This window comes from Variovorax sp. Soil_C_26 (assembly GCF_057657075.1).
The window spans coordinates 219,413-276,175 of record NZ_JBDGJC010000006.1; the positions used below are offsets into that span (position 1 = coordinate 219,413).

47 protein-coding genes (1 of these 47 running past the window's edge) are annotated in these 56,763 nt (G+C 68.7%); 27 read left to right on the forward strand and 20 right to left on the reverse strand.

The features are described from left to right. The 5 genes from AC3A6G_RS18835 to glnE form a co-directional block, all read right to left on the reverse strand. Positions 1 to 1,183 carry the 5' portion of a TRAP transporter large permease gene (locus AC3A6G_RS18835; protein ID WP_487874310.1) on the reverse strand. The gene continues 95 nt to the left of window position 1, outside the view, so the window shows 1,183 of its 1,278 coding nt (coding positions 1-1,183); it begins with the start codon at positions 1,181 to 1,183; its stop codon lies beyond the left edge, outside the window. Continuing rightward, positions 1,180 to 1,713 (reverse strand): TRAP transporter small permease, encoded by a 534-nt coding sequence (locus AC3A6G_RS18840; RefSeq protein ID WP_487874311.1) that lies wholly within the window; start codon positions 1,711 to 1,713, stop codon positions 1,180 to 1,182. The genes AC3A6G_RS18835 and AC3A6G_RS18840 overlap by 4 nt, the downstream gene beginning before the upstream one ends. 64 nt (positions 1,714 to 1,777) lie before the next feature. After that, the gene (locus tag AC3A6G_RS18845) at positions 1,778 to 2,791 is read right to left on the reverse strand and encodes a TRAP transporter substrate-binding protein (RefSeq protein ID WP_487874312.1); all 1,014 of its coding nucleotides are present in this window, start codon (positions 2,789 to 2,791) and stop codon (positions 1,778 to 1,780) included. A 393-nt stretch (positions 2,792 to 3,184) separates the two neighbouring features. Beyond that, on the reverse strand, positions 3,185 to 4,297 hold the full coding sequence (locus AC3A6G_RS18850) for a septal ring lytic transglycosylase RlpA family protein (protein ID WP_487874313.1): 1,113 nt from the start codon (positions 4,295 to 4,297) through the stop codon (positions 3,185 to 3,187). After that, positions 4,294 to 7,092, reverse strand: coding sequence for a bifunctional [glutamate--ammonia ligase]-adenylyl-L-tyrosine phosphorylase/[glutamate--ammonia-ligase] adenylyltransferase (gene glnE / locus AC3A6G_RS18855; RefSeq protein WP_487874314.1), 2,799 nt, complete (start codon positions 7,090 to 7,092; stop codon positions 4,294 to 4,296). The genes AC3A6G_RS18850 and glnE overlap by 4 nt, the downstream gene beginning before the upstream one ends. Positions 7,093 to 7,117: 25 nt before the next feature. On the opposite strand from glnE, the gene AC3A6G_RS18860 reads away from it, so the two are divergent. The 4 genes from AC3A6G_RS18860 to AC3A6G_RS18875 are packed head-to-tail and all read left to right on the forward strand — an operon-like array spanning position 7,118 to position 14,808. Beyond that, positions 7,118 to 11,272: a YhdP family protein gene (locus AC3A6G_RS18860; RefSeq protein ID WP_487874315.1), complete on the forward strand. Its 4,155-nt coding sequence runs from the start codon at positions 7,118 to 7,120 to the stop codon at positions 11,270 to 11,272. Between the two features lie 14 nt (positions 11,273 to 11,286). After that, the gene (locus AC3A6G_RS18865; protein ID WP_487864553.1) at positions 11,287 to 12,102 is read left to right on the forward strand and encodes a carbon-nitrogen hydrolase family protein; all 816 of its coding nucleotides are present in this window, start codon (positions 11,287 to 11,289) and stop codon (positions 12,100 to 12,102) included. Then, on the forward strand, positions 12,102 to 14,147 hold the full coding sequence (locus AC3A6G_RS18870; RefSeq protein WP_487864554.1) for a two-component system sensor histidine kinase NtrB: 2,046 nt from the start codon (positions 12,102 to 12,104) through the stop codon (positions 14,145 to 14,147). Before AC3A6G_RS18865 ends, AC3A6G_RS18870 begins: the two co-directional genes overlap by 1 nt. Before the next feature lie 34 nt (positions 14,148 to 14,181). Further along, positions 14,182 to 14,808 (forward strand): response regulator transcription factor, encoded by a 627-nt coding sequence (locus AC3A6G_RS18875; RefSeq protein WP_487860864.1) that lies wholly within the window; start codon positions 14,182 to 14,184, stop codon positions 14,806 to 14,808. 16 nt (positions 14,809 to 14,824) lie between these two features. Here the strand turns inward: AC3A6G_RS18875 and AC3A6G_RS18880 are convergent, their stop codons facing one another. From AC3A6G_RS18880 to AC3A6G_RS18890, 3 genes are all read right to left on the reverse strand, one after another. Continuing rightward, a complete protein-coding gene (locus AC3A6G_RS18880; protein ID WP_487860865.1) occupies positions 14,825 to 15,400 on the reverse strand; it encodes an OmpA family protein in 576 nt (191 codons plus the stop codon). Positions 15,401 to 15,499: 99 nt separating this feature from the next. After that, complete coding sequence (locus AC3A6G_RS18885) at positions 15,500 to 16,156, reverse strand: YiaD family glycine zipper/OmpA-like lipoprotein (protein ID WP_487860866.1); 657 nt, start codon at positions 16,154 to 16,156, stop codon at positions 15,500 to 15,502. 197 nt (positions 16,157 to 16,353) lie between these two features. Beyond that, positions 16,354 to 16,626: a hypothetical protein gene (locus AC3A6G_RS18890; RefSeq protein ID WP_487874399.1), complete on the reverse strand. Its 273-nt coding sequence runs from the start codon at positions 16,624 to 16,626 to the stop codon at positions 16,354 to 16,356. On the opposite strand from AC3A6G_RS18890, the gene mltA reads away from it, so the two are divergent. From mltA to AC3A6G_RS18905, 3 genes are all read left to right on the forward strand, one after another. Then, positions 16,514 to 17,668, forward strand: coding sequence for a murein transglycosylase A (mltA, locus tag AC3A6G_RS18895; protein WP_487874316.1), 1,155 nt, complete (start codon positions 16,514 to 16,516; stop codon positions 17,666 to 17,668). The genes AC3A6G_RS18890 and mltA overlap by 113 nt on opposite strands. A 406-nt stretch (positions 17,669 to 18,074) precedes the next feature. After that, a complete protein-coding gene (locus AC3A6G_RS18900; RefSeq protein ID WP_487874317.1) occupies positions 18,075 to 19,250 on the forward strand; it encodes a zeta toxin family protein in 1,176 nt (391 codons plus the stop codon). A 406-nt stretch (positions 19,251 to 19,656) separates the two neighbouring features. Continuing rightward, positions 19,657 to 21,891 (forward strand): PhoX family protein, encoded by a 2,235-nt coding sequence (locus AC3A6G_RS18905; RefSeq protein ID WP_487874318.1) that lies wholly within the window; start codon positions 19,657 to 19,659, stop codon positions 21,889 to 21,891. Between the two features lie 40 nt (positions 21,892 to 21,931). Here the strand turns inward: AC3A6G_RS18905 and AC3A6G_RS18910 are convergent, their stop codons facing one another. Next, a complete protein-coding gene (locus AC3A6G_RS18910; protein WP_487860872.1) occupies positions 21,932 to 22,408 on the reverse strand; it encodes an Lrp/AsnC family transcriptional regulator in 477 nt (158 codons plus the stop codon). Positions 22,409 to 22,513: 105 nt separating this feature from the next. Here AC3A6G_RS18910 and mdeB point away from each other — a divergent pair, with 105 nt between their 5' ends. Continuing rightward, positions 22,514 to 25,177, forward strand: coding sequence for an alpha-ketoglutarate dehydrogenase (gene mdeB, locus AC3A6G_RS18915; protein WP_487874319.1), 2,664 nt, complete (start codon positions 22,514 to 22,516; stop codon positions 25,175 to 25,177). 13 nt (positions 25,178 to 25,190) lie between these two features. On the opposite strand, the gene AC3A6G_RS18920 is transcribed toward mdeB, so the two are convergent. After that, a complete protein-coding gene (locus AC3A6G_RS18920; protein ID WP_487874320.1) occupies positions 25,191 to 26,123 on the reverse strand; it encodes an alpha/beta hydrolase in 933 nt (310 codons plus the stop codon). A gap of 36 nt (positions 26,124 to 26,159) precedes the next feature. On the opposite strand from AC3A6G_RS18920, the gene AC3A6G_RS18925 reads away from it, so the two are divergent. The 18 genes from AC3A6G_RS18925 (at position 26,160) to AC3A6G_RS19010 (ending at position 43,037) form a co-directional block, all read left to right on the forward strand. Next, a complete protein-coding gene (locus AC3A6G_RS18925; RefSeq protein ID WP_487860875.1) occupies positions 26,160 to 26,942 on the forward strand; it encodes a FadR/GntR family transcriptional regulator in 783 nt (260 codons plus the stop codon). A 91-nt stretch (positions 26,943 to 27,033) separates the two neighbouring features. Next, positions 27,034 to 27,468, forward strand: coding sequence for a VOC family protein (locus tag AC3A6G_RS18930; RefSeq protein WP_487860876.1), 435 nt, complete (start codon positions 27,034 to 27,036; stop codon positions 27,466 to 27,468). A gap of 2 nt (positions 27,469 to 27,470) precedes the next feature. Further along, entirely contained in the window at positions 27,471 to 28,580 is a 1,110-nt protein-coding gene (locus AC3A6G_RS18935; RefSeq protein ID WP_487874321.1) for an ABC transporter ATP-binding protein, read from the forward strand. Between the two features lie 35 nt (positions 28,581 to 28,615). Further along, positions 28,616 to 29,950, forward strand: coding sequence for an ABC transporter substrate-binding protein (locus AC3A6G_RS18940; protein ID WP_487874322.1), 1,335 nt, complete (start codon positions 28,616 to 28,618; stop codon positions 29,948 to 29,950). 1 nt (position 29,951) lies between these two features. Further along, positions 29,952 to 30,842: a carbohydrate ABC transporter permease gene (locus AC3A6G_RS18945; RefSeq protein WP_487874323.1), complete on the forward strand. Its 891-nt coding sequence runs from the start codon at positions 29,952 to 29,954 to the stop codon at positions 30,840 to 30,842. Continuing rightward, positions 30,839 to 31,678 carry a carbohydrate ABC transporter permease gene (locus AC3A6G_RS18950; protein WP_487874324.1) on the forward strand — a complete coding sequence of 280 codons (840 nt, stop codon included), beginning with the start codon at positions 30,839 to 30,841 and terminating at the stop codon, positions 31,676 to 31,678. The genes AC3A6G_RS18945 and AC3A6G_RS18950 overlap by 4 nt, the downstream gene beginning before the upstream one ends. A gap of 31 nt (positions 31,679 to 31,709) precedes the next feature. Next, positions 31,710 to 32,297, forward strand: coding sequence for a cupin domain-containing protein (locus AC3A6G_RS18955; protein WP_487860881.1), 588 nt, complete (start codon positions 31,710 to 31,712; stop codon positions 32,295 to 32,297). Positions 32,298 to 32,304: 7 nt separating this feature from the next. Continuing rightward, a complete protein-coding gene (locus AC3A6G_RS18960) occupies positions 32,305 to 33,048 on the forward strand; it encodes an alpha/beta fold hydrolase (RefSeq protein WP_487874325.1) in 744 nt (247 codons plus the stop codon). Then, positions 33,045 to 34,016 carry a Bug family tripartite tricarboxylate transporter substrate binding protein gene (locus AC3A6G_RS18965; RefSeq protein ID WP_487874326.1) on the forward strand — a complete coding sequence of 324 codons (972 nt, stop codon included), beginning with the start codon at positions 33,045 to 33,047 and terminating at the stop codon, positions 34,014 to 34,016. The genes AC3A6G_RS18960 and AC3A6G_RS18965 overlap by 4 nt, the downstream gene beginning before the upstream one ends. A gap of 34 nt (positions 34,017 to 34,050) precedes the next feature. Continuing rightward, positions 34,051 to 35,043: a Bug family tripartite tricarboxylate transporter substrate binding protein gene (locus tag AC3A6G_RS18970; RefSeq protein ID WP_487874327.1), complete on the forward strand. Its 993-nt coding sequence runs from the start codon at positions 34,051 to 34,053 to the stop codon at positions 35,041 to 35,043. A 13-nt stretch (positions 35,044 to 35,056) separates the two neighbouring features. Further along, positions 35,057 to 36,523, forward strand: coding sequence for a sulfatase family protein (locus tag AC3A6G_RS18975; RefSeq protein WP_487874328.1), 1,467 nt, complete (start codon positions 35,057 to 35,059; stop codon positions 36,521 to 36,523). Positions 36,524 to 36,588: 65 nt separating this feature from the next. Beyond that, positions 36,589 to 37,506, forward strand: coding sequence for an L-threonate dehydrogenase (gene ltnD, locus AC3A6G_RS18980; protein ID WP_487874329.1), 918 nt, complete (start codon positions 36,589 to 36,591; stop codon positions 37,504 to 37,506). 43 nt (positions 37,507 to 37,549) lie between these two features. Beyond that, positions 37,550 to 38,563: a D-erythronate dehydrogenase gene (gene denD, locus AC3A6G_RS18985; protein WP_487874330.1), complete on the forward strand. Its 1,014-nt coding sequence runs from the start codon at positions 37,550 to 37,552 to the stop codon at positions 38,561 to 38,563. Between the two features lie 3 nt (positions 38,564 to 38,566). Next, positions 38,567 to 39,841 carry a 3-oxo-tetronate kinase gene (gene otnK / locus AC3A6G_RS18990; protein WP_487874331.1) on the forward strand — a complete coding sequence of 425 codons (1,275 nt, stop codon included), beginning with the start codon at positions 38,567 to 38,569 and terminating at the stop codon, positions 39,839 to 39,841. Then, entirely contained in the window at positions 39,838 to 40,524 is a 687-nt protein-coding gene (locus tag AC3A6G_RS18995) for a class II aldolase/adducin family protein (protein WP_487874332.1), read from the forward strand. Before otnK ends, AC3A6G_RS18995 begins: the two co-directional genes overlap by 4 nt. Positions 40,525 to 40,546: 22 nt before the next feature. Next, positions 40,547 to 41,365, forward strand: a complete 819-nt coding sequence (otnI, locus tag AC3A6G_RS19000; RefSeq protein ID WP_487860890.1) for a 2-oxo-tetronate isomerase — start codon at positions 40,547 to 40,549, stop codon at positions 41,363 to 41,365. Continuing rightward, positions 41,362 to 42,567, forward strand: a complete 1,206-nt coding sequence (locus AC3A6G_RS19005) for an amidohydrolase family protein (protein ID WP_487874333.1) — start codon at positions 41,362 to 41,364, stop codon at positions 42,565 to 42,567. Before otnI ends, AC3A6G_RS19005 begins: the two co-directional genes overlap by 4 nt. Continuing rightward, the gene (locus tag AC3A6G_RS19010) at positions 42,564 to 43,037 is read left to right on the forward strand and encodes a RidA family protein (RefSeq protein WP_487860892.1); all 474 of its coding nucleotides are present in this window, start codon (positions 42,564 to 42,566) and stop codon (positions 43,035 to 43,037) included. Before AC3A6G_RS19005 ends, AC3A6G_RS19010 begins: the two co-directional genes overlap by 4 nt. On the opposite strand, the gene AC3A6G_RS19015 is transcribed toward AC3A6G_RS19010, so the two are convergent. The 10 genes from AC3A6G_RS19015 to AC3A6G_RS19060 all read right to left on the reverse strand — a co-directional run bounded on the left by AC3A6G_RS19015 (position 43,030) and on the right by AC3A6G_RS19060 (position 52,824). Next, positions 43,030 to 43,677 (reverse strand): TetR family transcriptional regulator C-terminal domain-containing protein, encoded by a 648-nt coding sequence (locus AC3A6G_RS19015; RefSeq protein ID WP_487874334.1) that lies wholly within the window; start codon positions 43,675 to 43,677, stop codon positions 43,030 to 43,032. The two genes, AC3A6G_RS19010 and AC3A6G_RS19015, sit on opposite strands and share 8 nt — an antisense overlap. Further along, positions 43,674 to 44,636 (reverse strand): PDR/VanB family oxidoreductase, encoded by a 963-nt coding sequence (locus tag AC3A6G_RS19020; RefSeq protein ID WP_487874335.1) that lies wholly within the window; start codon positions 44,634 to 44,636, stop codon positions 43,674 to 43,676. Before AC3A6G_RS19020 ends, AC3A6G_RS19015 begins: the two co-directional genes overlap by 4 nt. Before the next feature lie 13 nt (positions 44,637 to 44,649). Then, the gene (locus AC3A6G_RS19025) at positions 44,650 to 45,240 is read right to left on the reverse strand and encodes an NAD(P)H-dependent oxidoreductase (RefSeq protein ID WP_487874336.1); all 591 of its coding nucleotides are present in this window, start codon (positions 45,238 to 45,240) and stop codon (positions 44,650 to 44,652) included. A gap of 149 nt (positions 45,241 to 45,389) precedes the next feature. Then, the gene (locus AC3A6G_RS19030) at positions 45,390 to 46,418 is read right to left on the reverse strand and encodes an ABC transporter substrate-binding protein (protein WP_487874337.1); all 1,029 of its coding nucleotides are present in this window, start codon (positions 46,416 to 46,418) and stop codon (positions 45,390 to 45,392) included. Between the two features lie 131 nt (positions 46,419 to 46,549). Continuing rightward, positions 46,550 to 47,914, reverse strand: a complete 1,365-nt coding sequence (locus AC3A6G_RS19035; RefSeq protein ID WP_487874338.1) for an FAD-binding oxidoreductase — start codon at positions 47,912 to 47,914, stop codon at positions 46,550 to 46,552. 126 nt (positions 47,915 to 48,040) lie between these two features. Continuing rightward, positions 48,041 to 48,928 (reverse strand): ABC transporter permease, encoded by an 888-nt coding sequence (locus AC3A6G_RS19040; RefSeq protein ID WP_487874339.1) that lies wholly within the window; start codon positions 48,926 to 48,928, stop codon positions 48,041 to 48,043. Then, on the reverse strand, positions 48,912 to 49,739 hold the full coding sequence (locus AC3A6G_RS19045; RefSeq protein ID WP_487860899.1) for an ABC transporter ATP-binding protein: 828 nt from the start codon (positions 49,737 to 49,739) through the stop codon (positions 48,912 to 48,914). The genes AC3A6G_RS19040 and AC3A6G_RS19045 overlap by 17 nt, the downstream gene beginning before the upstream one ends. After that, positions 49,730 to 50,551: a creatininase family protein gene (locus tag AC3A6G_RS19050; RefSeq protein ID WP_487874340.1), complete on the reverse strand. Its 822-nt coding sequence runs from the start codon at positions 50,549 to 50,551 to the stop codon at positions 49,730 to 49,732. Before AC3A6G_RS19050 ends, AC3A6G_RS19045 begins: the two co-directional genes overlap by 10 nt. A gap of 130 nt (positions 50,552 to 50,681) precedes the next feature. Then, positions 50,682 to 52,310, reverse strand: a complete 1,629-nt coding sequence (locus AC3A6G_RS19055; protein ID WP_487874341.1) for an MFS transporter — start codon at positions 52,308 to 52,310, stop codon at positions 50,682 to 50,684. Positions 52,311 to 52,347: 37 nt separating this feature from the next. Next, on the reverse strand, positions 52,348 to 52,824 hold the full coding sequence (locus AC3A6G_RS19060; RefSeq protein ID WP_487860902.1) for an Lrp/AsnC family transcriptional regulator: 477 nt from the start codon (positions 52,822 to 52,824) through the stop codon (positions 52,348 to 52,350). Positions 52,825 to 53,000: 176 nt separating this feature from the next. On the opposite strand from AC3A6G_RS19060, the gene AC3A6G_RS19065 reads away from it, so the two are divergent. Then, positions 53,001 to 56,618 (forward strand): indolepyruvate ferredoxin oxidoreductase family protein, encoded by a 3,618-nt coding sequence (locus tag AC3A6G_RS19065; RefSeq protein WP_487874342.1) that lies wholly within the window; start codon positions 53,001 to 53,003, stop codon positions 56,616 to 56,618. Positions 56,619 to 56,763: the final 145 nt, after the last annotated feature.

Sequence of the window (56,763 nt, forward strand, 5' to 3'; positions counted from 1 at the left end):
CACGGGCCACCTCTGTGATCGACATCTGAGTGATGCCGGCGGTGACGAACAGGTTCAGTCCGACCGGTGGCGTCACCATGCCGATCTCGAGGTTCACGACCATGACAACGCCCAGATGCACTGGATCGATGCCAAGCTGGGTGGCGATCGGGAAGAGGATCGGCGCCATGATCAGGATGACCCCCGTGGGCTCCATGAACATGCCTGCAACGAGCAGCAGGATGTTGACCACGATCAGGAACTGCCAACCATCCAACCCCAGGCCGATGATCGATTCGGCGATCTGCTGCGGAATCCGCTCTGTGGTGAGCACGTGGGCGAACAGCAGCGCGTTGGCCACGATGAACATCAGCATCACCGTGACCTTGCCGGATTCGAGCAGAACCTTCGGCACTTCGCGCAAGCGTACGTCGCGGTAGACGAACACCGCAATGATGAATGCGTAGACCGCGGCCACGGCGGCGGCTTCGGTCGGCGTGAAGATGCCGCCGTAGATGCCGCCCAGGATGATCACGATCAGCAGCAGACCCCACAGCGAATCCCGGCCAGCGCGCAACACCTCGCCGATCGATGCCCGGGGCTGGCGGGGCAGGTCGAGCGACCGCGCGCGCAGGTAAATGGCCACCATCAGCAGCAAGCCCAGCAGGAGCCCTGGAATGACACCCGCCATGAACAGCTTGCCGACCGAGGTTTCGGTGGTGGCGCCATAGACCACCATGACGATCGACGGCGGAATCAGGATGCCGAGCGTGCCGGCATTGCAGATGACGCCGGCGGCAAAGCCCTGCGTGTAGCCCGCCTTGACCATGCCCGCGATCACGATCGAACCGACCGCGACCACGGTGGCCGGCGAGGAACCCGACACCGCTGCGAACAGCATGCAGGCCATCACCGAGGCCATGGCCAGGCCACCTCGCAAGTGGCCGATGCACGCGTTGGCGAAGCGGATCATGCGCCGCGCGACGCCCCCCGTGGTGAGGAAAGTGCCTCCCAGGATGAAGAAGGGGATCGCGAGCAGCGTGTAGTGTTCGGACGTCTCCATCACCTTGAGTGCGAGAGAGGCCAGCGAATCGTCGGCAAACGCAAGGATCGTCAACACCGACGACAGCCCGAGCGCCACGCCCACCGGCATTCCCAATGCCATGAAGATCAACAGCAGGATGAACAAAGCCGCGGTCGTCATGCGCCCCTCCCATGTTCGCCCGGTTGATGCTGTTGCAAGGCATCCCTTGCCTCGTCGCCGAGCAGGCTGGCACTTTGGCCATTCACCAGGCGCCACAGCACCTGCAGGAAGCGCAGTCCGAGGATGGTGAAGCCGATGGGCAGGATGACGCGCGGGATCCATTGCGGCATCGGCAGGTCCTGCATCAGGATGCCGATATCGTGAATCTTGCTGACGTACTGGTAACCGCCGACCGCCACGATGACGGCATAGGCAAGACACAGCAGCGACGCCGCAATGCCCATGGCCCGGGCCGTGCGTGGGCCGACCGCCTTGACCAGGCTGTCGACGCCGATGTGGGCCCCGGCGCGCAGCCCATAGGACATGCCGATGAAGATCAGCCAAGCGAACAATACGCCGGTCAATTCGACTGCCCAGACGAAGCTGTAGTTGAAAACGTAGCGAGCGACGACCTGCATGAAGGTCACCAGCGTCATGGCGGCGAGCAACAACGCGATCAACGTTTCCTCGATTTTTTCTAGCCAGCGCATTCAATCTCCATCAAAGAAAAGAAAAGCCCGTCGAGCGGGCTTGTCAATGGTGCGGCAAGGAATTTCAGGAATTGGATTTCAATGCGGCGTCGATCAAGTTGCGGCCGATGCCACCTTCGAATTTCTTCCAGACCGGCTCCATCGCTTTGCGCCAGGCTGCCGTGTCTTCCTTGCTGAGCTTCTGGATCTTGGCCTTGCCGGCCTCGGACACGAGCTTGCGGTTGTCGTCATTGATCTTGTTGGCCAAGCCGTTGCCATACAGCGTGGCTTCGGCCATGGCTTCGGACAAGCCCTTTTTGACGTCGGCGGGCAGTTTGTCCCACCATTTGGCATTGGTCACGACCATGTAGTCGAGCACGCCGTGATTTGTTTCGGCAATGGTGGTCTGGACTTCATGGAATTTTTGCGAATAAATATTGGACCAAGTGTTTTCCTGGCCATCCACCACGCCGGTCTGCAGCGCTTGGTAAACCTCCGAGAAGGCCATCTTCTGCGGGTTCGCATTGAGGGCACGGAATTGCGCTTCCAGCACGTCCGAGGCCTGGATACGGAATTTCAGCCCGGAGACGTCTTCGGGCCGGGTCAGCTTGTCCTTGTTGGTGGAGAGCTGCTTCATGCCGTTGTGCCAGTAGGCCAAGCCGAGCAGACCGCGTTGGGTCATCGATTTCAAGAGATCCTGGCCGTGCTTGCCGGATTGAAAACGATCCACTGCCTGGATATCGTCAAAAAGGAACGGCAGGTCGTACAAGGCCAGTTTTTTGGTGTAGCGGTCGAATTTCGACAGCGACGGGGCGATGAGCTGCACATCGCCCAGCAACACAGCCTCCAACTCCTTGCCGTCGCCGAACAATTGGGAACTCGGGAATACCTGAACCTCGACCTTGCCCGGAAGCTTCTGTTCGGCCAGTTCCTTGAACTTCAATGCTGCTTGCCCCTTGGGCGTGTTCTCGGCCACGACGTGGCTGAACTTGATGACGATGGGCGCAGCAGCGGCGGCTCCCGTCATGGTCAGTGCGGCGACGGCCATTGCGGCAGCCGACAGCCATTTGCGCTTGGATGAATTGAAAAGAATATTCATATGGCTTCTCCCTGTTAATAGATCAACGACTTCGCAGCCTTGCGTCAATTCGCCGGGCCGCGTTTCAACATCATTGCAGCCTAACCAAGAAGCCCAGTGCCAGGCAGAGGTTGAGTCGAATGGCGGCGCGAGTTGTGCACAATTGCACAATCTTTAGTGCCGACGCCTGCCTCATGTTTTCAGGTGCGACCCGGGCGAAGAGAGGATGCTGGATTCAGCCGTTCGGAGCCGCAAAATCGGCGTGGCGCAGGAAGGCGAGCCTGCGCGTTTTCGGGGGCCTTCCAGGCCATGCTCGGTGGCGATCGCGCAGATCAACGCCTGGAACCCCATGGGCGTCGGCATGCGTCCGCCTGAGGCCGCCAAGCAGAGGCCCTGAGGCAAGGCCGCCCCGGGTCAGCGGCGCTCGACCACCATCGGCGCGATGCGCAGGTTCTCGCGCAGCTGCGAGACGACCTCGCCGGCCGCCTCGCGCGACGCAAAAGGCCCGGCCTGCAGCCGGTGCGTGCCGGCCTCGCTGAACACCCGCAGTTGCGGCGCCAGCGCAGGCAGGCCACGCGCCGCCTCGCCCAGCAGGCGCTGTGCACCGTCGTGCTCGCGGAACGCGCCGAGCTGCACCCAGAAGCCGGCGGACGCAGCGGGCGAGGGCGTTGCGGCGGATGTCGGGCTGGGCGCTGCAGGTGCGGCAAGCGGTTCGAGCGGCGCGAGGTCGGTCACCACGATCGGCGCCCGCGGCGGCGGCGTGTCGCGCCCGGGGTCGGCCACGGGCGGCACTGACTGGGCAGCGGGCGCGACCGGCGTCGGCGGCGTCACGGGCATGGTCACCGCTTCGGGCGCATTCGCCGCCACCGGCGCGGCCCAGGCCGCGGGCACCGCCACCGACGCGCCTGTGGCGCGGGGCGCCGGGGCAGCACGGCCGGCCGCGGCATAGGTGCTGCCCGCGTCGCGCCGCCAGGCGCCGGTGCGGATGTCTTCGTTCGTGATGCGCTCGATCTCGACCGGCGCCACGCCGCGCAAAAGGTCGAGCTTGAGCGCCGCGGTGTAGCTCAGGTCGATGATGCGGCCGTCGACGAAAGGCCCCCGGTCGTTCACGCGCACGATCACCTCGCGGCCGTTGGCCGGGTTGCGCACGCGCACGTAGCTTGGCAGCGGCAGCGTCTTGTGCGCGGCCGTCATGGCGTACATGTCGTAGGGCTCGCCGCTCGCGGTCGATGCGCTGTGGAACTTTCGCCCGTACCACGAGGCGATGCCCGATTCGCGGAAAGGCCGGTCGTCGGTGATCGGCTGGTAGGCGCGGCCCAGCACCGTGTAGGGCTTGCTCGTGCCGCCGCTCGCGCGGATGGGCTCGATGCGGGGCTCGGCGTCGGGCACACGGTCGAGGCCGGCGGGAATGCTCGCCGCCGGTCCGTCGCGGCCGCCGCGCGGACCGCTGGCGCAGCCCGCGAGAAGCACCGCGAGCGCCAGCGCGCATGCGGCCCAGGGTGCATGAAGACGGGCGGCGGCCCTCATCCGCCGAACACCGCTTTCCAGAGCGCGAGCATCGCGTCGCGTTGGGCCGCCAGCGCCGTCGGCGCGACCTGGGTCGGTTCCTCGTTGAGGCGCGCGCGGTGCTGCACGCGCCGCAGCTCGCGGTAAGCGGTGGCGGCCGCGCGGCCGACCCCTTCGGGCAGCAGCCCCGCCGCTTCGGCGCGCAGCAACAGTGCGATGTTGCCAAGATTGGGGATGAGCTCCGGGTGTTCCGCCGACGACGACAGCACGAGGAACTGCAGCACGAACTCGGCGTCGACCATGCCGCCGGGGCTGTGCTTGACGTCGAATCGGTCGGCCTTGACCGGCCGGGCGCTGCGCACCTTGTTGCGCATCGCGATGATCTCGGCCTTCAGCGCCTCGCGGTCGCGCGGCGCCACGATCACGGCCTCGCGCACCTGGTCGAAACGCTCGCCGAGCGCTGCGCTGCCGAGCACGTAGCGCGCGCGCGTCATCGCCTGGTGTTCCCAGGTCCACGCGGTGTTGCTGCCGCGGCCGAGCTGGTAGCGCTCGTAGGCTTCGAAGCTGGTCGTCAGGAGGCCCGAGTTGCCGTTGGGTCGCAGGGCCGTGTCGATCTCGAACAGGTCGCCTTCGCGCGTCTTCACGGTGAGCCAGTTGATCAGCTTGCGCACGTAGGCGGCGTAGACCTCGCCGGCGCGCTCGTCGTCGTCGTCGTAGACGAACACGATGTCGAGGTCGCTGCCGTAGCCCAGTTCCTTTCCGCCGAGCTTGCCGTAGCCGATGATCGCGAACTGCGGCACCTCGCGGTGCCGGTTGCGCACATGCGGCCAGCACCAGCGTGCCGTCACGCGCAGCGTGGCGTCGGCCAGCGCGCTCAGGTCGTCGGCCACCTGCTCGACCGTGAGCCGGCCGTCCACGTCGCGCGCGAGCGTGCGGAACACCTCGGCATGGTGGGCGTGGCGCAGCAGGTTCAAGAGCCGCTCCTCGTCGGCCTCGCCGGTGCGGGTCAGCGACGCATGGCGCGCCTCGAGCTCGCTCTCGAATTCGGCCGCGACGAAGCGGCCCGAGAGCATCTCGTCGCTCGCAAGTTCGTCGATCACGCCCGGGTGCTGCATCAGGTAGCGCGCGGGCCACTTGGCGGCGCCCAGCAGGCGCAGCAGGCGCTCCTGTACGGCGGGCCGCTCGACCAGCAGCGCCAGGTAGCTTTCGCGCCGCAGCAGCGGTTCGATCCAGTCGGCCCAGCGCAATGCAGCCTCGACGTGGCGCGGCGTCTGCCCCGGTCCGTCGCCGTCGGGTTCCTCGAGCCATTGCCCGGTGCGCTGCACCAGCTGCCGCAGCCGCGCGCGCGTCTCGTCGCGCAGCGCCATCATGCGCGGCTGTTCGCACCAGTCGTGGATGCGCGCCGCAAAGGCGGGCGGCAGGCGATCGAGCAGGTCGGCCAGATCGGTCGGTGCGGCGGCGTTCTTGCCGCTGCACTTGCCGTTGCAGGGTTTGTCGCCGCCCAAGAGCTTGTCGAACTCCTGCGCGACGAACTCGCGGTGCGCATCGAGCTGCTCGAGGAACGGGCAGCAGTTGGCGTAGCCCATGGTCTGTGCGACCCAGCGCAGATCGTCGTCGGCCACCGGCAGCATGTGCGTCTGTTGGTCGTCGAGGTACTGGATGCGGTGCTCGACGCGGCGCAGGAACTCGTAGGCCGTGGCCAGCGTGTCGGCGGTCTCCTGCGGCATGAGGCCTGCGCGCGCCAGCCGTTGCAGCGCATCGAGCGTGGGCCGGGTGCGCAGTTCGGGGAACTGCCCGCCGCGTACTACCTGCAGCAGCTGCACGGTGAATTCGATCTCGCGGATGCCGCCGCGCGAGAGCTTCACGTCGTTCGCGCGCTCGGGCCGCCCGGCGCTGCGCCGCGCCGACTGCTCGCGGATCTGCCGGTGCAGCGTGCGCAGCGAATCGAACACACTGTAGTCGAGGTAGCGGCGGAACACGAACGGCAGCACCGTGGCGCGCAAGCCCTGCGCGAGTCCCTCGGACACGATGGCGCGCGGCGCCACGACCCGGCTCTTCATCCAGGCAAAGCGTTCCCATTCGCGGCCCTGCACCTGAAAATACTCTTCGAGCGCATCGAGCGAGACCACGCTCGGGCCGGAATTGCCGTTCGGCCGGAGCGCCAGGTCGACGCGGAACACGAAGCCGTGCTCGGTGGTGTCGCCCACCAGCGCGTAGATGCGCTTCACGGCGCGCCCGAAATACTCCTGGTTCGACAGTCGGCCGCGGCCGTCGGCGTCGCCCCCGGTCTCGCCGTCGGCGTCGTAGAGGTAGATCAGGTCGATGTCGCTCGACACGTTGAGCTCGCGCGCGCCGAGCTTGCCCATGCCCACCACCCAGAGCTGCGCGCGCTGCCCGTCGGGCCCGAGCGGCGCGCCGTGCAGTGCGTCGAGTTCCTGGCAGGCGTCGCGGCAGGCGACGTCGAGCGCGAACTCCGCGAGTTCGGTCACCGCGGTGGTCACCACGGCCAACGGCGCCTGGTGGTCGCAGTCGAGCGTGACCAGCCGCTCCATGACGAGCTGGCGCACGGTGCGCAGCGCATCGCCCACCGCGTCGCCGCGCGCGCGCAGCGCGTCGTAGGCCGCGGCCATCGCTTCGCGCCGCGGCGCGCCGGGCGCAAGCAGCCGCAGCTCGGTCGCATAGCGGCGCCGCAGGCGCTGCACGAAACGCGAGTAGGAGGAAAGGGGCGCGGCCTCAGGCGCAGCGGATGGCGTGGATGGCAACTGGTTCACACTGTTATCGGCTCCCGAGGAACCCGTCTGGATGCTGGCGGTCATAATTCCGGACACAGCGCGATCCTCAATGAACGACACGGCGTCTCCCCCTTCACGTCTGCTCAAGATCACCGCTGCGACCGCGCGCTGGCTGCTGGGTTTGCTGATCGCTGCATGGCTTCTGCTGGCGCTGTCAGTGGTTGTCCTACACGCGTGGATTGTGCCGCGAATCGGCGATTACCGTGGCGCACTCGAGGCCCAGGCCAGCAGGGCCATCGGGGTACCGGTTCGCATCGGGTCGATCACCGCGCGGTCCGACAGCCTCTTTCCGGCCTTCGAACTGCGCGACGTGGTGCTCCATGATGCCCAGCAGCGAGAAGCCCTGCGCCTCGTGCGGATCGTTGCGAGCGTTTCGCCGCGTTCGCTCTGGCGCCTGAACTTCGAGCAGCTCTACATCGAGGGCCCGCAGATCGACGTGCGGCGCGACGCGATGGGCAAACTGCACGTGGCGGGCCTCCACATGGCCAACGACACCACCGGAGAGACCCGTGCGGCCGACTGGTTTTTCGCCCAGCGCGAACTCGTGATCGAAGGCGGCACGGTGCGCTGGACCGACGAGCAGCGCCAAGCCGAGCCGCTGCTCCTGAGCGACGTGCGCTTCGTCGCGCGCAACGGCGGCCGGCGCCACGCGCTGCGGCTCGACGCCACGCCGCCCGCTGGCTGGGGCGAGCGTTTCACGCTGCGCGGCCAGTTTCGCCAGCCGCTGCTGTCGGTGCGCTCCGGCCGTTGGCAGACCTGGGACGGGCAGATCTACGCCGACTTGCCATACATGGACGTGACCCGCATGGGCCGCTACGTGTCGATCGATGCGCGCATCCGCGAAGCCAACGGCGCGCTGCGCATGTGGGCCGACGTGAAGGACGGCCAGATCGTCGGCGGCGCCGCCGACCTTGGCCTGCACCGAGTCGATGCCTCGCTGGGCCGCGGCCTGCAGCCGCTGGTGCTGCGCTCGGTCACGGGGCGACTCGCCGGCCAGCTCAGCGAAGACCATCTCGAGTTCTCGACCGCGGCCCTGCAGTTCGACACCGCCGACGGCATGCGCTGGCCCGGCGGCAACCTGTGGCTGCAGCATTCGCCCGCGCGCGGGCCCACGCCCGAGCACGGCGCGCTGCGCGCCGACCGGCTCGACCTGGCGGCGCTTGCGCTGATTGCCGACCGCCTGCCGCTGGGCGAAGCCACGCACCGGTTGCTCGACGCCTACGCGCCGCGCGGGCTGGTCGAGCGCATCGAGCTGAACTGGCAGGGCTCGCTCGGTGCGCCCGAGCGCTACCAGGCCAAGGGCCGGATCAGCGGCCTGCGGGTTGCCGCGCAAGCTGCAGAGGCCGGCCCTCCGCCAGCCGCGGGCACCGCCGCCCCGGCCCCGCACGCCAACGCCGGCGCGCCCGGCCTGAGCGGCGCCACGCTCGAGTTCGACGCCACCCAGGCGGGCGGCAACGCAGCGCTCGCCATCGCGCAGGGCACACTGGAATTTCCCGGCGTGTTCGAGGAACCGGTCGTTCCGGTCGATCGGCTCTCGGCCCAGCTCCAGTGGAAGCTCGACAAGGGCGCCGCGCAGTTGCAGGTGTCGAAGCTGCGCTTCGCCAATGCCGATGCCGAGGGCGAGGCCGAAGCCAGTTGGCGCACCAGCGACCCGGCCGTGTCGGCCGGCCGCTCGCGCTATCCGGGCGTGCTCGATCTCCAGGGCAAGCTGGTGCGCGCCGACGGCACGCGGGTGTACCGCTACCTACCGCTCGACATTCCCCAGCACACGCGCGACTACGTGCGCAGCGCCGTCACCAAGGGCGTGGCGAGCAGCGTCGATTTCCGCGTGCGCGGCGACCTGCACGACATGCCTTTCATGGACCCGAAACAGGGCGAGTTCCGCATTGCGGCCAAGGTCGCCGGCGTCGACTACGCCTATGTGCCGCCGGCCTCGGCGCTCGCGGCCGCCACGGCCTCGAAGGCGACCAGGCCCGCGGCCCCGGCCGCGCCTGAACCCGTGTGGCCCGCGCTCACCGGCGTGTCGGGCGAACTGGTGTTCGAACGCGCGGGCATGCTGGTGCGCAATGCGCGCGGCAAGCTGGCCGGCACCGCGGGCATCGAGATCACCCGGGCCGAGGCGCAGATCGCCGACATGTCGCACGATGCCTCGCTTTTGCGCGTCGACGCCCAGGCCCGGGGCCCGCTCGGCGAGCTGCTGCGCGTGGGCGCGCCGCTGGTCGGGGGCGACACCGGCGAGGCACTGGCGCGCGTCCGCGCCGCCGGCCCTGCCGACTACCGGCTGCGCCTAGAACTCCCGCTCGCCGCGCTCGATGCGGCCAAGGTGCAGGCCAGCATCGCGCTGTCGGGCAGCAACGAACTGCAGCTCGTTCCGGAGGCGCCGTCGTTCACGGACTTGAAGGGCGCGGTCGGGTTCACCGAAACCGGCTTCTCGCTCGCGAGCGTGCAGGGTCGGCTGCTGGGCGGCGACATCCGCATCGAGGGCCGGGGCCGCTTCGCCGGGCCGAACCGCGAGGTGGCGCTGAAGGCGCAGGGCACCGCGTCGGCCGAAGGCCTGCGCGGCGCGCGCGAGGCCGAGTGGCTCACGCGCATCGCCGCCAAGGCCAGCGGCAGCACGCCCTATGCGGCCACTTTCTCGATGCGCGACGACGTGCCCGAGTTCTCGCTCACCAGCACGCTGCAGGGTCTGGCGCTCGACCTGCCTGCGCCGCTCGTCAAGACGGCCGACGAGGCGATGCCGCTGCGCATCGAGAAGAAGGTGCTGCAGCGCGAGACGCGCAACGGTGTGGCCGTGCCCCTGCAGGACCGGCTCTCGATGGCGCTCGGTCGCATCGGCGAAGCGCAATACGTGCGCGACATCTCCGGCGCCGAGCCGCGGGTGCTGCGGGGCAGCATCGGCGTCGGCCTGGCGGAGGGCGAGACCGCGAGCGTGCCGGACAACGGCGTGCTCGCCAACGTCAATGTGACCAAGCTCGACATGCCGGCCTGGCAGGCGCTGGTCGGCCAGGCCGCCGCGGGCGGCAGCAGCAGCGGCGGCACGGGCGAAACGGCGGGCGCTGAAGAGGCGTCGATGGGCTACCTGCCCACGCGCATCGCCGTGCGGGCGAAGGAGCTCGGTATCGCGGGCCGCACGCTGCATGATGTGGTGCTCGGCGGCACGCGCGACGGGGCGCTCTGGCGCGCCAACATCGACGCCACCGAACTCAGCGGCTATGCCGAGTACCGCCACACGCAGGCCGGGCGCCTCTATGCGCGGCTCGCGCGGCTCAAGATAGCGCCCACCGAGGCGAAGCAGGTCGAAACCCTGCTCGATGAACAGCCGGGCACACTGCCGGCGCTCGACATCGTGATCGACGACTTCGAACTGCTCGGCAAGCGCCTCGGCCGCGCCGAGATCGACGCCGTCAACCGCGGCGGCGCAGGCCGCGAGTGGCTGCTCAACAAGCTGAGCTTCACCGTGCCCGAGGCCAGCTTCTCGGCCAAGGGCACCTGGGCGGCCACGCCCGGGCGTGGCGAGCAGCAGCGCCGCACGTCGATGAGCTTCAAGCTCGAGATCGCCGACGCCGGCGACCTGCTCACGCGCTTCGGCATGCCCGGCGTGCTGCGGCGCGGCAGCGGCCGGCTCGAAGGCGAGGTCGAGTGGCGCGGTTCGCCGTTCTCGCTCGACTACCCGAGCCTCGGCGGACAGCTGCAGGTCAACGTCGGCGCGGGCCAGTTCCTCAAGGCCGATCCGGGCTTGGCCAAGCTGCTCGGCGTGCTGAGCCTGCAGGCCCTGCCGCGGCGGCTCACGCTCGATTTCCGCGACGTGTTCAGCCAGGGCTTCGCCTTCGACTTCATCCGCGGCGACGCCCGCATCCGCAGCGGCATCGCCAGCACCAACAACCTGCAGATGAAGGGCGTCAATGCGGCGGCTCTGATGGACGGCTCGGCCGACATCGTGCGCGAGACGCAAGACCTTCGCGTGGTGGTAGTGCCCGAGATCAATGCCGGCACGGCCGCCCTGGTGGCCACGGCGATCAATCCGGCCATCGGCCTGGGCACCTTCCTCGCGCAGTGGGTGCTCAGCAAGCCGCTCGCTGCAGCGGCTACGCAGGAGTTCCACATCGAAGGCACCTGGGCCGACCCGAAGATCGCCAAGGTGCCGCGCTCGATCTTTCCCGAGCCGCAGAGCCTGCTGCCGGCGCCGGGCCTCGGCGGCAAGTGAATGGAGACCTCACCATGAAAGTCGCAGCCCTCCAGATGGTCTCGGCCATCACCCGCGAAGCCAACCTTGGGCGCGCCCACGAGCTGCTTGCGGCGGCGGCGGCCGCCGGCGCCGAACTCGCGGTGCTGCCCGAATATTTCTGCACGATGGGCACACGCGACACCGACAAGCTCGGCCTGCGCGAGACCGCCGGATCGGGCCCGGTGCAGGACTTCCTCGCCGATGCCGCACGCACGTTCGGGCTCTGGATCGTCGGCGGCACCTTGCCCATCGAGAGCCCCGAAGCCGAGCACGTGTTCAACAGCTCGCTCGCCTACTCGCCCGAGGGCCGCTGCGTGGCGCGCTACGACAAGATCCATCTTTTCTACTTCGACAACGGGGCCGAGCGCTACGACGAGCGCCGTGTCATCGCGCCGGGCAGCGAACCCGTGGTGTTCGACCTGCCTTCGCGCGACGGCCACCGCTGGCGCGTGGGCATGAGCGTCTGCTACGACCTGCGCTTTCCCGAACTCTACCGCGCGCTCGCTCGCCAGGGCGCGGACCTGCTGCTGGTGCCGAGCGCGTTCACGCGCACGACGGGCGCCGCGCACTGGGAAGTGCTGCTGCGCGCCCGCGCCATCGAGAACCTGGCCTGGGTGGTGGCGCCCGCGCAGGGCGGCACGCACGAGAACGGCCGCCAGACCTGGGGCCAGTCGATGGTGGTCGATCCCTGGGGCTCGGTGGTGGCCCAGCAGGCCGAGGGCGAAGGCGTGGTGCTGTTCGACATCGACGCCGGCCAGGCCGGACGCATGCGCGCGCAGTTGCCCGCGCTGTCGCACTGCGTGCTCTGATGCAGGCCCTGAGCGTCGCGCCGCCGCGCTGGGCGACCTCCGCCTTCGTGCGACTGCGCTCGCTGTGGCAGCGCTGGTTCCTCTGGCTGATTCTGGCGGTGCTGGTGTCGGCGCTGCTGGTCACCGTGGTCTGGCTCGCGGGGCGGCACGAGGTGGAGCAGGTGCAGGCGGCGCTCGACCGCGACACCAGCGATGCGGTGGCCGACCTGCGCACCGGGCTGCAGCGCAATGGCCAGAGCCTGCGCGCCACCCAGGCCCTGGGCATCGACCGCGCGCACTGGACCGAGGCCGCGGCCGCGCTGTTGCGCGAGCACCGCGAGTGGCTGCGGCTCGAATGGCGCGATGCGGCGCTGCGCCCGCTTGCCGCGGCCAATACGCCCTACCGAACGCGGCTGATCGACGACGCGAGCCGCGGCGCCGGCCAGCCGGACGTGGCGCTGGCCTGCGCGGCCGCGCGCAAGCTCGGCGCGCCCGCCTATTCGCCGAGCCACTACGTGCCGGTGCTCGCCGGCGCCGGCATCGAGGTGATGGAGCTCTGCGTGCCGATGGACGCCGGCGGCTTCCTCGTGGCCAGCTACTCGCTGCGCGACACGCTCATCGAGCTGGTCGGACCCGCGCTCACGCGCGGCCAGGAAGTAGCCTTCACCGAAACCGACGGCACGCGCCTGGCGGCGCTCGGCACCTCGCGCCGCACCGGCACGCGCGTCTTCACCTCGCAGCAACTCATCGACCTGCCCGGCAACGCGCTGATGCTGCGCGTCGATGGCTGGCGCGCGGCGCCCGACCTGTTCCCGAACGTGCTCACGGGGCTGGTCACCGCGATCTCGATCGCGCTGGTGTCGGTGCTGGTGCTGCTCGCGCGCGACACGCGGCGGCGCCTGCGCGCCGAGCGCGACCTTGCCGACGCGCTCGCATTCCGCAAGGCCATGGAAGACTCGGTCATCACCGGCCTGCGCGCGCGCGACCTGCAGGGGCGCATCACCTACGTCAACCCGGCCTTCTGCGAGATGGTCGGCTTCACGCCCGAGGAACTCATGGCCGGCAGCGGCGCGTCGATCGAGGCGCCGTACTGGCCCACGGAGCTGGCGCACGAATACCAGCAGCGGCAGGTGCGGCGCCTCGCGGGCGGCATGCCGCCGCGCGAGGGCTTCGAATCGGTCTTCATGCGCAAGGACGGCACGCGCTTTCCGGTGCTGATCTTCGAGGCGCCGCTGATCAACGCGCAGCGCGTGCAGACAGGCTGGATGAGCGCCTTCATCGACATCAGCGAGCAGCGCCGCATCGAAGAGCTCTCGCGCGCCAGCCAGGAGCGCCTGCAGGCCAGCGCGCGGCTCGCCACGGTGGGCGAGATGGCCTCGCTGCTGAGCCACGAGCTCACGCAGCCGCTGGCGGCCATCGCCAGCTATGCCACCGGCTCGCTCAACATGCTCGGGCCGCAGGCGAGCGGTCCGCAGGCCGAAGTGGCGATGGCCGTGCGCCGCATCGCCGAGCAGGCCGACCGTGCCGGCCAGGTGATCCGCAGCGTGCACGACTTCGTGCGGCGGCGCGACCGCACGCGCGAGGCCGTGGCGCCGCAGGCGCTGATCGACGCGGTGCTGCCGCTGGTGCGGCTGCAGGCGCGCAAGCTCGGCGTGAGCATCGAGGTGGTGTTCGAGGACCGGCTCCCTGCGGTCATGTGCGACCGTACGCTGGTCGAGCAGGTGCTGCTCAACCTCGCGCGCAACGCGATGCAGGCCATGGACGCGCCCGACAGCGGCCGCCGGCTGCTGCGGCTGCGCGTGGCGCGCGCGGTGGCCGTGGGCGGTTCCTCGGGCGCCGAGGACGTGCGGCGCTGGCTCGAATTCTCGGTCACCGATTTCGGCTGCGGCATCAGCCACGACGTGGCGGGCCGGCTCTTCACGCCGTTCTTCACCACCCGCGCGGACGGCATGGGGCTCGGCCTCAGCCTGTGCCGCACCGTGGTCGAGCAGCATGGCGGCGTGCTGATGTTCGAGCCCAATCAGCCCCGGGGCACGGTGTTCCGGTTTACCCTGCCGAGCACATGAAGAAGAACGGCACACGGCCGTTCATGGAATGGATATGCAACCGCTGATCGATGGATTGATCTTTATCGTGGACGACGACGCCAGCGTGCGCGAGGCCCTGGCCTGGCTGCTGCGCTCGCGCCGTCTCGAAAGCGAGCACTTCGCGAGCGCCGAAGCCTTCGAGCAGCGGCTGGCCGAGGGCCCGCTGCCCGCGCAGCCGCTGTGCCTGCTGCTCGACGTGCGCATGCCCGGCACCAGCGGGCTCGTGTTGTTCGACCGGCTGGCCGAGCGCGGGCTGCTCGCGGCGATGCCGGTGATCTTTCTCACCGGCCATGCCGACGTGCCGACCGCGGTCGACGCGGTGAAGCGCGGCGCCTTCGATTTCTGCGAAAAGCCGTTCTCGGACAACGCGCTGGTCGACCGCATCGAACAGGCGCTCGGGGCGTCGCTGCGCGCACTCGAACGGCAGCAGGCCCGGCGCGGGCTTGTCGAGCGCATCGCCGAACTGACCGAGCGCGAGCGCGACGTGATGCGGCTCGTGGTCGAAGGGCTGCCGAACAAGCTGATCGCCGATCAGCTCGCGATCAGCGTGCGCACGGTGGAGGTCCACCGCGCGCGCGTGTTCGACAAGATGGAAGTGAAGTCGGCGGTCGAGCTGGCCAACCGCCTCAGGGACCTCTAGCAGGCTGCCAGGAGGTTCAGCTCTTCTCGGCGACGAAGATCTCGACGCGGCGGTTCTGTGCGCGGCCGGCCGGTGTGGCGTTGTCGGCGAGCGGCTCGCGCGATCCGCGGCCGTCGGTCGTCACTGCGGTGGTCGAGACGCCGCGCGCCACGAGGTGGTTGCGCACGCTGTCGGCGCGGCTCACCGAGAGGCGCTCGTTGCCTTCTTCGCTGCCCGTGTTGTCGGTGTGGCCGACCACGCGCACGCTCGCGGCGGCGGCGCTGCGCAGGCCTTCGGCCACCTTGTCGAGGACCTGAGCAAGATTGCGCTTCACGTTGGCGCGGCCCACGTCGAAGGACATTTCATTCGGAATCACCAGGTGGAGCTGGTTGTCCGTGGTCTGCTCGATCACCATGCCGGTGCCCTTGGTCGAAGCCTCCAGCTCGGCCTTGAGCGCCTCCAGGCGCGCGGTCCAGCTGTTGGCTGGCGCGGCGGTGGTGGCCTGCCCGTCCGCCGGTGCGGCGGCCTGGCCTGGTGCCGTCGACTGCTGCGAAGCACAGCCCGCAACGAACAATGCGGCCGCAGCCGCACCCGAAACAACAAACTTCCTCATGAGTTTCCCCTCTTTGTGAGCATTGAAACGATGGCAATGGAGCGCCGGCCGCTCCGCCCGGCCGGCTTTTTATTTTGACTGTGCCAGGTTACCGTTCGATCAACCCCGCGGCGCGCGCTCGCCCACGTAGATCTCGACGCGGCGGTTCTGCGCCCGGCCGGCTTCGGTGTTGTTGCTGGCCACCGGCTCGTGCGAGCCGCGCCCTTCGATGCGGAACGCGGCGGCGCTCACGCCGCGCGCCACGAGGTAGTCGCGCGTGCTCGCGGCACGGTCGACCGACAGCGGGTTGTTGATCGCGTCGGAGCCGGTGCTGTCGGTGTGGCCGATGATGCGCACCTCGGCATTCGGGTTGCCGCGCAGGCCGCTCGCGAACTGGTCGAGCACCGGTGCGAAGTTCGACTTGATGTTGGAGCGGCCCACGTCGAACGACACGTCGCTCGGGATGGCGAGCTTGAGCTCGTTGTTCGGCGTCTGGGTCACGGCCACGCCGGTGCCCTGCGTGGCGGCTTCCATCTGGCGCTTCTGGTTTTCCATGCGCTGCGACCACAGGTAGCCGCCGAGCGCGCCGGCGGCGGCGCCGACTGCGGCACCGGTTCCGATCGCGCCGCGGTTGCCGCCGGTGGCGGAGCCGATGGCCGCGCCGCCGAGCGCACCAATGCCGGCGCCGATGCCGGTGTTGCGCTGCGTGTCGGACATGCCGGCACATCCGGAGAGGACGAGGGCGGCGGCGGAAGTGGCGAGTACGAACTTTTTCATGGTGATCCCTTTCAAGGTTGAATCAGGCGGGACACAGCTTAGCCTCGGCAAGCATGCGATGGTACGGCCTTCCAGAATTGCTTGAAAGTAGAAAACCATTGCAAGAACCCCATGAATACTGCGATGATTGCTACTAAAGTAATAGCGATAGAGCGAATCTCCGACATTCCGCCGCGGTCTTCGGCTACAGAAGAAATTCACATTTGATGCGGCGGCTTCCGTTCGTCGGGCGCCTTGTCGTCGGCGGCGCCGTCCTCGTCGTGCAGTTCGCCCTTTTTCCGGCCCGAGAACATGGTCCACCAGACGATCAGGATGAGCACGAGCCCGGCCAGAAGGGCTTCGAGCAAAATCAAACCCATGAAAAAAAGACTCCAGTGGCTGTCGGGACTTGCAATCGTAGCAACGATCGCAGGTTGTTCGGTCAGCCCGCGCGCGCCCCAAACACCGGCGGCGCCACCCGTGGTCGTCACGCCCCCGCGCGACCTCGGCCCGCTCACCGGCTCGATGGCGCACCCCAAGAGCCGGTGGGTGCCGGTCGGCTGGTCGGAGCTGCCGGGCTTCAGCGACGATCCGCTGCACGAGGCCTGGATTGCGCTGCTCGCCAACTGCGCGCGGCCCAATGCGGCCTTCGCGCCGCTGTGCCGCGAAGTGCGCGAGCTTGCCATTGCCACGCCGGAGGAGCAGCGCCGCTGGATGACCGAGCGGCTCCAGCCCTACCGCGTGGAGTCGCTGGCCGGCGCGAGCGAAGGCAAGCTCACGAGCTACTACGAGCCGGTATATGAAGCCTCGCGCGTGCCGACCGCCACCTTCAACGTGCCGATCTATCGGGCGCCCGAGGGCCTGGTGCCGCGCCGGCCCTGGTACACCCGGCAGGAGATCGACACCCTGCCCAACGCCCAGGTCGCGCTGCGCGGCCGCGAGATCGCCTGGATGGCCGACCCGATCGACGCGCTGATGCTGCACATCCAGGGCTCCGGCCGGCTGCGCATCACCGAGCCCGGTGGCGTGCAGCGCACCGTGCGCGTGGCGTACGCGGCCACCAACGAACAGCCCTATCGCAGCGTGCAGCAATGGCTGATGTCGCAAGGCGTAACGAAGGTCGGCCGCTGGCCTGACGACACCAAGGCCTGGGCGGCGCAGAACCCGCAACGCCTGACGCAGCTGCTGTGGAGCAATCCGCGCTACGTGTTCTTCCGCGAAGAGGCGCTGAACGAGCTCGACGCCGCCTTCGGGCCGCGCGGCGCGCAGGGCGTGCCGCTCACCGCGGGGCGTTCGATCGCGGTCGACCGCGAGAGCATTCCCTACGGCACGCCGGTCTGGCTGGCCTCCAGCGGCCCGGCCGCCCAGTTGCAGAAGCTGGTGGTGGCGCAGGACACCGGCAGCGCCATCGTCGGTGCGGTGCGCGCCGACTATTTCGCGGGCACCGGTCCCGACGCCGGGCGCTTCGCCGCAAGCATGAACCAGCCGCTGCGCCTCTGGGCGCTGTGGCCGCGCCAGACACCGGTTCCCTAGCACGCGGCTGAAATACTTACTCGCCGACCATCCGCTGTCCCGCATTCGTGTGCGGGCTGGGTCAAGTCCGTCGGCGTGTCCGGCAGGTGATGGTGCGCGGCATCAAGAAGGTTGACCAGTTGTCCGTGCTGGACGATGGGCGCACCCTGAAATCACAAGAAGGCCGTCTTCAATGCGCTGGGCTCCTTCCGCATGCCTTGGTACTTCAGCAGCCTGTCAGGACAGAACCATGAACAGGCAACTTTGTACGTCGCACCTCATCGACATCGGTGCCTTCGGCGCTATGCTTGATTCGCTATGGTTCAAGGGGTGGAAATTGAAAAAGAAAAAGCTATCTGTAGTGGCACTTGCAAGCGGGGATCAGGGCAGAGTCCATGGCGGCCTGCCGCACTCTGAGCGATAGGGAATGGAACAGATTGCGCTCAGGGGGTTCACTGATCCCGCCAAGGTCGAGGCCGAGGCAAAAGCCATCGACCTGGCCACCAATCACACGGAGACGGTGCTGGCCGACTATGCGGCGCGGCCAGATACCTACGGTGGCCGCTATGTCTGCGCGGACAGCTTCAAAGAGCAGATGCCGGGGTTTGCGCAGTCGCGCGAAAGTCGCTCGGCTCTCAATGGGGCGGTGCACAACGCGGCGGCCGTTTTGTCGTCAGAGCAGTTCCGCCGAATGGTGGACAAGGGGCCGGAGCCTGGCCGAGATTCTGTGGTGTTTGTCACCGGCATTCCCGGTGCTGGGAAGTCATCGACAGTTGCGGGTGCTGTCGCAGAAGGCTCGGCAGCGATGGTGTTTGAAGGCCAGATGAGCCGGCCTGAGCCGACCATGCAAAAGATCGAGCAGGCACTAGGAAACGGGTTTAAGGTTGGGGTTGTTGCCGTCCACGTCGCGCCAGAGGTGGCCTTGGACCGCACGAATATGCGCTATCTGGATCCGAACAACGGCCGGGGCGCTTCGCTCAGCGTGATGGCCGACATTCAGGGGAACTTGCCCGCGGGGTTGCGTCAGATAAGAGAGCGGTTCGGGGATCGGGTTGGCCTATCGGTGCTGGACAACAACCCCGGACGGGAAAAACTGCATGAAGGATGGCAGAGCATCCGTGAACTGGAAAAGGAAGGTACTCGTGAAGACATTCATTCAAGACTCGCCACCGCACTCGACGCAGGCCACCGAGCAGGCCGCTACTCGGCCGGCTTCTACCTCCAAGCAGCAGGACGAGAGCCACCCAGCCTGGTTGCGGGAGCTGGGCAACAAGATGCTCGAACACGCCAAACGGATGAATACGGATCCGGCGTATCGAAAGATGATCCAAAGCAAAATCCGCTGAACCTGGACCGGGCGCAGTCCTTCCGCCAGGACAGCCCGGAGAAGGCCACGCAGAAGCACCCAGAGCTTGCCCCGGCCTATGGCTACGTCCAGGCCTGCGAAGCAAGGGCCGTGGCCGATGGACTGAACGGGAAGCAACGGGCGGCCGTCATGGCCCGCGTGCGTGAGACAGTGGCTGAGCGCATCGAACGTGGCGATGTGCCGAGCGTTCAAATCCGGGAAGCGCAACAAGCCGAGCCACGCGGGCCTGAACGCTGACCATCCCATTTCCCGAGAACAAGCGCGTCGCAGCAAATTGAGCGAGCGGCACCGCCTTGCTCGGCTGTTGCGCTTGGTCGCTTTGCGGCTCGCCACGCCCAGGAAGGGGTCGGCTCCGCCGCCTACAACTTGGTGCGCATGCGGGCCTTGGCAGAAGTCCGTCCCTTCAATGCGCTGGGCGCCTTCCGCGTGCCTGGTACTTCAGCAGCCTGCTAGGACGCCCCCCGAAGCGCCTGCGGCGCCTCCCCCCACTGGGGGGCGCACCCGGTGGCCCGGCAAAGCCGGTTCCACGGGTGCACTGGATCGGCCCGGTCGGGCTGATGCGGGAGCGAGGCTTTCATCTGGCCGTCATACGAAGTGCCTACCGTCGTGGGTTGTTTCTTTTCAACCCACGAAAGCATTGCGCATGACCGCAAACAATCGCACCGACGCCAACGGCATCGACCTCGACGACATCGGCACCAACCCCACCTCGAACCCATCCTTTACCGACCTGGTCGCGTCGCGCCTGAGCCGCCGCCACCTGTTCGGGCTGGGTGTCGGCACCGCCGGTACCGCGCTGCTCCAGGCGTGCGGCGGCGGCAGCGGCGGCGGCGGCGTGGCTTTCCCGATCATCCCGCCTGCTCCGGCGCCCGCCCCCGCACCGGCGCCCGGCCCTGCGCCGGCACCGATGAAGCTGAACTTCAATCCCGTGGCCAAGAGCCTGGCCGACGTGGTGTCCGTGCCCGCCGGCTACACCGCCAGCGTGCTGTACCGCCTGGGCGACCCGATCGCTCCCGGCGTGCCTGCCTACAAGAACGACGGCACTGACGATCCGGCCACCTTCGACCGCCGCGCCGGCGACCACCACGACGGCATGACGTTCTTCGGCATCGATGCATCGGACAAGTGGGACGCCAAGAACGCCTCGCGCGGCCTGCTCGTGATGAACCACGAAGCGATCACGCCGCTGTTCCTGCACCCGACCGGCCAGACCATCTCGGGCTCGGGCTCTGCGGCCGTGCGCACCAGCGCCGACGAAGTGTTGCGCGAGTTCTACGTGCATGGCGTCAGCGTGGTCGAAGTCAACAAGGACGGCAGCAGCTGGAACTACAAGCAGGATTCGCGCTTGAATCGCCGCATCCACACACTCACCGAGATGCACTTCTCGGGCCCGGCCGCCAAGACCGACTACCTGAAGACCAAGTACTCGAGCGACGGCAGCAAGACGCGCGGCACGCTCAACAACTGTGCGAACGGCACCACGCCGTGGGGCACTTACCTGACCTGCGAAGAGAACTGGGCCGGCTATTTCCGCCGCATCGCCGCAAACGACAATGCCGCGCGAACGGCGAAGGAACTCACGTCGTTCAGCCGCTACGGCGTGGCGAGCAACGGCCGCGAGCTCTGGGCCACCGTCACGCCCGACACGGCCGACGACCTCTACGGCCGCTGGAACACCGAGGTGAAGGGCGCCTCCGCGACCGACGACTACCGCAATGGCCACAACACCTACGGCTGGGTGGTCGAGATCGATCCGATCAACCCGTCGAGCACGCCCAAGAAGCGCACCGCGCTCGGCCGCTTCGGCCACGAAGGCGCCTGCCTCGGCCCGGTCGTGGTCGGCAAGCCGCTGGTCTGGTACATGGGCGACGACTCGCGCAACGAGTACATGTACAAGTTCGTCTCCACCAAGGCCTGGGACGCGGCCGACGTCGGCGGCGGCATCGCGGCCGGCGACAAGTACATGGACGACGGCAAGCTCTACGTCGCGCGCTTTCATGCCGACGGAACCGGTGTCTGGCTCGAACTCGCGATCGGCGTGAACGGCATCCACGCCGCGAGCGCGCCCTACCCGTTCGCCGACGCGGCCGACGTGGTGATCAATGCCCGCCTGGCGGCGGACATCGCTGGCGCCACCAAGATGGACCGCCCCGAGTGGGCCTCGGTCAATCCGAAAACCGGCGACGTCTACCTGACGCTGACCAACACCAATGCCAGCGCGCGGCCGATCGACAAGACCGATGCGGCCAACCCGCGCTTCTACAACGACAAGAAGGGCGCCAGCGACCAGAAGGGCAACCCCAACGGCCACATCGTGCGCTTTGCCGACGACAACGCCGACCCGGCCGCGCTGAGCTTCAAGTGGGACGTCTACCTGTTCGGCGCGCGCGCCACGGCACCGGCTGACGTCAACCTGTCGCAGCTCACCGACGACAACGACTTCTCGAGCCCCGACGGACTGTGGTTCAGCGAAGCCGCACCCGGCCTGCTGTGGCTGGAAACCGACGATGGCGCCTACACCGACGTCACGAACTGCATGTTGCTCGCCGCGCTGCCGGGCGAGGTGGGCGACGGCGGTGCGAAGGCGATCACCAACGTCGACGGTGCCACCACGCGCACGCAGAACACTTTCGTCGGCAAGGCGCCGGGCACCGAAGGCCTGCGCCGCTTCCTGGTCGGCCCAGCCGACTGTGAAATCACCGGTATCGCCGAATCGGGTGATGGCCGCGCGCTATTCGTGAACATCCAGCACCCGGGCGAAGGCACCGGCTCCCTCACGGCGCCGTTCATCAGCCACTGGCCCGACGGCGGCAGCGCCCGTCCGCGCTCGGCCACCGTGGTCATCACCAAGGACGATGGCGGCCTGATCGGCCTGTAAGCAGCACCACCAGCCTACGGGCTGGCTGGCTGGCGGGCTTCTATTTCAACGGCGCTACCGGCAACGGCAGCGCCGTTTTGTATCTGACCTGCTTCAAGGCAAAGCTCGAGCGGATCTTCTCGATCCCCGGGATCGGCGTGAGCTGCTCGAGGATGAACTTCTCGAGCGCCGCCATGTCGGCCACCGCGATGCGGATCAGGTAGTCGCTGTCGCCGGTCATCAGGTAGCACTCCATCACCTCGTCGTGCTCGGCGATGCGCTGCTCGAAGTCGGCCAGCGACTGCTTGCTCTGCGTCGTGAGACTGATCGAGATGAACACGTTGAGCCCGAGGCCCAGCGCCTTGGCATTGGCCAGCGCGACATAGCGGTCGATCACGCCCGCGGCCTCGAGCGCCTTCACGCGCGCGAGGCAGGGCGACGGCGACAGGTGCACGCGGCGCGCGAGCTCGACGTTCGACAGCGCGCCGTCGCGCTGCAGTTCGTCGAGGATACGCAGGTCGATGGTGTCGAGTTGCATGAAATTCTGCAAATATGGGTATCTGGAGAATTTTATGCCGCTACGTTGGCAAGGACTTGCGTGTGGCGGTAGCAAATTCGCCGCGATGCAGCCTAAAGTGCTCGCATGAACGCCCCGATTTCCGCCGACCAGATGCGCGCGCTGCTCCTCGACGAAACGCTCTCGCACGACCCTGACCCCGCCGAGACCGCCGAATGGCGCGAGTCCTTCCTGGCGCTCGCGCAGGTCCACGGCCCGCTGCGCGCGCGGCAGATGCTCGACGAACTGGCGCGGCTCGCGCGCCAGCAGCGCATCGGCTGGCAGCCCGAACTGGCCACGCCGTACGTCAACACCATCGCCGTGGAAGACCAGCCGCCCTTTCCCGGCGACCTCGCGATCGAGGAGAAGCTCGCTTCGCTGATGCGCTGGAACGCGCTTGCCATGGTGGCCAAGGCCAACCAGGCGTATGGCGAACTCGGCGGCCACATCGCGAGCTACGCGAGCGCGGCCGACCTGTTCGAGACCGGCTTCAACCACTTCTTCCATGCGCGTGGTGGGCAACATCTCGGCGACCTCGTGTTCTTCCAGCCGCACAGTGCGCCCGGCGTCTACGCCCGCGCCTTTCTAGAAGGCCGCCTCGGCGAAGAAGACCTCGCGCACTACCGCCAGGAACTCACCGCGCCCGCGTTCACCGACGGCAGCGGCGCGCGCGGCCTGTGCAGCTATCCGCATCCGTACCTGATGCCCGACTTCTGGCAGTTTCCGACCGGCTCGATGGGCATAGGGCCGATCAGCTCGATCTACCACGCGCGCTTCATGCGCTACCTCACGCACCGCAACCTGCTCGGCTGCGAGGGCCGAAAGGTGTGGGGCGTGTTCGGCGACGGCGAGATGGACGAGCCCGAATCGATGAGCGCCCTCACGCTGGCCGCGCGCGAGAAGCTCGACAACCTCGTGTGGGTCGTCAACTGCAACCTGCAGCGCCTCGACGGCCCGGTGCGCGGCAACGGCCGCATCATCGACGAGCTCGAGAAGCTCTTTGCCGGCGCCGGCTGGAACGTCATCAAGCTCATCTGGGGCAGCGACTGGGACGGGCTCTTCGCGCAGGATGCGAGCGGGGCACTCGCGCGCGCGTTTGCCGGCACGGTGGACGGCCAGATGCAGACCTTCGCGGCCAAGGACGGCCGCTTCAACCGCGACAACTTCTTCGGCCAGAACCCCGAGCTCGCGCGCCTGGCCCAGGGCATGACCGACGCGCAGATCGACCGCTTGAAGCGCGGCGGCCACGACCTCGTGAAGATCCATGCCGCCTATGCCGCGGCCGCCGCGCACAAGGGCCGCCCCACCGTGATCCTTGCCCACACCAAGAAGGGCTACGGCATGGGCAGCGCCGCGCAGGGCAAGATGACCACGCACTCGCACAAGAAGATGGGCGACGTCGACCTCATCGAGTTCCGCGACCGCTTCAGCCTGCCGCTGAGCGATGCGCAGGCCACCGCGATGGACTTCTACCGCCCGAGCGAAGACAGCGCCGAGATGCAGTACCTGCGCCAGCGACGGGCCGCGCTCGGCGGCGCCATGCCGCGGCGCGAGACCGCCTGCGACGTGGTGCCCAAGCCCGACATCGCGGGCTACGCGCAGTTCGCCACCGCGGCCGCCGGCAAGGAGATGAGCACCACCATGGCCTTCGTGCGGCTGCTCGGCAACCTGCTCAAGGACAAGGCGCTCGGCCCGCGCATCGTGCCCATCGTGGCCGACGAGGCGCGCACTTTCGGCATGGCCAACCTGTTCAAGCAGGTCGGCATCTATTCGAGCGTGGGCCAGCGCTATGCGCCCGAGGACATCGGCTCGGTGCTGAGCTACCGCGAAGCCACCGACGGCCAGATCCTCGAGGAGGGCATCAGCGAGGCCGGCGCCATCGCGAGCTGGACCGCGGCCGCCACGAGCTACAGCGTGCACGGCCTCGCGATGCTGCCGTTCTACATCTACTACTCGATGTTCGGCTTCCAGCGCGTGGGCGACGCCATCTGGGCCGCGGCCGACCAGCGCGCGCGCGGCTTCCTGCTGGGCGCCACGTCGGGCCGCACCACGCTCGGCGGCGAGGGCCTGCAGCACCAGGACGGCAGCAGCCACCTCGTGGCCGCGACCATTCCCAACTGCAAGGCCTACGACCCGGCCTTCGCCGGCGAGATGGCCGTGATCGTCGATGCCGGCATCCGCGAGATGATGGTCGAGCAGCAGGACGTGTTCTATTACGTCACGCTCATGAACGAGAACTACGCGCAGCCCGACGTGCCCGCGGGCGCGGAAGGCGACATCCTGCGCGGGTGCTACCGCTTCGCTGCGTATGCGCCCGCGAAGGGCAAGGCGAAGAAGAGCAGCGGCAAGGTCACGCTGATGGGCTCGGGCGCCATCCTCACCGAGGTGATCAAGGCCGCGCAGCTCCTGGCGGCAGAAGGCATCGAGGCCGAGGTGTTCAGCGTCACGAGCTGGAGCGAGCTGGCACGCGACGGGCTCGCCTGCGAGCAGCGCGCGATGGCGGGCGAAAAGGAGGCCGGCACGCCCTTCGTGGCACGGCAGCTCGGCGCCGGCAAGGGCCCGATCATCGCCGCCACCGACTACGTGCGCGCCGTGCCCGAGAGCGTGCGCGCCTTCCTGCCCGAGGGGCGCCGCTACCTCACGCTCGGCACCGACGGGTTCGGGCGCAGCGACACGCGCGCGGCGCTGCGCGGCTTCTTCGGGGTGGATGCCGCGAGCATCGCCAAGGCGGCGCGGCACGCGCTCGGCTGAAGGTTGTCGCCTCCTAGCGGGCGCTGAACTCGCCGCGCTCGACGCGCGCGCACCAGTCGCGAATGTCCTCGCCGAGCTGGTTGTGCGGCGTGTCGAACTGCGTGACGATGCTCATGTGGTTGTGGTCGGCGACCTGCACGAAGCGCGGCATCGGTGCGCCCAGTGCATCGGCCGCCTGCGCGAGCCGGTGGGCGAGTTCGAAGGCCTGGAAGTCCAGCAGCGGGTTTTCGTACTGCGCGACCGCGACGAAGGTGGGCGGCGCATCGCGCCGGACGCGGCCCATGGGTGAGCGTTCTTCGTAGCGCGATGCATCGTCGCCGTAGTACGCGCGCACGCCGTGCGCATTCGGGTTCTCGGGCCGCACGTCGGCCGTCACGCGCGGGCTCACCAGGACCAGCCCGGCCAGCGGTAGCCCGCCGAGGGGCCGCACCGCATCGTCCCAGGCCGCCGTAGCGCAGTGCGCGCAGGCGGCCGAGTGGCCCATCAGGAAGATGCGCCGTGCGTCGCCGCCCCATTGGCCGATGTTCTGCTGAACCCACGCGAGCGCGTCGCGCACGTCTTCCGCGCCAGCGGGCCAGGCGGCCTGCGGAGCGAGGCGGTACTCGACGTTGACCGCAACGAAGCCGTGGCGCGTAAATTCGGTCGGCACGTTGGCATAGACCTGCGGGGTCATGTGCTTGTCGCCGCGCACGAAGGCGCCGCCATGCACGAACACCAGCACCGGCGCATCGCGCGCGCGCTCCGGCGCATGCACGTCCAGCACTTGCCGCGGGTCGTGGCCGTAGGGCACGTCGCGCGCGACGCGCCCCGGCGCGGGCGGCGCGGCCTCCAGCAGCGGGGTCCAGGCCGCGAGCATGGCGTCACGGCCGGCCGCGATGTCATGGTGCCAGCGCGGGCCCCACGCGCGCAGCAGCGCAGTCAGATCGGGTGGCAAATGTAAAGACATAGGCTAAAGTTGTACGATGAATTTCCACCCCACTGTATGGCAAGCCGATTCCAGTCGCTGACGCCCGGCGCGCGCCTGTCGGACCAGGTCGCCGATGCGCTGGCCTCCGAGATCGGATCGGGCCGACTGGTCGCGGGCGACAAACTGCCGACGGAAGTCGCGCTGGCCGAGCAGTTTTCCGTCAGCCGCACCGTCGTGCGCGAAGCCGTGTCGCGCCTCAAGTCGCTCGGCATGGTCGATTCGCGCCAGGGCAGCGGCGTCTATGTGCGCGAAGCAGGCATTCCACCGTTGAACTTCGAAGGCCGCGATGCGGGCTCGAAGGAAGCCGTGATCCAGATCGCCGAGGCGCGCCGCGCGATGGAAGCCGAGGTGGCCGAACTCGCGGCGCTGCGGCGCACCCGCGACGACGTGCGCCGCATCCGCCAGGCCGTGGCAGCGATCGAGAAGGCCGTCGCCGCCGGCGGCGACGGCGTGCGCGAGGACGTGGCCTTTCATCGCTGCGTGGCCGAGGCGGCACGCAACCCCTTCCTGCTCGACACCCTGCAGTACCTTGGGCGTTTCCTGCAGGGCGCCACGCGCGTGACCCGCGCCAACGAAGCGCGCCGCGCCGACTTTGCACGCGAGGTGCGCGAGGAGCACCGGCAGATCGTCCTGGCGATCGAGGCCGGCGACGGCCCCGCGGCGCGGCTGGCGGCGCGCGAGCACATGGACAACGCCATCCGCCGCATCGAGCAGGCCGCACCCGCCTTCTGGCAGCAGGAGGGCGCCGCGCTCGCGCGCGATCTCGTGCGCGACGTGGATTCCATCACGCCGCGCTGAGCGGCCCGCAAAGGCTCGCCGGGTTAGTACGGATTCCGTACCAGGGGCTGATTTGTATGATGACCTGACTACTTGAACGTCAGGAGGCGGTTTGGAAGTTCTTCATCTCGACCATTTCACGCTGCGCGTGAGCCCCGAACGCATGCCGGCGCTGAAAGACTTCTATGGTCGCGTGGTCGGTTTGCGCGAGGGGCCAAGGCCCGACTTTCCGTTTCCGGGCGCCTGGATGTACGCGGGCGAAAACCCGGTCATCCACCTGGCCGGCAACGAGCCCGCGGGCGAGCCGGCGGTCCTGCCGGCCTTGCCGACCGGCAAGTTCAACCATGTGTCCTTGCGCACCCGCGGCCTCGAATCCGCACGGGCTCACCTCCGTGCGCAGGGGGTCGACTGGTCTGAGGCGCCGGTGCCGGGCGCGCCACTGCACCAGATCTTCCTGACCGATCCGGTCGGCTTGCTGATCGAGTTGACCTTCGACAGCCCCGAGCCCTCGCAGGCATCCGCTGCGGCCACCATGGGGGGGCGCTAACCATGGGCTACCTGGAGCTTCGCGGCATTGCCAAGCGCTTCGGCGACGTGCCGGTCGTGGCCGAGATCGATCTCTCGGCCGAGGCCGGGGAGTTCATCGTGCTGGTCGGCGCGTCGGGCTGCGGCAAGTCGACCACGCTGCGCATGATCGCGGGCCTGGAAGCGCCGTCGGAGGGCAGCATCGTGATCGAGGGCCGCGACGTCACGCGCGCCACGCCGGCCGACCGGGACATCGCGATGGTGTTCCAGAACTACGCGCTGTACCCGCACATGAACGTGGCGCAGAACATGAGCTTCGCGCTCGATCTGGCCCGCGTGCCGCGCGCGGAGATCGAAGAGCGGGTGCAGGCCGCAGCCAACGTGCTGAGCATCACGCACCTGCTGCAGCGCAAGCCCAAGGAACTGTCGGGCGGACAGCGCCAGCGCGTGGCAATGGGCCGGGCGATCGTTCGCGAACCCAAGGTGTTCCTGTTCGACGAGCCGCTGTCCAACCTGGACGCCAAGCTGCGCGGCCAGATGCGCATCGAGATCGCGATGCTGCACCGGCGCCTGGGCAAGACCACGGTCTACGTGACGCACGACCAGGTTGAGGCCATGACGCTCGCCGACCGCATCGTCGTGATGGACCAGGGCCGGATCCAGCAGATGGGTTCGCCCGACGAGGTGTTCAACCAGCCGCTGAACCAGTTCGTCGCCGGCTTCATCGGCAGTCCGTCGATGAACTTCCTGGATGCGCGGGTGGTCGGCGGCGATGCCGGCCTGCAGTTCATCGGCGAGACGTTTCGCTGCCCGGTGCCCGCATCGATGCACGCGGCCGCCGGCCGCCTGACCGGCCAGCCCGTCGTGGTCGGCGTCCGGCCACAGTCGCTGCGTTTCGGCGAGCCGGGGCGCGATGCGCTGGTGCTGCCGCTGGACGTGGGCGTGTGCGAATACCTCGGCACCGAGAGCGTCCTGAACTGCACCGTGCGCGGCGACGCGAAGACGCAGGTCGTGCTGGTCGCCGCGGGCAACCACGGTGCAGCAACGGGCACCGCAGTCGTCGCGCATGCGCACCTGGACGACCTTTTCGCCTTCGAAGCCGGCGGCCACGGACGCTCGCTGCGCCTCGCGTAGTTCCACCACCATCATCACCACGGGGAGACAACACCATGAAACGCCGTCAACTGATCCAGGGCGCCGCCGCCGGCGCCGCGCTCGGACCCTGGGTCCACGCCCTCGCACAGAACCGCTACGCCAAGTACAAGGGCCAGACGATCGTCGTCAACTACCCGGCCCATCCGCACTACGACCAGGCCGAGAAGCTGTTCGCCGAGTTCACGAAGGAGACCGGCATCAAGGTCGAGCGCGACAAGATGCAGTACCTGCGCATGAAGGACAAGCAGGTGCTCGAGATGGGCAAGCGCGGCAACGGCGACTACGACGTGATCGTCTACGTCGTGATGTGGAAGACCGAGTACGTCAAGAAAGACCTGCTGGAGCCGCTCGACCCCTTCTTCAACAATGCCGCGCTGGCCGATCCGGCCTGGGACCAGAAGGACATCATCCCGAAATACTGGGACACCAACGCCCTCGTCGGCGGCCCGAAGATGTACCTGCCGGGCCCCGGCGCCCGCCCCTACGGCATTCCGTTCGGCGCCGAGACCGGCGTGCTCGGCTACCGCGCCGACATCCTCGAGAAGCACAAGCTCGCGGTGCCCAAGACCTATGAAGAGCTGCTCAAGGCCTGCCACGTCATCAAGGACAAGGAAGGCATCGGCGGCCTGACCTCGCGCGGCCAGACCGGCCATCAGGTCACGGCGGCCTGGCTGATGCACCTCACGCCCCATGGCGGCGAGGTGTTCGACAAGGACTGGCGCGCCGCCTTCAACAACCCGGCGGGCGTGCGTGCGGCCGAGGTGCTCAGGGAGATCGTCGAAACCGGGCCGTCAGGCATCCCGAGCTATGGTTTCGGCGAGATGCAGAACGCGTTTCTGCAGGGGCAGGCGGCCTTCTACCTGGATTCGGTGTCGGTCTTCGGTCCGGCGCAGGATCCGGCCAAAAGCAAGGTGGCCGGCAAGATCGGCTACGCGCTGCACCCCAAGGCCGTGCAGCACTCGGCGCAAAGCGGCGGCTTCGCCATGGCGATTCCCAAGAACGCGCGCAACAAGGAAGCCGCGTTCCTGTTCATGCAATGGATGACCAGCAAGCAGGCCGACGTGAAGCTCGCGCTGGCCGGCGGAAACATCAACCGCGTGAGCACGACCGAGAACGCAGACGTCGCGCGCAAGTACCCGCTCGAGCTGCCCGCGCTGCGCGAGTCGTTGAAGATCTGCAACCCCGACTGGCGCCCGCTGATCCCCGAATGGGACCATATCAGCCAGCAGATCCTCGGCCAGGCGCTGCCCGACGTGATCACCGGAAGCAAGCCCGCCAAGCAGGCCCTGGATGCGGTGGTCAAGGACGCCGAGAGCGTGTTGCGCAGAGGCGGCTGGCTGAAGGCGTGAGATGAATTCCGCGCGCCTCGCCCGCTTCGTCCCCTACGCCTACATCCTGCCGGCGGTGCTGGTCATGGTGGTCGGCCTGGCCTACCCGATCATCGATGCGGTGCGGCTGAGCTTCTACGACTGGCCGCTGGGCACCGACTGGGAGACGGCCCGCTGGGTCGGGCTGAGGGCCTTCACCGACATGCTGGGCTCGTCGCAGGTGTGGACGTCGATGGGCATCACGCTGGCCTTCGTGGTCATCGCCGTCGCCTGCGAGATGGTGCTGGGCGTGGCGCTGGCGCTCTTCCTGGAGAAGCCGGTGCGCGGCATGCGCTTCTTCCGGACCATCTTCGTGCTGCCGATGATGATCGCGCCGATCTGCGTCGGCCTGATCTGGCGCTACCTGTTCGATGCCAACTTCGGGCCCTTTAATCTATGGCTCGACGCCATCGGCATCGAGCCGCGCGCCTGGCTCGCGGAGCCGGCCACCGCCTTCGGCGCGATGGTGCTGACCGACATCTGGCAGTGGACGCCATTCGTGCTCATCATGGTGCTGGCCGGGCTGCAGGGGCTCGATTCGAGCGTCATCGAGGCGGCACGCATCGACGGCGCCACGACCTGGCAGCAGATCGTGCGGGTGAAGCTGCCGATCATCAAGCCGATCCTGATCGTCACGCTGCTGATGCGCATGATCGACGGCTTCCGCGGGCTGGAGGTGGTCTACGTGATGACCTTCGGCGGCCCGGGCCTGAGCACAGAGCTTTTCTCGCTGCACATCTACAAGGCGGCGTTCATCAGCCAGAAGCTCGGCTACTCGGCGGCGCTGTCGATCCTGCTGCTGGTCATCGTGGGGGCGCTGTCGCTGGCGATTCTCCTCATCTCCAACCCACTGAAGAGCACGGCCCGTCGATGAGCACCTCCACAGAACTCGCCCCTCCGCGCGGCTCGCCGCTGCACTACACCGTGCTTGGCGTCCTGGCGCTCGTGTGCTTGATGCCGATGGTGATGATGGTCCTCGCGTCGCTCAAGACCGAAGCGCAGATCTTCGACAGCCAGTGGTCGTGGCTCTTCATGCCCACCATGGACAACTACCGCTCGGTGGTCGAAGACGGGCACATCGACCGCTACCTGCTCAACAGCCTGAAGATCTCGGTCGCCTCGACGCTCATCACGCTGATGCTCGGCACGATGTGCGCGTATGCGATGGCGCGCTTCCGCTTTCTCGGTCGCGATCCGCTCGGCCACGCCACGCTGATCCTGCGCACGCTGCCGCCGGCGGTGCTGGCCGTGCCGGTGTTCGTGATCTGGTCGGCCTGGGGCATTGGCGACACGCTGTCCGGCGTGGTGCTGGTGTACGTGGCGCTGAACCTGCCCTTCACCATCTGGCTCCTGTACGGCTTCATCGACCAGTTGCCGATCGAGCTCGAGGAGGCCGCCGCCATCGACGGCTGCGGGCCGTTCAAGGTGTTCTGGAAGATCGTGCTGCCGCTGCTCAAGCCGGGCCTGGCGGCCGCCTCGATCTTCACCTTCCGCCTGGCATGGAACGAGTTCATCCTGAGCTTCATCCTGACCAACCGCGTCACCCGCACGCTGCCCGCGTCGATCTCCAACTACATCACCGACACCGGCGTGGAGTGGGGAAAGATCATGGCCGCCGGCGTGCTCATCGCACTGCCGCCGCTGATCTTCACCTTCATGGCGGCCAAGCAGATCATCACCGGCCTCACGGCAGGCGCCGTCAAGGGCTGACCGCCTTTTCGTCCCCAAAGGAAAGCACTTCATGGACCGACAAACCCTCATCGATTCCTGGGCCGACAACGTTGCACCGTCGCAGCCCTGCTCGCCCGCGCAGATGCAGGCGCGCATTGCCCGCTGGGGCGAGATTCCGGCGAGCCCGCGCGCCTTCGTCGACACCTGGGTGCCGGGCCACGAGCGCACGCTCTACAGCGTGATCGGCTCGGGCGTCACCGACGACCCCAACTTCAGGCCGCGCATCGCGGCCGCCGAGAACTTCCACGTCGACTTCATCGTCGCCGGCAAGGGCAAGGGTGCCGCCATGCACTGGCACGACTCCGAAGAGGTCTTCGTGGTCCAGGCCGGCCGCTGGGAGGTCGACTGGATCGACGGCGCCACCGGCGAGGTGCACACCACCACGCTCGGGCCGCGCGACACCATCAGCGTGCCGCCGTTCGTGCATCGCGCATTCCGCAGCCTCGACGGCGACGATCCCGTCAGCGGCGGGCTGCTGGTGTCGGTGCTCGGCGGCAAGACGCCGGGGCGCGTGATGTGGGACGCCTCGGTGGCCGAAAGAGCCAAGGCGCTGGGCGCCGGCTTCGGCCCCGACGGCATGGCCCATCGCGCCGAGTGAGCGAACGATGACGCAGGCGACCTTCGTCCTGGTCCACGGTGCCTGGCATGGCGGCTGGTGCTGGGCCGCCGTGTGCGAGCGCCTGCAGGCCCTGGGCCATGCATGCCATGCGCCGACGCTGCGCGGACTGGCGCACCGGTCGGGGGAGTTGAGCCCGGTCCTCAGCGCCGACGACCATGTGGACGACATCGCCGATCTCGTCGAGGCGCTCGACCTGCGCAACGTGGTGCTCGCGCTGCATTCCTATGCCGGGCTGCTCGGTCCTGCGCTGCACGAGCGGCTGCGCCCCCGGTTGGCGCACATCGCATGGATCGAGGCCGTCGTTCCGCAGCCCGGGCGCGCCATGCTCGACATGGTGCTGCCCGAAGCGGCGGAACGCTACCGACGGCTGGCCGCGGAACGCGGCGACGGGTGGCGCATACCGCCGCCGGACCCGGCGCAATTCGGCCTGCAGGATGCCGGGATGCGAGACGAGGTCGCGCGCCGGCTCAGCGACCAGCCGCTGCGCACCTTTGCCGAGCCCGTGCGTGCGGCGCAGCCCGACGCCATGCGCGTTCCCTGCAGCTATCTGCTCGCCAGCGATCGCGCGGGCCAGCCCTACGCGCAGCATGTGGCGCGGGCCGAGGCCGCCGGCTGGCCTGTCGAGCGCATCCCGGGCGGGCATTTGCTCATGCTGACCCAGCCCGAGGCCGTCACCGGTTTTCTGCTGCGCGCCGCAGGCGCGTCCTCCATCGAAAAAAGGCATCCATGACCCGCAGAACCTTCATCGCCGGCGCCGCCGGTGTCGTCCTCGCCCATGCCGCATGGCCGCTGCACGCGCAGCCGGCCTGGCCGGCCCGGCCCATCCGGCTCGTGGTGCCCTTCCCGCCTGGCGGACTGATCGACAACATGGCCCGGCTGCTGTCGCCGCGCCTTGCCCAGGCGCTGGGCCAGCCGGTGGTGATCGACAACAAGCCCGGTGCGGGCGGCAACATCGGTGCGACCGAGGGCGCGCGCGCCACGCCCGACGGCTACACGCTGCTCATGGCTTCGCCGCCGCTGACCATCAGCCCGGCGCTCTACCGCTCGCTGCCGTACAAGCCCTCGCAGATCGTTCCGATCGCGGTGCTCGGCCGGGTGCCGAACGTGCTGATGGTCAATCCGGCCTCGGGCATCGGCTCGGTGGCCGAGCTCACCGCGCGCGCCAAGGCGCAGCCCGGCAAGCTCAACTACGCCTCGAACGGCAACGGCACCTCGCTGCACCTGAGCGCGGAGCTCTACAAGAACAGCACCGGCACCTTCGTTGCGCACATTCCGTACCGCGGCGCGGCGGCGGCGATCACCGGCCTGATTGCAGGCGAGGTCGACATGATGTTCGACAACCTGCCGTCGGCCATCGGCCAGATCCAGGCCGGCCGCGTGAAGGCCCTGGCCGTGACCACTGCCCAGCGCAGCCCGGCGCTGCCCGAGGTGCCGACGATGGTGGAGGCCGGCCTGGCCGACTTCGACGTGGGCTCGTGGTTCGGCGTGGCCGCGCCGGCGGGCGTTCCGGCACCGGTGCTGGCGGTGCTCTCGCAGCAGCTCGAACGCCTCGCCAAGGACCCCGGGGTCCAGGCCGCGATGCTGCGCCAGGGCGTGGTGCCCACCTACCTGGACGCGCGGGCGGCCGCGGCCTTCATGGCCGCGGACACCGCGCGCTGGAAGAAGGTGGCCGATTTCGCCGGCATCCGGCTCGACTGACGCGCACATGCACAACGACAACGGGAGACCCTCAATGAACACACAGAGAAAACTCGCCATGCATTGCATCGGCATCGTGGCCTCGCTGGCGTTGCTCGCGGGCGTTGCGCCTGGGGCGCACGCCGACGGCTATCCCACCCGCACGGTCACGCTCGTGGTGGGCAGCGAGCCCGGCGGCGCGCCCGACCTGATCGCCCGCATCATCGGCACGCGCCTGGGCGAGCAACTGGGGCAGACGGTGATCGTCGAGAACCGCGCGGGCGCCACCGGCACCGTGGCCGCAGGCTACGTCGCCCGCGCGCAGCCCGACGGCTACACCCTGTCGCTGGGCACGGTCTCGCCGCATGCCATTGCCAAGAGCGTCTATGCCGGCCTGAGCTACGACCCGGTGACCAGCTTCGTGCCCGTGGGGCAGGTCGCCTCGGTGCCGCTCATCCTCGTTGTGAAAATCGACTCGAAGGCGCGCACGCTTCAAGAGCTCGGTGCACTCGCGCGGGCGCAACCCGGCAAGCTCAACTACGCCTCGGCGGGACAGGGCGGGCCGCAGCACCTGGCGTCGGAGCTGTTCACCGCCGCCACCGACAGCCGGATCACGCACATTCCCTACAAGAGCGGCTCGGCCGGCGTTACCGCGGTGCTCGCGGGCCACGTCGACATGTTCTTTGCCGGCATGCCGCCCGCGCTGGCGCAGATCAACGGCGGAAAGCTGCGCGCGCTGGCGGTCACCACCGCCGTGCGCTTTCCGGCGGCGCCCGACGTGCCGACCGCGATGGAGGCCGGGCTGCCAGGCTTCGAGGCCGACAACTGGCTCGCGCTCTTTGCGCCGGCCGGCACGCCCGACGCGGTGGTCGCCCGCCTGAACAAGGAACTCGGCACCGTGCTGCAAGACCCCCAGGTGGTTGCGCAGCTGCTGAAGATCGGCGCGGTCGCCAAGGGCGGCAGCCCGGAAGACCTGACACGTCTGGTGGCCGCCGACAGCAGCAAATGGGCGGGCGTCGCGAAACGCACCGGCATTGCCGTCAACTGACGAGGACGCACCGATGGAACCGATGAACCTGCTCATCCTCATGGACGACGAGCACAACAAGAAGATGCTCGGCTGCTACGGGCATCCGGTGGTGAAGACGCCGCACCTGGACCGCCTGGCCGCGCGCGGCACGCGCTTCACCAACGCCTACACCAACTCGCCCATCTGCACGCCCGCGCGCGCGGTGTTCGCCACCGGCCGGCATGTCCACGAGACGGGCTACTGGGACAACGCCATCGCCTACGAGGGCAAGATTCCCGCCTGGGGCCATGTGCTGCAGGCGCACGGCCATCCAGTGGTGTCGATCGGCAAGCTGCACTATGCGAACGAGGAAGCCGACACCGGCTTCGACCGGCAGATCATTCCCATGCACATCGAAGGTGGCGTGGGCGACCTGCACGGCCTGCTGCGCGAGCCGTTGCCGGTGCGCCACCAGTCGAAGGACATGGCCGTGCGCATCGGTCCGGGCGACACCACCTACACCGGCTACGACCGCCAGATCGCCGACGAGGCCTGCCAATGGCTGCAGACCGAAGGCTGCCGGCCGCGCGACAAGCCCTGGACGCTCTTCACTTCGTTCATCTCGCCGCACTCGCCGCTGGTCGCGCCGCAGGCGTACTACGACATGTACCCGCCGGAATCGATCGTGCTGCCCAAGAAGCGGCCCGAGGGCTTCGAGCATCCATGGTGGGATGCGCTCAACCGGTGCTACATCTTCGACGCCAGCTTCCGCGACGACCATCAGCGCCGCATCGCCATTGCCTCGTACTACGCGCTGTGCAGCTACATCGACGCCCAGATCGGCCGGGTGCTCGACACCCTCGCGGCGGCCGGCCTCGAGCACAACACACGCGTGATCTTCCTGTCGGACCACGGCGACAACATGGGCGCGCGCGGGCTCTGGGGCAAGTCGAACATGTACGAGGAATCGGCAGGCATTCCGATGATCGCGGCGGGGCCGGGCATCGGGGCGGGAAAGCAGTGCGACGCGCCGGTCTCGCACGTCGACTTCTGGCCCACGATCCTGGAAGCCGCCGGCGTGCCGCCCGAAAGCCACGCGCCAGCGGACCATCCGGGCCGCTCGCTGTTCGCGGCCATGCGCGAGTCCGAGGCCGAGGCGCGCGAGCAGGTGGTGCTGAGCGAATACCATGCGGCCGGCTCGATCAGCGCCTGCTACATGATCCGCAAGGGCGACTGGAAGTACATTCACTACACCGGCTTTCGCCCCGAGCTTTTCAACCTGCGCGAGGACCCCGAAGAGCTCGTGGACCGGGCCGCCGACCCGGCCTGCGCCGGCGTTCTGGCGGCGTTGTCGCAAGAGCTCCATCGGCGCCTCGACCCCGAGGCCACCGATCGCCGAGCCAAGGCCGCGCAGGCCGAGCTCATCGAGAAGCACGGCGGCTACGAGGCCATCGAAAAGCGCGGCGGCGGCAGCTACACGCCGGTGCCCGGCGAAGAGGTGCAGTTGATCCGCGGGTAAGCCCCGCCCGGTCGCAATGTCAGGGAGAACAACAACATTTACAGAGCATCAGGAAAGAGCATTCAATGAATTCACCGCAAGCCGGCGTCATAGGCCTCGGCGCCATGGGCGCCGGAATGGCCGCCTCGCTGCGGCGCACCGGCTACCACGTCCATGTGTGCGATGCGAGCCCCGGCGTGGCCGAAGCCTTCGCCGCCGACGGCGGCACCGCCCATGCCACACCGGCCGCGCTGGCGGCATGCTGCGAGCAGATCGTCAGCGTCGTGGTCAACGCGGCGCAGACCGAACAGGTCCTCTTCGGCGAGGACGGCAAGGGCGGCGCGGCCGCGGCCATGAAGCCAGGCAGCGTGTTCGTCATGTGCTCCACCGTCGACCCCAACTGGTCGATCGCACTCGAGGCCCGGCTGGCCGCGCTCGGCATCCTCTACATCGACGCGCCCATCTCGGGCGGGGCGGCCAAGGCCGCGAGCGGCGAGATGACGATGATGACCGCCGCCACGCCCGAGGCTTATGCCAAGGCCGGCGCGCTGCTCGACGCGATGGCTGCCAAGGTCTACCGCCTCGGCGACCGCGCGGGCGCGGGCAGCAAGGTCAAGGTCATCAACCAGCTGCTGGCGGGCGTGCACATCGCCGCGGCGGCCGAGGCCATGGCGCTGGGCCTGCGCGAGGGTGTCGACCCCGCCGCGCTCTACGAGGTCATCACGCACAGCGCCGGCAACAGCTGGATGTTCGAGAATCGCATGGCGCACGTGCTCGCGGGCGACTACACGCCGCTGTCGGCCGTCGACATCTTCGTGAAGGACCTGGGCCTGGTGCTCGACGTGGCGCGCGCGAGCAAGTTTCCGCTGCCGTTGTCGTCCACCGCGCACCAGATGTTCATGCAGGCGTCGACCGCGGGCTTTGCACGCGAGGACGACAGCGCGGTCATCAAGATCTTTCCGGGCATCCAGCTGCCGGGCACGAAGAAGAAGTCCGGCGACTGAACCACCCAACACACACACAACGAACCTGCAGGACATCGACGACATGAACATCCTCATCACCGGCGGCTGCGGCTTTGTCGGCGCCCGCCTCGCCCGCACGCTGCTCGCCGGCGGCCCGCTCGCGCTGGCCGGCGGCGCGGCGCAGCCGATCGCCCGCATCACCCTGGCCGACCGCGTGCCGCCGCCGGCCGACCTGGCGGCCGACGCGCGCGTGCAGTTCCTGCAGGGCGACCTGCTCGAGCAGGCCGAAAGCGGCGCGCTGCCGATCGCCGACACGCAGCTCGTGTACCACCTGGCCGCCGCGGTGAGCGGCGAATGCGAGGCCGACTTCGACCTCGGCATGCGCAGCAACCTCGACACCACGCGCGTGCTGCTCGACGCCTGCCGCCGCGCGGGCCACGCGCCAGTGTTCGTCTTCTCCAGCTCGGTCGCGGTGTTCGGCGATTCGCCCGAGCAGCGGCTGCCCGCGGTGATCGAGGACACGACGCTGCCCACGCCGCAGAACAGCTACGGCATCCAGAAGTTCATCGGCGAGCAGCTGGTGGCCGACTTCGCGCGCAAGGGCTTCGTGCAGGGCCGCAATGTGCGGCTCATGACGGTGTCGGTGCGGCCAGGCCGGCCCAACGGCGCGGCCTCCAGCTTCCTGAGCGGCATGCTGCGCGAGCCGCTCGCGGGCGAGCGCGCGCGCTGCCCGGTGCCGCCCGAGACCGCGGTGGCGCTCGCATCGCCCGGCAACACGGTCGCGGGCCTCGTGCGCGCCGCCACGGCCAGCGCCGCCGAATGGGGCGCGCGCACGGCGGTCAACCTGCCGGCGCTGACCACCACGGTGCGCGAGATGGCCGCGGCGCTCGAACGCATCGCGGGCAAGGAAGCGACCGCGCTGATCGACTGGGAACCCGACGCGGCCATCGCGAAGATCGTCACCAGCTGGCCGAGCCGCGTGCATGCGGCGCGCGCCGAGGCGCTGGGCCTGAAAGCCGACGCGAGCTTCGACGCCATCCTGCGCGACTACGTGCGCGAGAACGCGCAGGCGGTCAAGCTCGCGGTGAAGGGCTGAGCGATGGCTGCCAAGCTGCTGCTCGGCTGCATCGCCGACGACTTCACCGGCGCCACCGACCTGGCCAACAACCTCGTGCGCGCGGGCATGCGCGTGGTGCAGGCCATCGGCGTGCCGTCCGGTCCATTGGACGCCGAGGTCGATGCGGTGGTGGTCGCGCTCAAGTCGCGCACCATCGCGCCGGCCGAGGCCGTGGCGCAGTCGCTCGAGGCGCTGCGCTGGCTGCAGGCGCAGGGTGCGCGGCAGATCTACTTCAAGTACTGCTCCACCTTCGACAGCACGCCCAAAGGCAACATCGGCCCGGTGACCGAGGCGCTGATGGACGCGCTGAGCTGCGACTTCACCATCGCCACGCCGGCCTTTCCCGACAACAAGCGCACGGTGTTCAAGGGCTACCTGTTCGCGGGCGACGTGCTGCTCAGCGAGAGCGGCATGCAGAACCATCCGCTCACGCCGATGACCGATGCGAACCTGGTGCGCGTGCTGCAGGCGCAGTGCACGCGCAAGGTGGGGCTCATCGACCATGCGGTGGTGGCGCGCGGTGCAAACGCCATCACGGAACGCATTGTGCAGCTCAAGGGCGAAGGCGTCTCGATCGCCATCGTCGATGCGGTCTCGAACGACGACCTGCTGCGGCTCGGCCCCGCGCTCGCGAAGATGCCGCTGGTCACCGCCGGTTCGGGCGTGGCGATCGGGCTGCCGGCCAACTTCGGCCTCGCGCCATCCTCGCAGGCCAGCGCATTGCCGGCTGCGGGCGGGCGGCGCGCCGTGGTCTCGGGCAGCTGCTCACTCGCGACCAACCGGCAGGTGCTCGATTTCATCCAGCGCGGCGGTGCGGCGATGGCCGTCGATCCGTTGCGCATCGCCGCGGGCGTGGACGTGGCGGCCGAGGTGCTGGCCTGGGCCGCACCGTTGGTCGGCCAGGGCCCGGTGCTCGTCTACTCCACCGCCGAGGCCGGCGCCGTGAAGTCGGTGCAGGGCCGGCTCGGCGTCGAGGAGGCCGGTGCGATGGTCGAACGCACGATCGCGGCGATCGCGCGCGGGCTGGTCGAACAAGGCGTGCGCCAGCTCGTGGTGGCTGGCGGCGAAACCTCGGGCGCCTGCGTGCAGGCGCTCGGCATCGCGCAGATGCAGATCGGCCCGCAGATCGACCCCGGCGTGCCGTGGTGCCATGCGCGCACCGGCGTCGCGGACGGGGCGGCGATGCACATCGCGCTCAAGTCGGGCAACTTCGGCGGGGACGATTTCTTCACCCGGGCCTTCACGGTGCTGGCATGACGGAAGAAGCCCGCGCCCGCGAAGAAATCTGCCGCGTCGGCCGCAGCCTGTTCGAGCGCGGCTACGTGCATGCCACGGCCGGCAACATCAGCGTGCGGCTCGACGACGATGCAGGCTTTCTCATCACCCCGACCGATGCCTGCCTCGGCTTCCTCGATCCGGCGAGGCTGGCTCGGCTCGATGTGCAAGGCCGGCAGACCGGCGGCGACCGCGCCAGCAAGACGATCGCGCTGCACATGCGCATCTACGCGGCGGCGCGCCGCTTCGAGGCCGGCACGGCCTGCGTGATCCACACGCACAGCACGCATTGCGTGGCGCTCACACTCGGCAAGTCCCAAGGCGAAGAGGGCGCCGAGCTGCTGCCCGCGCTGACGCCCTATTTCGTCATGAAGGTCGGCCATGTGCCGGTCGTTCCGTACCACCGCCCCGGTGCGCCCGAGGCCGCCGAGCGCGTGGCCGAGGCCATCGAACGCTTCGGTGCCGCGGGCACGCCGATCCGCGCGGTGATGCTCGCGCGGCTCGGCCCCAATGTGTGGCACGACACGCCGGCCGCCGCGATGGCCGTGCTGGAAGAACTCGAAGAGACCGCGCGGCTCCAGTTGCTCGCCGGTGCCGCGCGGCCCGCGCCGCTCGGTACCGAACAGATCGACGAACTGCGCCGCAGCTTCGGTGCGCGCTGGTAGCCGGCCGTAGTAAAAACACGCCATGCCTCAATTCGCCGCCAACCTCTCGATGCTCTATCCGGAGCTCGCTTTCCTCGACCGCTTCGAAGCCGCCGCGAAGGACGGCTTCAAGGCCGTCGAATACCTGTTCCCCTACGCCTTCGCCAAGGAAGACATCGTTGCGCGCCTGCGGCACAACGGCCTGGCGCAGGTGCTCTTCAACGGCCCGCCCGGCGACTGGGACCACGGCGAGCGCGGCCTCGCCTGCCTGCCGGGCCGCGACGCCGAATTCCGCGAGGGCATCGCCCGGGCCATCGACTACGCGGTGGCGCTCGACTGCCCGCGCATCCACGTGATGGCGGGCCTCGTGCCCGAAGACCTCGAGCGCGAGGCCGTGCAGCCGGTGTACGTGGACAACCTGCGCTGGGCCGCGGCCGAGGCCGCCAAGGCCGGGCGCGACGTGCTGATCGAGCCGATCAACACGCGCGACATCCCGCGCTTCTTCCTGAACCGCCAGGACCATGCACATGAGATCGTCGACATGGTGGGCGCGCCCAACCTCCAGGTGCAGATGGATCTGTACCACTGCCAGATCGTCGAGGGCGACGTGGCGATGAAGATCCGCAAGTACCTGCCCACGGGCCGCGTGGGCCACATCCAGATCGCCGGCGTGCCCGAGCGCCACGAGCCCGACATCGGCGAGCAGAACTACCCCTATCTGTTCGAGCTGATCGACACCGTCGCGGCGGAATGCGGCTGGCAGGGCTGGGTCGGCTGCGAGTACCGGCCGAAGCGCGGCGCCGAACCCGGCGGCACCTCGGCCGGGCTCGGCTGGCTGCGCGCCTGGCAACAGCGCGCATGAAGCTCGAATCGTTGCGCATCCCGCCGCGGCTGCGCGGCTTCGACGCGCATCAGGATGTGCAGCTCTTCGACGTGACGCTCGCGGGCGACCGCGTGCAGGCCATCGACGCGAGCGCTTCGCAGGCCCCGGCCGGCGCGCGCGGCACGCTGCTGAGCGCGCTGGTCGAGGCGCATGCGCACATCGACAAGAACTACACCGTGCAGGAAGTCGGCGCGGCCGAGGGCGACCTGTTCGCCGCCATCGCGCGCATGGACCGCCACCGCGCAGGCTGGACCGGCGAGACGCTGCGCCCGCGCATGGAACGTGCGCTGCACGAGGCCTGGCGTTCGGGCGTGCGGGCGCTGCGCACGCACATCGACTGGGTCGAGGCCGACGCGCCGGCCGCGCTCGCGGTGTTCGAGGCGCTGCGCGCCGAATGGCACGGCCGCGTCGCGCTGCAGTTCGTCTCGCTCACGCCGCTCGACGTGTTTGCCGACCCCGACGCGGGCGAGCGCATCGCCCGGCAGGTGAAGCGCGCGGGCGGCACGCTCGGCGCCTTCGTCTACCGCAATGAAGGGCTGGTGCACAAGCTGGGCCGCGTGTTCGATCTGGCGCAGGAGCACGGGCTGGGGCTCGACTTCCATGTCGACGAAGGGCTCGACGCCGATGCGAGCGGGCTGCGCAGCATCGCGCAGCTGGTGCGCGCGCGCGGCTTCGGCGGCGGCGTGGTCTGCGGCCACTGCTGCTCGCTGTCGGTGCAGGACGATGCCGTGGCGCAGGAGACGCTCGCACTGTGCGCCGGCGCCGGGCTCCACATCGTCGCGCTGCCGACCACCAACCTCTACCTGCAGGGCGCCTGGGACCGCACGCCGGTGCCGCGCGGCATCACGCGCCTGCGCGAAGCGGCGGCACGGGGCTTGCGTGCGAGCCTGGCCACCGACAACGTGCAGGACGCCTTCTATCCCTATGGCAGCTACGACCTTCTCGAAACCTTCGGCCTCGGCGTGCAGATGGCGCACCTCGCGCCTGCCGAAGACTGGCTCGACGCGATCACCGTCGCGCCGGCCAGGGCCCTCGGGCTGGCCTGGGACGGGCGCATCGCGCCGGGTTGCCCGGCCGACCTCGTGCTGCTCGCGGCCGTGGGCGAGCATGAACTCATCGGACCGCGTGGGCGCGAGCGCACCGTGATTCGCGCCGGTCGCATTCTGGAGACGACACCATGAGCATGGGCAAACCGATGGCCAACTATGCCGCCGCCAAGCGCGTCGGCGATTTCGTGTTCCTGAGCGGCGTGGTGGCGGTCGACCCGGCCACGCGCCGCGCGGTGGCCGGCTACGACGCGCTGCCCGACGAGGGCCGCACCGCGCTGCAGGGCCTGGGCTATGCCACGGGCCAGATGTCGGTCGACATCTTCGAGGCGCCGATCGTGGCGCAGAGCTGGTTCGTGCTCGAACGCATCCGCGAGATCGCGGCCGAGCATGGCGGCACGATGGAAGATGTGGTCAAGCTGGTGCAGTACTTCCGCCACCTGCCGCACTACGCGTTCTACAACCGCGTGCGCGGGCTGTTCTATCCGGGCGATCCGCCGGTCAGCACGGTGGTCGAGGTGTCGCGCTTCCTGCCGGGCGACGAGGTGCTGGTCGAGGTGGAAGCCACCATGTATTTGCCCCAGTCGCAGCAGCGCATCACCTGACGCCGGCGCCCTTCAGCAGGAAGTCGGTCACCTGCTCGATCAGGTAGCGCCGATCCTTGTCATCGCCCTGCTGCGCCGTGTCGCGGAAGTACGCAGCCTGCGTGGCGTGGTCGGCGTAGAACTGGGTCACGGCCCAGATGTGGAACAGCACCAACATCGGGTCGGCCTCGTCCATCAGCCCCTGGTTCATCCAGTTGCGGATCACGGCGGCGGCCTGGTCGGTGCGCTGCTTGCTCGTGTCCATCATGCCGCCGAGCACCGGCGCGCCGCGCATCATCTCGGCCGTGAAGATGCGCGAGCGCAGCGGATGCTCGAACGAGAACACCATCTTGCGCTGGATCAGGTCGCCGAGCACCTTGCGTGGGCCGAAGGCCTCGTCGGCAAAGCCGAACACCACGATCCAGTCGTTGAGGATGTCCTGCAGGATCTGCCGGTAGAGCGCTTCCTTGCTCTCGATGTAGTAGTGCAGCTGCGCCTTCGAGAGGCCCGCCTTGTCGGCAATGGCCTGTGTCGAGGCGCCCGCGAGCCCTTCGCTCGCGAAGACCTCGATCGCGGCCTGGTTGATGAGGCCGAGCACCTGCGTGTACTTGCGCGAACGGCCGCGCGTGGCGGGGACTTCCGCGTCGCCGCTTTCGCTCACAGCTGCAATTCCAGTTCGGTGCCGCTCGCGCGCGAGCAGCACAGCGCCACTTTGTGGCGGCGCTCGCTGGCCGTGAGACAGAAGTCGCGGTGTTCGGCCGCCGTGCCGTCGCCTTCCACCACGCAGGTGCCGCACAGGCCCTGCTGGCACGAGACCGGAATGTCGATGCCCACGTCGTGCAGCGCATCGACGGCGGTCTGGTCGGCCGCCACCGGCACGGTGATGCCGCGCCGCGCGAGCTTCAGCGTGAAGGGCAGGCCCGTGGCGGCGCCGGCGTCGGCCGGCGCGGCGAAGTACTCGGCATGCAGCGCGTCCTCGGGCCAGTGCGCGGCCGCCTCGCGCACCGCCTGCATGAAACCGCCGGGGCCGCAGACGTAGAGCTGCGCACCCGGCGCCCGCTCGGCGAGCAGCGCGCGCAGGTCGATGCGCTGCGCTGCGTCGCCCTGGTCGAGGTGCAACCGCAGGTGCGGCGCGAGCGCGGGCGCGCGCAGCGCTTCGGCAAAGGCCAGGTGTTCCTCGCTGCGCGCGAACACGCAGAGCGTGAACGGCGCGCCGCGCGCCGCGAGCGCCTGGGCCATCGCGAGCAGCGGGGTCAGGCCGATGCCGCCCGCGAGCAGCAGGTGGTGCAAGGCCGCTTCGCGCAGCGGAAAGGTGTTGCGCGGCGCACTGATCGCGAGCAGGTCGCCTTCGCGCACCCGCTCGTGCATCGAGGCCGAGCCGCCGCGGCTCTGGGCCTCGCGCTTCACGCCGATCAGGTACGGCGCGGCGGCGCCCGATGGCGCACGCGCGAGCGAGTACTGGCGCGAGAAGCCGCCGGGCATGTGCACGTCGATGTGCGCGCCGGCCTCGTAGTCCGGCAGCGGCCGGCCCCAGGGATGCGCCAGCGCGAAGGCGAGGATCTCGGGCGTCTGTCGCGTGATGCGTTCGACGCGGACGGTGAGGGTGCGTTCGAGGCTCATGATGGTGTGGGTGTCAGATGCGTTGCAGCTTGCGCGCAACGCGTTCGATGAAGTGCGTGCGGTCGTGTTCGGTGACGGCGTTCATGTCGTGCAGCTGCAGCCATGTGACCTTGCAGCGCCATGCGAACAGCGCCCGCAGCGCCCGCGTGAACAGCCGCCGGCCCGGATCGCCGATCAGCATCACGAACCAGCGCGGCGAGCCGCCCGTCGTCACCACCGTGAGCCGTCGGATGTGCCGCAGGCCCGACGACACGACCTGGCCCTTGCGCTCGGCCGGAAGGAAGGCCACGCCGGGCAGCCACACCCGCTCGAGCCAGCCCTTGAGCATCGAAGGCGGTCCATGGAACCAGGTGGGATAGACGAACACCAGGTGCTCGGCCCACAGCAACGCCTCGACGTGGGGCTTCACGCGTTCGCGGATCAGGTCGGGGTTGTCGAGGTAGGCGATGCGCTCTTCGCGCGTGAGCGTCGGGTCGAACCCCTCGGCATAGAGGTCGATCGCGCGCACCGGGTGCCGGGGTTCGAGCGCCGCGAGGGCGGTGCGGTAGAGCGCCTGGTTGAAGCTGTCAGGATTCGGATGGCAATGAACGACGAGCGTTTTCATGAGAAGGGCCGGTTCGCACAGCGTTTGCTGGCGATACGGGGTCAGAGCCCAGGAAACAAGGGCCGCGCCGTGCCTTATGGCAACCCAGGCGCCGGCATCTGACCCCGGCGCAAGCACCGCGCGGCCCGCGGAAAAAGTGACGGCGGCGCTTACTTGCCCGTGAGCTGCTTGCGCAGGTCCACGCCCACGCTCTTGTTGACGAACTGCGTCGTCACGACCTTCGAGAGATCGACTTCACCGGGCTTGTAGAGGCCGGCCTTGACCATCTTGTCGTAGAAGTCCTTCACGCGGGCCTCGTCCATGGCGCCGATGCCCTTGGTGAGCGACTCGCCGCTGTCGACGATGCCCATCTTCTTGATCAGCGCGATCGAGCCTTCGAGCGCGGGCACCGGCGAATCGGGGTTGGTCTTGGCGATCAGCGCGTTGGCGGCCTTGTTGTCGCCGTAGAGGTAGTTGTTCCAGCCGATGATCGACGCCTCGATGAACTTGCGCACGGTCTCGGGCTTGTTCTTGATGAGGTCGGCACGCGTTTCGATCGTGGTCGCATAGGTCGAGAAGCCGTTGTCGGCCAGGAGCTGCACCACCGGGTCGAAGCCGGCCTGCGCCTTGATCGATAGCGGCTCGGAGATCGCATAGCCCTGCTGGATCGACTTCTTGTCGGCCAGGAACGGGCCGACGTTGAAGGTGTAGGGCTTGAGCTGCGCATCCTTGAAGCCGTGCTCCGACTTCATCCATTGCCAGAAGCTGAACTGGCCATCCTTGCCGATGAAGGCCACGGGCGCCTTGGCCATGTCCTTGAAGGTGTCGAAGCCCTGCCCCGGGTGCGCGAACATGGCCTGCGGGTCTTTCTGGAAGAAGGCCGCCACCACCACCGTGGGCACGCCGTTCTTCACGTTGTCGAAGGACTGCAGCAGGTTGCCCGTCATGAGGAAGTCGACCTTGCCGGCCGGCAGCATCGGCCGGTTGTTGACCATCGGGCCGCCCTGCTGGATCTCGACGTCGAGGCCGTACTTCTTGTAGGTGCCGTCCACCAGCGCCTGGTAGAAGCCGCCGTGGCCGGCCTGCGCCTTCCAGTTGGTGGCGAACACCACCTTTTCCTGCGCCTGCGCGGCGAAGGCGGCACCGATGAGCGCGAGGCCGAGGGCCAGCGGGCGGAGGCGGGGAGCGGAAATTCGCATGGGAGTGGACTCCTTGAGTTGACGGACGAAAAGCGGGAACCCCGCGGAACCGGCTTTGCCGGGCCGCTGGGGTTGCCCCCGGCGAGGGGGTTGGCGAAGCGACACGAAGTGCGCGAAGACTGGGGGTGTGCTCATGTGATCCAGCCGCGGGTCTTGCCGGGGTTCATCAGCCCCATGGGATCGCTGCGCTTCTTGAACTCGATCTGCTGCGTGTCGATGGCCTTCATGCCGCCGTCCTCGATGGTGACCACGTGCGGATTGAAGATCTTGCAGCCGCCCTGCGATTCGATCTCGCGGATCACCTCGTACTGGTGGGCTTCGCCCTTCCAGCGCACCAGCAGGATGCCGAAGGTGCCGCATTCGCCGCCGGCGCGCGCGAAATCCTGGTGCTGCAGCACGTCGTCGCCGAAGATCGCGAGGTGGCGCTCGACCACGGCCGGATCGAAGGGCTGGGCATAGGCCACCTGCAGGTAGGTCCAGCCGCGGTCGGCCTTGAGCGCCTGCAGCGTCGTGTGGTTGAACGCGCACTCGTAGGCCGGCGGCAGGCCGTCGGCGAGCAGCTCGGCCTCGGTGCCCGCGACGGAGATCGTGCCGCCGTGCGCTGCGGCGAGCGCGCGGAATTCGGCCATCGATGCGGGCGACACCATCGTGAACACCGCATGCCGATCGGCCGGAAAGCGGTCGCGCATGGCGGTGTAGTAGGGCGAGAAGCGCGCCTCCACGGTCGAGAGCAAAAAGATGTCGAGCGTGGGCGCCTGCGCGGCGATGCCGAAGTCGAGCGCGCCGCGGTAGGTGTCGAACAGCGCCGTGCAGTGCACCCAGTCGACGGCCGGGCTCAGGGCCACTTCCACGTCGAGGATCACGCCGTTGGTGCCGAAGGCATGCTGCACCTGCTGGATCTCGTCGCCATGCAGTTCGATGACGCGCGGCTGGCGCTCCACCGTCATCACGCGCGCGTGCAGCATGTTGCCGGGGTCGCGCAGGATGCCGTGGCGGAACGAGCCGATGCCGCCGAAGCCGCCCGCGATGAAGCCGCCGATCGAGGCCACGTGCCACGTCGAGGGCCACATGCGCAGCGCCTGGCCGGTTTCGCGCGCCGCGAGATCGATGTCGTGCATGCGGGCGCCGGCCTCCACGCGCATGCGGCCCGGCTGGATGTCGAGCACGCGGCACATGCCGGTCACGTCGAGCACGATGCCGCCTTCGAGCGGCACGCACTGGCCGTAGTTGCCGGTGCCACCCGCGCGCACGGTGAGCGGCAGCTGCCACTTCGCGGCCACCGCCGCGGCCTGCCGCACATCGTCCTCGGTGCCGACCTTGACCACGAGGTCGGCCACGCAGCCGGCGAGCTGGGCCGTGAGGATCGGGCTGTACCAGTAGAAGTCCTTCGACAGCTGCTTGCGTTGCGCCGGCGCGGTGACGAGGTTGAGGCCGCGCAGGTCCTGCTGCACGGCGTCCCAGTCGACATTCTTCGACATGACAGCTGCGAATGTCATTGGACCCCCGCGTCCGGCATCGCACTGCCGTGGAACACCGCGGAACCGGCTTTGCCGGGCCGCTGGTGTTGCCCCCGGTAGGGGGTTGGCGTAGCGACACGAAGTGCGCGAAGACTGGGGGCGAGCCTACCTTTCACGGCGCATCTCGCTTTCATGCCAGTGGCCGAGAACGAGCCGCGACAGTGCCGCGAACACGATGAAGATGACGATGCCCAGCAGCGACACCAGCAACAGCGCCGCGAACATCATCGGGATCTCGGTGCGAAAGCTCGACTCGAGGATGCGCGATGCCAGGCCGGTCTCCTTGCCGGCCGTGCCGGCCGTGAACTCGGCCACCACCGCGCCGATCAGGGCCAGCCCGCCCGCGATCTTCAGGCCCGCCATGAAGTACGGCAGCGCGCTCGGCGCGAGCAGGTAGCGGAAGGTCTGCCACGGCGACGCCTTGTAGAGCTGGAACAGGTCGCGCAGGTTGCTGTCGGCGCTTTTCAGGCCGACCACGGTGTTCGACAGGATCGGGAAGAAGGCCACGATCCAGGCGCACAGCAGCAGCGCCGCGGTGGTGTTCGAGACATAGATCAGGATCAGCGGCGCGATGGCGATGATCGGCGTCACCTGCAGGATCACTGCGATCGGGAACAGGCCCACCTCGACCCACTTGAAGAGCGCGAACGCGATCGCCAGCGCCACGCCGCCGACGATGGCCGCCGCGAGCGCCAAGAGCGTCAGCCGCACGGTGAACCACAGCGCACTCGACAGCGACCCCCAGTTGTCGAACAGCGTGGAGAGGATCAGCGAGGGCGAAGGGAGGATGTAGTGCGGAATGCCGTTGGCGCGCACCATCCATTCCCACAGCAGCAACAGCACGGCGACCACCGCCGCGGGCACGGCGATGCGCAGCATCGACTCGCGCCGCCGGGCACGGTCTTCGTGGGCGCGCAGCAGTTCGGCGGAGGGCGCGGCGGCCTCGGCGACGGCGGCAGCACCGGCGGCGGGGCGTTCAGTGATCGACGTCATGCAATGCTCCATGCAGCGACTGCGACACGGCGGTGCAGTGCGCGTTGTAGCGGCTCGAGGTGCGGAAGTCTTCGCCGCGCGGATAGGGCTCGTCGATGCGGATCTCGTCGATCACGCGGCCCGGACGCGCGGCCATCACCACGATGCGGTTCGACAGGTACACCGACTCGTAGACGCTGTGCGTGACGAACACCACCGAGAAGCGGTGCTCGCGCCAGATCGCGAGCAGGTCGTTGTTGAGCTTGATGCGCGTCATCTCGTCGAGCGCGGCAAAGGGCTCGTCCATGAGCAGCAGGCGCGGATGGGTGACCAGCGCACGCGCGATCGACACGCGCATCTTCATGCCGCCCGACAGTTCGCGCGGGTAGACGCCCGCAAAGCGCGAGAGCCCGACCATCTCGAGCGCCTGCTCGACCACGGGCGCCGCCGCGTCGCGCGAGGTGCCCGCGAGCTTGAGCGGCAGCCACACGTTGTCGAACACCTTGGCCCAGGGCATGAGCGTGGGTTCCTGGAACACGAAGCCGAGGTCGCGGTCGCTGCGGCTGTGCTTGGCCACGCCGCTGTTGGCGCCCGACCACTGGATCTCGCCCGCGCTGAGCCGGGTGAGGCCGGCGATCAGCCGCAGCGCGGTGCTCTTGCCGCAGCCCGAGGGGCCGAGGAAGCTGACGAAGTCGTGCTCGCCGATGTCGAGCGTCATGCCCTCGAGCGCGAGCGTGCCGTTGGCAAAGCGCTTGCCGACCTGGCGCAGGCGCACCAGCGGCGTGGCGGTGGTCGTGGTGTCGTCGGGCGGGGTGCTGGGGGTCATTGCCATGCGGGCTGGTTGTCGAGGCGCGAGAGCGGGAAGCGGTCGACCTCGTGCAGCAGGTCGACGAAGCGTCGGCCGACATGGTCGAGCACCGCGGCGCCCTTCTCGGCGGTGGCGCGGGTGGCGTCGCCGGCGGCGCCCGCGGGGTTGATGTCGTGCATCTGCCAGCCGAGCTTGCCGCTGGGCGTGATCGACAGGTACTTGTTCTCGGCCGCGAGGTCCTCGGTCATCGAATGGAAGTTCTGGAACCGGTCCTTCTGCACATGGTCGGGCGTGAGGTGCAGCATGACCGAGCTCTCGAGGTCGCCGGCATGGATGCCGTGGCGCCCCTCGTGCGCGGTGAACAGGCCTTCGGGCAGGCCCAGCGTGTACCAGTTGGCGGCCACGACCATCATGCCGTGCGCCTCGCGCAGGTCGCGCGCCACGATGTCCATCACGCTCATCTGGCCGCCGTGGCTGTTGTAGAGCACCAGCTTGCGCACGCCGGCACGGGCCACGCAGGCGCCGATGTCGGTCCAGAGCGAGATCAGCGTCGTGGCCGACACCGTCAGCGTGCCCGTATAGCGCGAATGCTCGTTGCTCTTGCCGTAGGCCACGGTCGGCAAAAAGAGCACGGGCAGGTCGTCGGGCAGGTGCGGCAGCGTGGCGTGGACCATGCCGTCGATGGTGGCGGTGTCGGTCGACATCGGCAGGTGCGGACCGTGCTGCTCGGTGGCGCCGACCGGCAGCACGGCGATGAGCCGCTCGCGGTCGAGGCGGGAGAATTCTTCGCTGGTCAGGTCCGACCAGAAGCGGCTGCGCAGGGGGGCGGATTTCATCGTGGCGGTCCTCGTAGTCGAACGAGCGTGATGATGGGCTAAATTGTCCGATCGGTCAAAAAAACGTAGATCGGTATTTACCCGACGGGCGCGCGCGGCGGGCAGCCAAAGCAGACCGACCGGTCAAATTTCAGCGCCGCACCACGTACCGGGTCACGGCGGGCGGCGATTCGCCGATGTGGAACGCCAGCCGCCGTTCGCGCAGCGCCATGTCGGCCGCCGTGGCGCGCGTGAAGCGGCGCAGGTGGTCGGTCCAGCTTTCGTCCACGATCTGCTCGAGATAGCGCCCCGGCTCGGCGATGTCGTGCAGCAGCTCCCAGCCGATCGCGCCCTGGCCGAGCCGGGCGCGCCGGGTCTGCTGCATCACGAGGTGGAAGGCGGCCGCGCGTGCCGGGTCGATGATGTATTCGATGGTGATGATCACGCGCCCGCTTTCCTCGGGCCTTTCGGCCGGCGGGCCCGCCACCCAGCCGGCGCGCGCCGGGCTCATGTCGGCCTCCTCGCCCGAGACGTCGGTCACCCAGCGCAGCGCGGCCAGCATCACCAGCGTGCCGCTCACCGCGGCGATCTCCAGGCTGGTGCGCAGGTCGCTGACCGTGGCCACCTGGCCCCAGAGCGCCGCGCCGATCGCGCTCGCGCCCATGATCGCCATCTGGTAGGTCGACATGCCGCGCGCGCGCACCCAGTCGGGCAGCGCCAGCTGCGCCGACACCGAGAGTGAATTCGCCACCGTGATCCAGGCCATGCCGCCGAAGAACATGGCCGGCACGGCGACCCACGCATTGGGCGCGAAGGCCATCACCGCGGTGGCGGCCGACTGCAGCAGCGTGCCGCGCAGCACGAGCTGGTCGCGGCCCAGCGCCTGGCGCAGCCGCGGCAGGAACAGCACGGCGATGATCGCGCCCGCGCCCATCGCGGCCAGCAGCAGGGTGAAGGTGCCGGCACCGCCGCCCTTGAGGTTGCGCGCCAGCAGCGGCAGCAGCGCGAGCAGCGCGGTCGAGTGGAAGAAGAAGATGGTGATGCGCGTGAGCACCGCGCGCATGCGCTGCGACTGCCAGACGAACTGCACGCCCACGCGCATGGCGCTGATGAGCCGCTCGCGGCCCAGCGGGTTGGGCGTGTGCTCGCGCCGCCAGCGCAGCACCACGAAGCCCGAGGCCACCGACAGCACCGCATTGAGCGCGAACACCCAGACGCTGCCCGCGCTCGCGATCAGCATGCCGGCCGTGAGCGGGCCGATGATGCGCGAGGCGTTCATCGCGATGCCGTTCAGCCCGAGCGCGGCCGGCAACTGCGGCCGCGGCACCAGCTCGGGCACGATGGCCGAGAACACGGGCCAGCGCAGCGCCAGGCCGATGCCGTTGGCGAAGGTCAGCGCCAGCAGCAGCGGCGCGGTCATCACGTCGAGCGAAATGGCCACGCACAGCACGATCGCGGTGCCCGCAAGCCAGAACTGGGTGGCGACCAGCCAGCGCCGCCGGTCGAGGATGTCGGCCAGCGCGCCGCTCGGCAGGCCCAGCAGGAACACCGGCAGCGTGGAGGCCGACTGGACCAGCGCCACCCAGATCGGCGAGCTGGTCAGCGAGGTCATGAGCCACGCCGCCGCCACGTCGTTCATCCACATGCAGATGTTGGCGATCAGCCAGGTGCTCCAGAGCATGCGGAACACCGGCAGCCGGAGCGGCTCCAGCGCCGTCATCTTGGGCGGGCGCGGCTGGACGGCGGAGACAGGCGTTTCTTCGGGAGAAATGGGTGGCATGTGCCCCGATTGTGCCGGGCGCCCTGCCCGCGCCCGGTCAGCGCGCCAGATGCCCGAGCGGCCAGGCGCTGCTGGCCTTGACCTCACCGAGCGAGAAGCTGGTGTGCAGGTCCTTCACGTTGGGCAGGTTCATCAGGTGCTGGCGCGCAAAGGCCGAGAAGCTGTCGAGGTCCTGCGCCACTACCTGCAGTTCGAAGGTGCCGGTGCCGCTGATGTAGTGACAGGCCACCACCTCGGGCAGGCGGCGGATCGCCTCCTCGAGCTTGCGGGTGGCGTCCAGCGTGACCCTCTCGGTGTCGACGCGCACGAAAGCGAGCACGCCGAGCCCGATCTTGTGGCGGTCGATCTCGGCGTGATAGCCCTTGATGAAGCCGGCCTCCTCCAGCGCGCGCACGCGGCGCCAGCACGGTGCGGCCGAGAGGCCCACGCGCTGCGCAAGCTCGGCGTTGGTGAGGCGGCCGTCGGCCTGCAGTTCTTGCAGGATTGCAAGGTCGAACTTATCAATTCTTTCCATTGGACAGAATTTTAAGCAAGATTCTTTCTGGAACCCGGATTTCCGGGGCCAAGAACGCAAACACCTGTCGCGAACCCCGGCATACACTTTGCGTGATCATGGGCTCGCGCCCGACCCGGGCACAGACCCACACCCCAAGCCAGGCCCACAAAGCCCTGCCATACGGAGACAGACACATGAACGCCCCGCTGCCCGAACACATTCGCCGCGCGCTGGAAACCGTCACGCTCGACGACAAGTACTCCCTGGACTACGGCCGCGCGTTCATGAGCGGCGTGCAGGCCCTGGTCAAGCTGCCGATGCTGCAGCGCCTGCGCGACAAGCAGGTCGGCAAGAACACCGCCGGCTTCATCAGCGGCTACCGCGGCTCGCCGCTCGGCGGCTACGACCAGGCGCTCTGGAAGGCCAGCAAGTTCCTGAAGGAACAGAACATCGTGTTTCAGCCCGGCGTGAACGAAGAGCTCGCCGCCACGGCGCTTTGGGGCACCCAGCAACTGGGCTTTTCGCCCGCGGGCACCAACAAGTTCGACGGCGTCTTCGGCATCTGGTACGGCAAGGGCCCGGGCGTGGACCGCTGCTCCGACGTCTTCAAGCACGCCAACATGGCGGGCACCACCGAATTCGGCGGCGTGATCGCGGTGGCGGGCGACGACCACATCTCCAAGAGCAGCACGGCGGCGCACCAGAGCGATCACATCTTCAAGGCCTGCGGCACGCCGGTGTTCTTTCCGGCCAACGTGCAGGAGATCCTCGACCTGGGCATCCACGCCTTCGCGCTGAGCCGCTTCTCGGGCGTGTGGTCGGGCATGAAGACGATCCAGGAGATCGTCGAGTCGAGCGCCACCGCCATGATCGACCCGGACCGCGTCGAGATCGTGGTGCCGACCGACTTCGAGATGCCGCCCGGCGGGCTGCACATCCGCTGGCCCGACCATGCGCTGGAGCAGGAAGCCCGGCTGATGCACTACAAGTGGTATGCCGCGCTCGCGTACATCCGCGCCAACCGCCTGAACCACAACGTGATCGAAGGCCCGAACGACCGCTTCGGCATCATGGCCAGCGGCAAGGCCTACAACGACACCCGCCAGGCCCTGATCGACCTGGGCCTGGACGACGCCACCTGCCGCCAGCTCGGCATCCGTCTGCACAAGGTGGGCGTGGTGTGGCCGCTCGAGGCGCAGCTCACGCGCGAGTTCGCCACCGGCCTGCAGGAGATCCTGGTGGTCGAGGAGAAGCGCCAGGTCATCGAATACCAGCTCAAGGAAGAGCTTTACAACTGGCGCGCCGACGTGCGCCCCAACGTGCTCGGCAAGTTCAACGAGCTCGACGGCGATTTCTCGGGCGGCGAATGGGCCATGCCCAACCCGACGGCCAACACGCTGCTGCGCGCCAATGCCGACCTGAACCCGGCGCTGATCGCCAAGGCCATCGCGCAGCGGCTGCGCAAGCTCGGCATCCTCGACCATGCGGGCGCCGACATGCGCGCGCGCATCGACGCGCAGATGGCGATCCTCGAGGCCAAGGAGCGCTCGATGGAAGTGCTCAAGGTGGGCGGCGTGCAGGGCGCCGACCGCCAGCCGTGGTTCTGCTCGGGCTGCCCGCACAACACCAGCACCGTGGTGCCCGAAGGTTCGCGCGCCATGGCCGGCATCGGCTGCCACTTCATGGCCACCTGGATGGACCGCTCCACCATCGGCTTCACGCAGATGGGCGGCGAGGGCGTGCCGTGGGTCGGCCAGCAGCCCTTCACGACCGACCAGCACATCTTCGCCAACCTGGGCGACGGCACCTACTTCCACAGCGGCCTGCTCGCGATCCGCCAGAGCATCGCTGCGGGCGTGAACATCACCTACAAGATCCTCTACAACGACGCGGTCGCCATGACCGGCGGCCAGCAGGTCGGCGAGCGGCCCGAGGGCCACTCGGTGCTGCAGATCGCCGAGAGCCTGCATGCCGAGGGCGCCAAGAAGGTGGTGGTCGTCACCGACGAGCCCGAGAAGTACGAGGGCGTGAACATCCCCGGCCAGGACGTGAAGGTGCGCCACCGCGACGACCTCGACGAGATCCAGCGCGAGTTCCGCGAGATGGCGGGCACCACGGCCATCATCTACGACCAGACCTGCGCCACCGAGAAGCGCCGCCGCCGCAAGCGCGGCACGGCCGTCGATCCGGCGAAGCGTGTCGTCATCAACGAGTTGGTCTGCGAAGGCTGCGGCGACTGCAGCGTGCAGAGCAACTGCCTGTCGGTCGAGCCGCTCGAGACCGAATTCGGTCGCAAGCGCGCGATCAACCAGAGCACCTGCAACAAGGACATGAGCTGCCTCAAGGGCTTCTGCCCGAGCTTCGTGACCGTCGAAGGCAGCCAACTCAAGAAGAAGGCCAAGGACAAGGCGGCATCGCCGCTCGAACTCGGCCCGCTGGCCGAGCCGGCCGTGCCTGCGCTGGCGCCCGGACAGGTCTGGGGCATCGTCGTGGCCGGCGTCGGCGGCACGGGCGTCATCACCATCGGCCAGCTGCTCGGCATGGCGGCGCACATCGAGGGCAAGGGCATCGTTACGCAGGATGCGGCCGGCCTCGCGCAGAAGGGCGGCGCCACCTGGAGCCACGCGCTGATCGGCGACACGCAGGAGGCGATCCGCACCACGCGCGTCGGCACCGCCGCGGCCGACCTGATCCTCGCGGCCGATCCGCTGGTGGCGGTCAATCCCGAAACCCTGGCGCGCATGCGCGAAGGCCGCACGCACGTGGCGCTCAATGCGCACGGCACGCCGACCGCGGCCTTCGTGCGCAACGCCAACTGGGTCAATCCGCAGGACGACTGCGCGGGCGACATCGCAAAGGTCGTGGGTGCCGACGCGGTCGGCGCGTTCGATGCCGATGCCGCAGCCACCACGCTGATGGGCGACAGCCTCTATGCCAACCCGATGCTGCTGGGCTACGCCTGGCAGAAGGGCTGGATCCCGCTGGCGCACGAATCGCTGATGCGTGCGATCGAGCTCAACGCCGTGGCGATCGAGAACAACAAGGCCGCGTTCGCCTGGGGCCGCCAGGCCGCGGCCAACCCCGACGAACTGCAAAAGCGCGTGCGCCCGGGCCAGGTCATCGAGTTCAAGAAGCGCGAAACGCTCGACAGCCTGGTGGCGCGCCGGGTCGAGTTCCTCGCCGGCTACCAGAATGCCGCCTATGCCGATACCTACCGGCAGTTCGTCGGCAAAGTGCAGCAGGCCGAGTCGGCGCTCGGAAAGACCGCGCTGGCCGAGGCCGTGGCGCGCCAGCTGTTCAAGCTGATGGCCTACAAGGACGAGTACGAGGTGGCGCGCCTGCACACCGACCGCAGCTTCCTCGGCCGCGTCGAAGGCATGTTCGAAGGCGAGATGGGCAAGGACTTCAAGCTCAACTACCACCTCGCGCCGCCGATCGTCGCGAAGAAGAACGCCAAGGGCCAACTCCAGAAGCAGAAGTTCGGCCCGTGGATGCTGCCGGCGTTCCGGGTGCTCGCGCGCCTGAAGGGCCTGCGCGGCACGGCGCTCGACATCTTCGGACGCACCGAGGAGCGCCGCACCGAACGCGCACTGATCGGCGAATACCGCGCGAGCATCGAAGAAGTGCTGGCCGGCCTGCGCGCCGAGAACCATGCGCTCGCCCTCGAGATCGCCAGCCTGCCCGAGCAGATCCGCGGCTACGGCCACGTGAAGGAGCGCAACCTGGCGGCAGCGCGCGTGCGCTGGAGCGAGCTGATGGCCCGCTGGCGCGATCCGCAGCAGCAGCAATCGGCGCAGCGCGCGGCTGCCTGATTGCCGCGGTCCGGAGGGTGCCGGAGGTCTTCCGGCACCCTTTTGCTATTGAATCGGTAGCAGCCGTTAGAACCAAAGGCCTGCGCCGCGCGCCGGATAAGCGCGCGGCGCAGGCCTTTGCGACGAATACAATGCCCGCTGCTGA

Excerpts from the sequence above, each read along its gene's own strand:
- AC3A6G_RS19060 (WP_487860902.1), bottom strand. The coding sequence starts at position 52,824 with ATGGAAAGAATTGATAAGTTCGACCTTGCAATCCTGCAAGAACTGCAG.
- AC3A6G_RS18865 (WP_487864553.1), top strand. The coding sequence starts at position 11,287 with ATGAAAGTCGCAGCCCTCCAGATGGTCTCGGCCATCACCCGCGAAGCC.
- AC3A6G_RS19050 (WP_487874340.1), bottom strand. The coding sequence starts at position 50,551 with ATGAAATCCGCCCCCCTGCGCAGCCGCTTCTGGTCGGACCTGACCAGC.
- AC3A6G_RS18940 (WP_487874322.1), top strand. The coding sequence starts at position 28,616 with ATGAAACGCCGTCAACTGATCCAGGGCGCCGCCGCCGGCGCCGCGCTC.
- AC3A6G_RS19020 (WP_487874335.1), bottom strand. The coding sequence starts at position 44,636 with ATGAGCCTCGAACGCACCCTCACCGTCCGCGTCGAACGCATCACGCGA.
- mltA (WP_487874316.1), top strand. The coding sequence starts at position 16,514 with ATGAAAAAAAGACTCCAGTGGCTGTCGGGACTTGCAATCGTAGCAACG.
- AC3A6G_RS18875 (WP_487860864.1), top strand. The coding sequence starts at position 14,182 with ATGCAACCGCTGATCGATGGATTGATCTTTATCGTGGACGACGACGCC.
- AC3A6G_RS18850 (WP_487874313.1), bottom strand. The coding sequence starts at position 4,297 with ATGAGGGCCGCCGCCCGTCTTCATGCACCCTGGGCCGCATGCGCGCTG.
- AC3A6G_RS18905 (WP_487874318.1), top strand. The coding sequence starts at position 19,657 with ATGACCGCAAACAATCGCACCGACGCCAACGGCATCGACCTCGACGAC.
- AC3A6G_RS19025 (WP_487874336.1), bottom strand. The coding sequence starts at position 45,240 with ATGAAAACGCTCGTCGTTCATTGCCATCCGAATCCTGACAGCTTCAAC.
- otnK (WP_487874331.1), top strand. The coding sequence starts at position 38,567 with ATGGCTGCCAAGCTGCTGCTCGGCTGCATCGCCGACGACTTCACCGGC.
- AC3A6G_RS19065 (WP_487874342.1), top strand. The coding sequence starts at position 53,001 with ATGAACGCCCCGCTGCCCGAACACATTCGCCGCGCGCTGGAAACCGTC.
- AC3A6G_RS19035 (WP_487874338.1), bottom strand. The coding sequence starts at position 47,914 with ATGACATTCGCAGCTGTCATGTCGAAGAATGTCGACTGGGACGCCGTG.
- AC3A6G_RS19005 (WP_487874333.1), top strand. The coding sequence starts at position 41,362 with ATGAAGCTCGAATCGTTGCGCATCCCGCCGCGGCTGCGCGGCTTCGAC.
- AC3A6G_RS18975 (WP_487874328.1), top strand. The coding sequence starts at position 35,057 with ATGGAACCGATGAACCTGCTCATCCTCATGGACGACGAGCACAACAAG.
- otnI (WP_487860890.1), top strand. The coding sequence starts at position 40,547 with ATGCCTCAATTCGCCGCCAACCTCTCGATGCTCTATCCGGAGCTCGCT.
- AC3A6G_RS18960 (WP_487874325.1), top strand. The coding sequence starts at position 32,305 with ATGACGCAGGCGACCTTCGTCCTGGTCCACGGTGCCTGGCATGGCGGC.
- glnE (WP_487874314.1), bottom strand. The coding sequence starts at position 7,092 with ATGACCGCCAGCATCCAGACGGGTTCCTCGGGAGCCGATAACAGTGTG.
- AC3A6G_RS18870 (WP_487864554.1), top strand. The coding sequence starts at position 12,102 with ATGCAGGCCCTGAGCGTCGCGCCGCCGCGCTGGGCGACCTCCGCCTTC.
- mdeB (WP_487874319.1), top strand. The coding sequence starts at position 22,514 with ATGAACGCCCCGATTTCCGCCGACCAGATGCGCGCGCTGCTCCTCGAC.
- AC3A6G_RS18910 (WP_487860872.1), bottom strand. The coding sequence starts at position 22,408 with ATGCAACTCGACACCATCGACCTGCGTATCCTCGACGAACTGCAGCGC.
- AC3A6G_RS19010 (WP_487860892.1), top strand. The coding sequence starts at position 42,564 with ATGAGCATGGGCAAACCGATGGCCAACTATGCCGCCGCCAAGCGCGTC.
- AC3A6G_RS18955 (WP_487860881.1), top strand. The coding sequence starts at position 31,710 with ATGGACCGACAAACCCTCATCGATTCCTGGGCCGACAACGTTGCACCG.
- AC3A6G_RS18970 (WP_487874327.1), top strand. The coding sequence starts at position 34,051 with ATGAACACACAGAGAAAACTCGCCATGCATTGCATCGGCATCGTGGCC.
- AC3A6G_RS19045 (WP_487860899.1), bottom strand. The coding sequence starts at position 49,739 with ATGGCAATGACCCCCAGCACCCCGCCCGACGACACCACGACCACCGCC.
- denD (WP_487874330.1), top strand. The coding sequence starts at position 37,550 with ATGAACATCCTCATCACCGGCGGCTGCGGCTTTGTCGGCGCCCGCCTC.
- AC3A6G_RS18995 (WP_487874332.1), top strand. The coding sequence starts at position 39,838 with ATGACGGAAGAAGCCCGCGCCCGCGAAGAAATCTGCCGCGTCGGCCGC.
- AC3A6G_RS18920 (WP_487874320.1), bottom strand. The coding sequence starts at position 26,123 with ATGTCTTTACATTTGCCACCCGATCTGACTGCGCTGCTGCGCGCGTGG.
- ltnD (WP_487874329.1), top strand. The coding sequence starts at position 36,589 with ATGAATTCACCGCAAGCCGGCGTCATAGGCCTCGGCGCCATGGGCGCC.
- AC3A6G_RS18860 (WP_487874315.1), top strand. The coding sequence starts at position 7,118 with ATGAACGACACGGCGTCTCCCCCTTCACGTCTGCTCAAGATCACCGCT.
- AC3A6G_RS18885 (WP_487860866.1), bottom strand. The coding sequence starts at position 16,156 with ATGAAAAAGTTCGTACTCGCCACTTCCGCCGCCGCCCTCGTCCTCTCC.
- AC3A6G_RS18950 (WP_487874324.1), top strand. The coding sequence starts at position 30,839 with ATGAGCACCTCCACAGAACTCGCCCCTCCGCGCGGCTCGCCGCTGCAC.
- AC3A6G_RS18925 (WP_487860875.1), top strand. The coding sequence starts at position 26,160 with ATGGCAAGCCGATTCCAGTCGCTGACGCCCGGCGCGCGCCTGTCGGAC.
- AC3A6G_RS19030 (WP_487874337.1), bottom strand. The coding sequence starts at position 46,418 with ATGCGAATTTCCGCTCCCCGCCTCCGCCCGCTGGCCCTCGGCCTCGCG.
- AC3A6G_RS18840 (WP_487874311.1), bottom strand. The coding sequence starts at position 1,713 with ATGCGCTGGCTAGAAAAAATCGAGGAAACGTTGATCGCGTTGTTGCTC.
- AC3A6G_RS18845 (WP_487874312.1), bottom strand. The coding sequence starts at position 2,791 with ATGAATATTCTTTTCAATTCATCCAAGCGCAAATGGCTGTCGGCTGCC.
- AC3A6G_RS18935 (WP_487874321.1), top strand. The coding sequence starts at position 27,471 with ATGGGCTACCTGGAGCTTCGCGGCATTGCCAAGCGCTTCGGCGACGTG.
- AC3A6G_RS18900 (WP_487874317.1), top strand. The coding sequence starts at position 18,075 with ATGGAACAGATTGCGCTCAGGGGGTTCACTGATCCCGCCAAGGTCGAG.
- AC3A6G_RS19055 (WP_487874341.1), bottom strand. The coding sequence starts at position 52,310 with ATGCCACCCATTTCTCCCGAAGAAACGCCTGTCTCCGCCGTCCAGCCG.
- AC3A6G_RS18945 (WP_487874323.1), top strand. The coding sequence starts at position 29,952 with ATGAATTCCGCGCGCCTCGCCCGCTTCGTCCCCTACGCCTACATCCTG.
- AC3A6G_RS18880 (WP_487860865.1), bottom strand. The coding sequence starts at position 15,400 with ATGAGGAAGTTTGTTGTTTCGGGTGCGGCTGCGGCCGCATTGTTCGTT.
- AC3A6G_RS19040 (WP_487874339.1), bottom strand. The coding sequence starts at position 48,928 with ATGACGTCGATCACTGAACGCCCCGCCGCCGGTGCTGCCGCCGTCGCC.
- AC3A6G_RS18965 (WP_487874326.1), top strand. The coding sequence starts at position 33,045 with ATGACCCGCAGAACCTTCATCGCCGGCGCCGCCGGTGTCGTCCTCGCC.